Genomic DNA, 56,551 nt, shown 5'->3' on the forward strand with positions numbered 1-56,551 from the left:
AGGCCGCGTTCACGCCCACCGCATACTCAAAGGCATTGTTGGTACGAAGACTTTCCTGACCTTCTTTACCGGTAATGTATTTGATGAAGGCCTGCGCCTGCGCTTTATGCTTGCTGGACGCCAGCACGCCGCCGCCAGAGAGGCTCACAAACGCGCCCGGATCCTGGTGTTTGAAGTAGTAGAGCTGGGTGTTTTTGCTGTTTTCACCGGTTTTGGACTGATCGACAAAACGGTAGTAGTGATAAATCACGCCGCCATCAATCTGACCGGCATTGACCGCTTTCATCACCGTGCTGTTGCCTTTATAGGCAACGAAATTGGCTTTCATCGCCTTGAGCCATTCCAGGGTGGCCTTCTCGCCTTTCAGAGCCAGCATCGCGCTCACGATGGCCTGGAAATCCGCGCCTGACGGTGATGCCGCCCAGCGGCCTTTCCACTCGGGTTTTGCCAGATCCATCAGCGATTTAGGCAGCTGCTGTTCGTTCAGCTTTTCCGGGTTATACACAAATACCGTGCTGCGGGCGGCAATGCCGATCCAGCGGCCGTGCGCCGGACGATATTCTGTCGGTACCTGCTTCAGGGTGTCTGCATCCAGCGGCGCAAACAGGTTTGCATTATCCACCAGCACCATTGACGGCGAGTTCTCCGTCAGGAATACGTCGGCCGGTGACGCGCTGCCTTCCTGAACCAGCTGATTACCCAGCTCGCTGTCATCGCCATTACGCAGAGTGACTTTAATGCCGGTTTCTTTGGTAAAACCGTCAACCCACGACTTCACCAGGTTTTCGTGCTGCGCGTTATAAACAACGATACCGTCGCTGTTATCGGCGGCAACCGATTGTGTGGAAAGGAAAAGGGATGAAGACAACAAGGCAAGCGAGAAGCAGGACAGCAGGCGAGAATTCATGAACATATCCTTAATAGACCAACGGGATTAACGACTCATAGCTTTGTGGGACAGGATTAAAGCATACAACAACGCTAATGATAATTAGTATCAATCCAGTTTACGCGTAAAAGTGTAAAATATCCCTGGCGTGGCGGTTAGGATGATAAAAATCTAATTTTAAAACAGCACCAAATAAAAGATTAAGAAAACCTTAATGTTTAAAATACTCAGATTTTAATTAGCCTTCTATTTATTAATCCGTTATTTAAAAGGCGATATCAGGGTTAATAAACGGTCGATAAGGGACTCAGGAAGCAGAATGACCTTTGTCGGAAACAGGAAGAAATGAAAGCGGTGTAGGCTGAATGGTACGCCCTGTAGGATTCGAACCTACGACCTACGGCTTAGAAGGCCGTTGCTCTATCCAACTGAGCTAAGGGCGCACTGAGAAGCGTGAACTTCGCGGCGGTGAAACGCGAAGAATTATACGGTCAATGGCAGGTGAGTCAATGCCTTTTCCGTTTTCCACGGCAATTACCGCTAGCCGATTGTAAATACGGCTATTTTCTCAACATTTACCCCTGTTTCACCGTAAAATTTAGCGCTGCGAAAAGGCTTAGTTGCATTTAAGTAACGCCTGCTGTTTTCCTCAACGTCAGCTCGTCACACTAGAGTCAGGTATCCCGGCCGCCTGGAGGCTGACAGACAACAGGACAATGGAGTGACAGCGCAAAACCTGATTGATACGCCCCGGTTACAGTACATTTCTCAGGACATCGTCGGCATTAAGCTTGAGCCCATCGTCGCCCTTTCCTCCATGCGCCAGGTTGGCGTGGAGGTCCTTAGCGTTCTGTCCGACACGCGGCGCAGCGAGGACTTTTTTTGCCATCGGTCCGCAGACTGGTCGATAACGCTGCTTGAAGCACAGCTTGCCGCGTTAAAAAATACGCCGCACGGTCATAACCTTTTTATTAATCTGCCGATAACCGTCCTGACAGAGCCTGCGTCTTTTCAGCGGCTTATCCAGTTACCAGGCGCGCCGCTCAATATTGAGATTGTCGACCTCGCGTCCTTTACGGCGCTGTCCATCGCGCAAAAGCAGCCTGTGGTTCAGAATCTGCAGCAGCTTAGCAGACAGGGACACGCAATCTGGCTGGATGACGTGGATGACGTCTTAGTGCAGTCGTTTTTATCCTGCCGACTCCCGTTAAGCGGCATCAAAATAGATAAGGAAGCATTCTGGCGTTTACGCAACACCCCTGCGCTGAGGCAACTGGTTTCCCTTTGCTTTCAACTGGCCGGGAAAGTGCTTATCGAAGGTATTGAGACTGAACGCGATCGTACCTGGGCACTGCAGGCAGGCGCAGATCTCGGCCAGGGGTATTACTGGCCGTCCTGGACATGGCCGGAGGATTAAAAAGCCATTTCCAGGAGGGAGACCATGCGAATGACAGTGCGCCGTTACCGGCGGCGGCGTACAGGAAGTGATGCACTGGGATTTACGCGCTCACCTTTTGCTCCCCCCTTTTTCGACCGGCTCGAATTTTTGAGCCAGTCCATCAGCCAGCCCCGCAAAACAGACGCCCCGTTCATCCTTCTGGTGACGGAGGATCACTACCTGCGCACCGGTTTTCTCAACGGGCAGTTTCCCCTGAGCAGCTGCTGCGACTACGCCACGCTGGATGACGCCCTTATCGCTCAGACCCAGTGGCCTTCAGCCCGCCTGGTCGTGGATGTTGAAAGCCGCTCCACGGGGCTTATTGAGAAACTGGATCAGTTGAGACGGCATAGCCTGTTTCCTCCGTTCCTGACGCCCTGGCTGTTAGTCCGGGCCGATAATTACGACACCCGCCTCTTCTGCAAAGCGGCAGGCCCCTTTCATGTGCTCGAACGTCAGATGAATGCCGCCGCGCTCCAGCACAGCCTGCTGGATACCCGTCCCCCGCAGGGTTCCGACAAAGACTGGTTCTCGCGCAATGAATGGCCCATCCTGCAGGAGCTCTCACGAGGTAAGTCACTGCGTCAGATTGCCCTTATGCAGAATCGTCCCTATAGCCGCATTATCTATCGTCTCAGCTGCATCCTGCTGAAGCTGGGGCTAAGCCATCGCCAGGAATTGCTGCATCTTCTTAATAACCTCTCAGACTGCACATTTTCACTCACGTCCTAACCCCTTATTTCCTAAAGCGGTTTAGGAATTTACTTACCAATTGCGTTACGTAAATGTTAATTTTTAACAATAAAATCGAATTTATAACTATTCCTAATTTATGGGCGTAAACCTTGTGAAATGCCATAAATTGAATGAACGGCAGCACTTTCCTCCATCCGTTAAGTGAATGCAGATGGCGTTAACAAGATGATAATGATGTAAAAACAAGCAGCTTAGCGACCCCGCCCAAGAGTAAAAAGCGAAGCGGGTAGCATGTTCTCCTGTGGAGCAGGCGGAGTTATCCGGGTCAACACAAGCACTTTCAGATGAAGGTCTGGCGGCCTGCGAGGGCAATTTTTAACCTCATCCTCGCGGGTTCACCCCCTGAAATGATACCTCTTTTTGTTAACAACTGATCAACATACAGAGATATCTGTTATTTTTTGTTATTACATAAAGATGAAAATATGCGGTAAATGAGATAACAGGATATTTCCGCTAATTTTAAAAAAATAGCGATTCAGATCCAGAAGATAATACAAACCCATTAGCGGATATTAATTTACAGGGTTTTCGGAAAAAACTTACCCTGTATAATAAGATGCGTACCAAATCTGAATAAGAAAAATCTTTTTGCCAACACCAGCCAAATGAGATGACCGCGCTGAGGCATAGTTCTTTTCATTACGTAAACAAGGATGCTTTCGCTCTTTCCAGGGAAATACTACGGTATAGGGATCTGCACATTATATCCTTCCGGCATTTCGAGAGTTTTACGAAACTCTGCATAACGCTTTTAACAATCTGAGGCATTAAAAATGAAACCGGCATCCGTTATCATTATGGACGAACATCCTATCGTCAGAATGTCGATAGAAGTCCTGCTACAGAAAAATAAGAATATCACAGTCAAGCTCAAGTCTGGCGATAGCCATGAAGTCCTTGACTGTATCCGCAATCACCCTATCGATCTGGTGATCCTTGACATTGAACTCACGGGCACGGATGCTTTCGATTTACTTAAGAGAATCAGAAACTTAAACAAAGACATTAAGGTTCTGTTCCTCTCGTCTAAATCAGAGATATTTTACGCAGGTCGCGCCATTCGCGCCGGGGCAAATGGCTTCGTCAGTAAGCGAAAAGATTTAGGGGAGATCTACAACGCCGTAGAGATGATCCTGATGGGCTATTCTTTTTTCCCATCGGAAACGCTGAACTTTATAAACCATTTGGGTTCAGGGAAAGGGATGGCAGTGGATATGCCATTATCGAATCGCGAGGTGACGGTATTACGGTATCTGGCGAATGGATTATCCAACAAGGAAATTGCTGAACAGTTACTATTAAGCAACAAGACCATTAGCGCGCATAAATCCAATATTTATTCCAAGCTGGGCGTGCAAAGCATCGTGGAATTAATTGATTACGCCAAAGCGCACGAGCTGCTATAACCTGAATTCACTCCCTGCAGCTTATCTGAGCTTCAGGGAGTGCGGTCAGTGCTAATTATAATTAATCATGAAGGTAGCGTCCGCATCGGCCCGTCCGGGCTGAGGGTTATCGGCAGTTGCAATATAATTGGCATAAAACGACAGAATCGCATTCCCCTGCGCATCAACCGAGACCGCCTGGCTGGCCTGCTGGAGAGCCAGACGCGTTTTATCCGCATCCCTGATCTCAACGGCAACATGACTTGCTGTACTGGCGTCATTCAGCGCCAGCAAGCCGCTATTGCTCCCGTCGGCTTTACCCGAAAACGTAATGGACGCCGCGCCCGGCGGACAGCCGGTCAGCTTCAGCGTAAACGGCATAGGCTGCGTGCGGCTCCCGGTGGTGCTGAGCTGTTTCGTGGGCCAGGTGCCCAGCGTGACGGTCTTGTCGCTGTCGCTGCCCTCGGCAACGCAGGTGAAATCAACAATATTGCCGGACATCTGAATATTGATCTCGCCCAGTGCAGTGGCTGACCACGCGTTTGCCTGAAACATCGCCAGGGCTACCGCAGCGCAATGCCATTTCCAGTTCCGCATCATTCCCCCTTAATCGTAATCCACGCGAAGATAGCCGCGAGAGGTAAAGCGGCCTTCGGCGGGTTTATTCCCGGTAATGCTCACCGGCCATACCCGAATTGCTACCTGCGCCTGCGCGCTGTCGTCCAGGCGGAACGGTATTTTGCTGTTCAGGTTGTTAGGCGTCAGAGGGGCACCGCTATCGTTCGCTACCACAAATCCAAGATCCGGGTTATCGGAAATCAGCGCATTGCCAGAGACTTTTTCCGCCTCGATGCGCATCGTCAGATAAGCGTTGGCCTCCACGTTCGTACACTTAATGGCAATGGTTTTACTTTGCGGTGAGACTTTCTGGGGACGATTACCGGCACCCGCCTGGCTGAACAACGATGCACCGATATCGCCAAAATCGAACTCCACCACCTGCCCGGCATTTATCGCGCAGCTTTGCGGCACCTGAATGGTACCGCTATAGCTGATGGTATACACCGGCGTATTCAGTGGGTCAGAGGTTGTGGTCGTCACATACACCCGGAACATGGTTTGCTGCGGGATCACCACCATATTGATAAACCGCCGCGTGACTCTCAGGCGGAAGACAAGCTTCGAGTCGGTAACCGGAAACGCCTTGTTATTCGGAACGTTAGGGTGCTGCCCCATCTGGATATAGTTGGCTGGCGGGTAGAACGTACCCGCGAAGTCATCGTGGATCTGCATTGCGCCATCAAGGTAGTCATTCAGCTGCACATACTTATAGTTATCAATCACCGTCGTTATCGGCAGACTGGTGACGTAACTACGCATCGTGGACTTCCCGCTCGTTCCTTTGGGGCAGATGGCATTTACGCCGACCAGCCCGGACTTTTGCGCAAGGGTCACAATTTGCCCCGGTTTGTTATTGGAGCTGTTAAAAACGTTTGAGAGATCGTAGGAGATATCCTTCGCCACGCCAGTGGAGTTCTGGCAAACCGTTGCCCATGCGGGCATCGCGCTGCACAGCAGCGCAAAGCTCATTACGTTGCGTAAAATGCGCATTTTTGGAACCTCGTTAACGATCACAGCTTGCCCCTGCCATGGTAATGGCCTGGTTCTGGCTTTCAGGCGACAAGCGATAGTGCGCGCGACACTGGGACTGCGCCCCGTCGCCCCACTGGATAAGCAGTTCGCCTTCCAGCGGCAGCCCGCTCAGGTAAATTTGCCCGTCATCCCCCACCATGCTGGTCACGCCGCTTTGGGTTTCACGGACCACCGCGCCGAACGGCACGGGCTGGTTGCCGCGCATCACCGTCAGCAGGGCGCGCACGCCAATGCGGGTATCGAAGCTGGCGCGCACCAGCGCGCCTTTGGTCGGCACCACGCTGCTCACGTTGTTTTCGATATCGGTGTTGTTGCTCATGGTGTTGGTATCCAGCGCCACGCGGTTGTAGCGGTAGACGGTGGCATACGGCATCACCGCGTAGCCTCGCCAGTCGGTTTTCACGCCGGTCTGGTTTTCAATACTGACGCCTGATGCCCCCGGCGCTTTGATCAGCACGTTGGTGTCGCCCAGCGGCTGGCTGAAGGTCACGCCGTCGGCGTGGCCGACCACCCCGCCGGAGAGCTGCCAGTTGAGATCGTGCTGGTCGCGGGAGTAGTTGTAGCCCACGCCCAGCGTGCCGTAGGTCGCCTGCCAGTTGGCGCTGGCGCTTCCGCTTGAGCCGTTGTTGCTGGCGTGTCCCTGGGTCACGCTGTAGTTCAGGTTGCGGTCCTCCAGCAGCGTTCCGCTGACGCCGGTTTGCCAGCTTGTGTCGCCATCGCTGTTTCGACTGGCGGATGCCGTCGCGTAGGCGCGGTCAATCGCGCTGTCCCGGCGATAGCCCTGACGGGTAAAGAGGCTGAACGGCACGGAGACGTTAAACGACGCGATCCGATCGGTACCGTCTATCCCAACGGATTTGTTCCACGACCACGAGACGGAGTAGTTGATCCCCTTCACGCCCCCCGCGTAGCCCAGCTGGTACCAGAGGTTCGTCTCGTCTGTTCCCCAGTAGGTCTGCTCGCTACCGGAGACGTAGACCGAGCCGTAGTCCCCCAGCGACTGAGATACGTTGAGCTGGAAGCGGCCTTTTTTATTCCACGTCAGGTTGTGATAGCTCTGCACGTCCGGCACATCGCTATCGTTCTGGCTATCGGCATACTGATAGCCTTCCATTGAGCGCCAGGCCACATCGTCGAGGGTATAAAACCCTTTCGTGGAGTAGCGGTAGCCCAGCAGCTGGAAGTTGGTGCCGAAGCCGTTAAGGGATTTTGCGTAGAGGAAGCGCAGAGACTGCCCTTCATGCTTGCTGTCGTCCGCGAGCTGGCTGCGGGCGTGGGTGATATCGAGCGAGACCGCCCCCCAGTCACCCAGGTTTTTTCCGGCCCCGACGGCCACCGCGGTATAGCGTGACGCCAGCTGCGTCCCGCCGTAGAGCGTGTAGCCGTTGGCAAGACCGGTAATCAGGGTGCCCTGGGTGAAGAACGGCGTATCCTGATCGCTGTTACCGCTGCGGTAATCGCCCGCGACGAGGTCGTACTTCCAGCGCCCTTCACGCTGCAGGAGCGGCACGGTGGAGTACGGCACGGTATAGCGCTGCTGGGTGCCGTCTTTCTCTTCGACCGTGACTTCCAGGTCGCCGCTTGAGGAGGTCGGGTTAAGATCGGTAATGGCAAATGCGCCCGGCTGCACGTAGCTTTGATAGATAACGTAGCCATTCTGACGCACCACCACTTTGGCGGGCGTACGGGCGATCCCGCGCACGGTCGGCGCGTAGCCCTGAAGGCTGTCCGGGTACATGCTGTCGGACGAGAAGAGCCGCCCGCCGCGGAAACCGACGCTGTCGAAGACGTCATTTCCGGTATTGCTGTCGCCCAGAACCAGTTCGCTTTTAAGCGGGATGACGGTGCGCTGCGCCCAGGTGCCAATATTCTGCCACTCGCTGTGCCGCTGCCCGTTATTCTGCGTGTAGCGCCACGCGCCGTTGTTACGTAAACGCCAGGCGCCATAGTTCAACCCGCTTTGCAGGTTGAGGTAATAGCTGTCGTCTTCGCTTCCCCGGTTACCGGAGAAGCTGTAGTTCACCAGCGCGGCGGGGATGCCTTCATCCCACTGTTCGGGCGGAATGTAGCCCCGGGCGCTGTTTTGCAAGGCCACCTGCGGGAGGCTGACGTCCAGACGCTGTGAGGCAAAGTTGAATACCGTTTCGCTGCCGGGTATGGCCGTGGTCAGCGGAACGCAGGTCTCGCCCTGCACCTTAGCCAGCTCGGGAAACGCCGCGACGTTGACGCCAAAGCGATCGAGCATCGCGCGCGTAATGCAGGCCGACAAACCGCCCGCCACCGGCGGCGTGTTTTCGGCCTGCTCAAAACGCACGTCCTGGGTACCGATAAACTCATCGTTACGCCAGATATCCACGCGATAAACGCCGGGTGCCTGCTGGTGTCCTTGTTCAAAACGCGACAAATCCGCCACGCTGGCGGCGTCGTCGGACAAGAAGGCCGGGTTGAAATAACTTTCGCTCCAGCCAGCCAGCGGCCAGAGCGCAGCCATCAGCGCCAGTGCAACCGGGCAGTAACGTCTCTGGTGGTTTTTCATCGCCCTGACTCTGCTCACAGGTTGACGCTACGCGCCGGAGTGATGGCACCGTAGTCATTCACGCTCTGCCAGGAAAGCGTGCCGCCGGCACCGGCTGGCAGCACCTGCTGAGCCGAGCTTTTCGGCGCAACCATCAGGTTATCCAGCTGCTGCCCGCCCAGCTTCAGATTGACGAGGGTGATGTAATACGGAGAAGCGTTGCTGACTTTGAGATGGGTGCCCGCGCGCTCAAACCGCAGCTGGGAAAGCGCCTCTTCCGGCTGCATCGCCAGGTTGTTTGGGCGCACAAAGAGCTTGATGCGTGAGAGGATCGCCAGCTGCAGCACGTTATTGTTTTCCGTTTTCGCTTTGTTCACTGACGGGATCGCCTTCACGTTCATGTAAAAGAGCGATTCGCGATCGGCAGGCAGCGCCGGCCCGGCGTAAATAATACGCAGCGTGTTTTCACTGTTCGGCTCGCTAACAAACAGGGGCGGAGTGACGGCAAAGGTTTTTTCTTTTTGCCCGCTCGCATTTTCGATCCACGCGTTAATTAAATAGCGTTCCTGTTTATTGCTGTTGGTGATCGCAAGCGACGTTTGCTTCGCCTCTGCCGGATAAATAACGCGCGTAGCACCCAGCGCAATACCGCCGGACGCATTTGCGCAGGCAGAAACCATCATCAAAATAAACGATAAAAAAAGTCCTGGTTTAATTAGGGTATTCATCACAACCGTACCTTTAATAATGTGTTCGCAGGTGTTATGGATAAATCAACGTAAACCAGACATCCGACTGAATTTTGCCTGGCTCGAGGTGTTCGGAAATAGCCCGATAGCGGGCGCTAAAATGGAACGCGAGCTCGTGGGTATCGATCGGCAGCCAGCTGACGGCCGTGGCATTTGGAATAATCTGACGCTGCTGTTCGTCAAAGAGCGCCAGCCCCACGCCGCTGCTGACAGGCGTTTCACCCGGCCGCGATGTCGCCAGAAAGACCTGCGGATCTTCTGCGGGTGTGACGCCCTGAAACTGGATCCCCACGGTGCGCGAAACATCAACGCTGCAGTCCAGCAGCCGCACGGTGAAAGGCACATTCACCGTGGAAAAACTGCCCACACCGGAAAATGAATTGGTTCGGTACTGCCCCATGTCGATGCGCATATTCTGGCTGTCGGGGGCCACGGCGCAGCCGCCGTTCACCAGTTCACCCCGGAGATGAACCTTGCCACCCTCGATCACCACGGTATGCGCCGATGCCGGGCAAGCCATCGCAAGGGTTAACAGCAGTAGTGTTCCAGTCCTTGTCATCCTTCGTTCCTGGCATTTGCGTATGACGGGCCTCATCCCTGAGGCCTGAACATCCCTGTGCGGAGGAATTATTCGTATTTCATTACGAAGGTGGCGTCAGCGTTCGCCTGGCCCGGCTCGGTGGTGGCAGCCGTTGATTTATAACGCGCGGTGAACTTCAGGGTGTTGGTCCCTTCGATCAGCGTCTGCGCAGCAGAGAAGGTCGCACCGTCTGGGGTCAGAACGCTGGATTTGCTGTCGAGGATCTCAATACCCACGCCTTTCGCGGTGTTGTCGTTGCTGCCGGAGGTGACGGCCAGCAGGGTTTTGTCGGTTGGGTCGATCTGACCGGTGAACGCAACGGCTGCAGTTTTGGCAACCAGCGGATCGCAATCATTCAGTTCAATGTTGAATGGAATATTAGAGGTGGTGTCGCCCACTTTGGTAAATTTCGCGGTGCGATACTGACCCAGATTAACGGTCTGCTCGGAAGAATCAGTATTTACTGAACAAGCAGCATTAACCAGCTCACCTTTAAAATGTACGGTACCGCCATTTACGGAAACCGGCGTCGCAGGATCTGCTGCATTTGCGGCACCCGCAACCAGGGCCAAAGTTGCAATAACAGAAGAAGCAATGTTGCTGAGTTTCATGTCTATTCCTTTAAAATGTAAATAACCCTTCCCGCGAATAATCGGGAATAAGAAATACGTTCAATTGAGTAATTGAAAGCTTATTTCGGAGGAGACAAAGTAGCTCAGGACGCAGTTTTTAAATATGTCAAAACACTGCCATTTCGCCAGGTCACATCCTAATCCCACCTAAGAAATTGACCATCCCCTAAGAAGGGTTTTTGCGTCTCACTGATAAAAACGCGTAAAGGGTGACTGACAGCGACGCTCGCTTCTGACAAAATACACGCCATCCCCCCTTTCAAACGTTACAGACGGAATCTTCTCTCTGATGGCAGCAAAGATTATTGACGGTAAAACGATTGCGCAGCAGGTGCGCTCTGAGGTCGCGGAAAAAGTGAAGGCGCGTAAAGCGGCAGGATTTCGCGCACCTGGGCTGGCCGTTGTGCTGGTTGGCAGCAACCCGGCATCGCAGATTTATGTCGGCAGCAAGCGCAAAGCGTGTGAAGAGGTGGGCTTCGTCTCCCGCTCTTACGATTTGCCGGAAACCACCAGCGAAGCAGAACTGCTGGAACTTATTGACACCCTGAATGCCGATAAAGAGATCGACGGTATTCTGGTTCAGCTGCCGCTGCCGGCGGGTATCGACAACGTGAAGGTGCTGGAGCGTATCGCACCGGATAAAGACGTGGACGGTTTCCATCCGTACAACGTTGGCCGCCTGTGCCAGCGTGCGCCGCGTCTGCGCCCGTGCACGCCGCGCGGGATTGTGACGCTGCTGGAGCGTTATAACATTGACACCTACGGACTCAACGCCGTGGTTATCGGCGCATCCAACATCGTGGGCCGCCCGATGAGCATGGAGCTGCTGCTGGCCGGCTGCACCACCACCGTCACCCACCGCTTCACCAAAAACCTGCGTCACCACGTCGAGAACGCCGATCTGCTGATCGTCGCGGTCGGCAAGCCGGGGTTTATTCCGGGCGAGTGGATTAAAGAGGGGGCGATCGTCGTGGACGTCGGGATTAACCGTCTGGAAAACGGCAAAGTGGTCGGCGACGTGGTGTACGAAGATGCCGCGGCTCGCGCCTCTTACATTACCCCAGTACCGGGCGGCGTAGGCCCGATGACCGTTGCAACACTGATTCAGAATACTTTGCAGGCATGCGAAGAATATCACGACGTAGAGGACGCGTAAGATGGCGACTTTTTCATTAGGTAAACACCCGCACGTTGAGCTGTGCGATCTGCTGAAGCTGGAAGGCTGGAGCGAAAGCGGCGCGCAGGCCAAAATCGTTATCGCCGACGGGCTGGTTAAAGTGGACGGCGTGGTAGAAACGCGCAAGCGCTGCAAGATTGTCGCGGGCCAGACCGTGAGCTTTGAAGGACAGAGCGTAACCGTTACGGCCTGAGCCGTTTGATGCCCGGTGGCGCTGCGCTTACCGGGCCTACGCACTGTCTCCGTTTGTAGGCCGGGTAAGGCGAAGCCGCCACCCGGCAATTTCTCTCACAATCCCCTCACACCCATCACGGTTATTTATCGATCCACTTCAAATAATCACTATTTCATCTGTTGAAACGTGAAAATTCAGTTGCGCGTTTTTCACTCTTTGCCCACGATAAGTAGAACGTTCTACTAAAACGTTCTACTTACAATAACAGCGCCAAAAAAAGCGCTACTCGGGGGAAATCAGCATGGGTCTGATATCAGGGTTTGTTAAATCGCTGTCTAAGTTATCGATGATTGGTCGCGCCTTAATGCTGCCAATTTCACTGCTTCCCGCTGCGGGCCTGCTGCTGGCCTTCGGCGATAAGTTTCATCTGCCGCTGATGATGAACGCGGGCGGGGTTATTTTTGATAACCTGCCGATGCTGTTTGCCATTGGCTCCGCCGTGGGTCTGGCGTCAGAATCCGGTATTGCGGCGCTGTCTGCGGCCGTTTCGGTGTTTGTCACGAATATCACCATCAGCACCGTGCTGAGCATCACGCCGGAAATGGCCTCCCAGGGCGGGAAATACGCCATGGTGGTCGGCATCCCGACGCTGCAGATGGGCGTCTTCGGCGGCCTGATCTGCGGTATTCTCGCGGCCTGGTGCTATAACCGCTTCCACACCATGCAGCTGCCGGAGTTCCTGGGCTTCTTCTCCGGTAAGCGCTTCGTGGCGATTGCAACGGCGTTCCTCTCGTTCCTGATGGGGCTGCTGCTGCCGTACGTCTGGCAGCATATTCAGGCCGGTATCGACGCGCTCTCCGTGGTGGTGAACGGCGATAATCAGGCGGCGTCGACCTTTATCTTCGGTCTGGTGGAACGCGCGCTGATCCCGCTCGGTCTGCACCACATCTGGTATCCGTCCTTCTGGTATTCGTTCGGGGATTACACCACCCAGGCAGGCCAGGTGATCCACGGCGACCAGACCATCTGGTTCAAGATGCTGGAAGAAGGGGTGAAATCCTTCAGCAGCGACACCTACCAGAACGCCGGTAAGTTCATGCAGGGGGAATTCCCGCTGATGCTGTTCGCGCTGCCCGCAGCGTGCCTGGCGATGTATCACGAAGCCCATACGAAGAATAAGAAAATCGCGGCCGGTATTCTGTTCTCTGCGGCGCTGACCTGCTTCCTGACGGGGATCACCGAACCGGTCGAGTTTACCTTTATCTTCGTGGCGCCGATCCTGTACGTCTTTAACGCCATCATGGCGGGTCTGGCCTACATGACCATGTATCTGCTGCATGCGCATATCGCCAAGTCGTTCTCCGCGGGCTTTATCGACTATCTGTCATTCGGGATCCTGCCGTCCTTTAACGGTTATAAGACCAACTTCCTGAATGCCATTATCATCGGCATTCCAATGGGCCTGATTTATTACTTCACGTTCCGCTTTGTGATCCGTCGTTTCGACGTGAAAACGCCGGGCCGCACTGAAGTGACCGCCAACGCGGATGATAAGTCTGACTCAGAACTCGCGACCGAGATCATCTCCCTGCTGGGCGGGGCGCATAACATCGACTCCGTCGGCGCCTGTATCACCCGTCTGCGTCTGGAAGTGGCAAAAAGCGAGGCGGTTGATAAAGACGGCCTGAACGGGCTCGGCGCGCGGGGCGTGGTCTTCGTCGGCGACAACGGTATTCAGGTGATTTTCGGTGCCAGAGCACAGTTTATCGCCCAGACCATGTCCACCATGATCGGCAAATAATAAGATGCCTGATCGACACGTCTCCTGTACGCTGGGAGACGTGTTTTATCTGGCTGATAATCGGCAAATTTCAGGGAGCGGTTTTGAAGAAAGTCAGCATTATTGATGTCGCAAAGCACGCGGGCGTTTCGGTCTCAACCGTATCGCTGGTTTTGCGCCAGAAAGGGAAAATCTCAGAGGCAACGATCGAGAAGGTCAACGCTGCCATCAATACGCTGGGCTATGTTCATAACGTCGCCGCTGCCAACCTCCGCGCCAATACGTCCAATCTGATTGGCCTGATCCTCCGTGACTTTAGCGACAGTTTCTCCATCAAGGTGATGGCGAGCATCGTCCAGGATCTCGAAAAACAGGGGTATATGGTTTTTCTCGGTCAGCCTCAGAACGACTATGACCATCTTGAGCGCTGCCTGCTGTCGTTTAAGCAGCAGGGCGTCGCCGGGGTGATCTATCTGGCCTCGGATACCCGCACAGCTACCCTGCCGGAACACATTCGCCACTGTCCGCTGCCGCTGGTTGTGGTCTCTCAGTCGCTGCTGGATGAAAAATGCAATCTGGTGATGCGCGACAACCGTCAGGCGGCAAACCTGGCGGTGCGTTATCTTATCGAGCGCGGCCATCGCAATATCGCCTACATTGGCGGACGTGAAGGCTGCCTTATCCGCGAGCAGCGCCTGCTCGGTTTTCGCAGCGCGATGACGCAGAACGGGCTGGTCTGGCGTGATGAATACTCTCCGGCCTGCAGCGATGACACCCTGGCCGCGGGTTTCGCCACCCGCCAGCTGCTGGAAAAGAACAACACCATCACCGCCCTGCTCTGCCACTCGCCGGATTCCATGATCGGCTCCATCTCCGGCATTCATCAGGTCGGACGGACGGTGGGTAAAGATGTGTTTCTGACGCAGCAGGTCGCGCTGGTCGGTTTCGAAGATATGCTCCACGTAAATCTCACCTCGCCGTCATTTACCTACGTGTCGTCCGCCAGCGAAGAGACGGGGCGTCAGGCTGCCGGGCTGATCATTCGCACGCTGAAAGAGCCGACGCTGCAAACCCAGCGCATTACGCTTTCCGGGCAGCTTATCGCGCGCGAGTCGGCGTAAAATCAGAATTTAGAACAGGTCTGCTAGCGCGAGATTACTGCTATATTTCCATGATTTGCCATGGATAATGTCAATGCCTACCGTTATTACGCACGCTGCTGTTCCGCTTTGTCTGGGCTTAGGCCTGGGAACCAAAGTAATTCCTCCCCGCCTGCTGTTTGCCGGGATTGTCCTCGCCATGCTGCCGGATGCCGACGTGCTGGCGTTCAAGTTCGGCGTCGCATACGGCAATATTTTCGGCCATCGCGGCTTTACCCACTCCCTGCTGTTCGCCTTTGTGGTGCCGATACTTTGCGTGCTGATTGGCCGACGATGGTTCCGGGCCAGCCTGACGCGGTGCTGGCTGTTTTTAACGGTGTCATTGCTGTCGCACAGCCTGCTGGATTCGATTACCACGGGCGGGAAAGGCGTCGGCTGGCTGTGGCCATGGTCTGATGAGCGCTTCTTTGCACCGTGGCAGGTCATTAAGGTCGCGCCGTTTGCGCTGTCGCGCTATACCACGCCGTACGGGCATCAGGTGATCGTTTCAGAACTGCTGTGGGTGTGGCTGCCGGGGGTAGTGCTGATGGGGTTGCTGTGGTGGAGGCGGAGGTAAAAGAAAAGCCGGGTGGCGGCTACGCCTTACCCGGCCTACGGTCGTGATTTTGTAGGCCCGGTAAGCGTAAGCGCCACCGGGCGTTACAGACTTACTTACGACGCCAGGTGGTGCCCTGCGGGCCATCTTCCAGAATGATGCCCATCTCGGTCAGACGGTTACGCGCCGCATCTGCCGCCGCCCAGTCTTTCGCCTGACGCGCTTCCAGACGCGCTTTGATCAACGCTTCAATTTCCGCCACTTCACCGTCGTCCGCTTGCGCACCGCTCTGCAGGAACGCGTCCGGCTCCTGCTCCAGCAGGCCGAGCACGGAGGAGAGCTTGCGCAGATGGGACGCCAGCGCATTCGCCGCGGCCATATCTTCTGTCTTCAGGCGGTTCACTTCGCGCGCCATGTCGAACAGCACGGAGTAGGCTTCCGGGGTGTTGAAGTCGTCGTTCATCACCTCAACAAAGCGAGCTTCGAACGCTTCGCCACCTGCCGCAGGAACAGACCTGTCGGTCCCGCGCAGCGCGGTGTACAGTCGCTCCAGCGCCGAGCGCGCCTGCTTCAGGTTCTCTTCGCTGTAGTTCAGCTGGCTGCGATAGTGGCCGGACATCAGGAAGTAGCGCACGGTTTCCGCGTCGTAATACTTCAGCACGTCGCGCACGGTGAAGAAGTTACCCAGCGATTTAGACATCTTCTCGCGGTCAACCATGACCATCCCGGAGTGCATCCAGTAGTTCACGTACTCGCCGCCGTGGGCGCAGGTGGACTGCGCGATTTCGTTTTCGTGGTGCGGGAACATCAGGTCCGAACCGCCGCCGTGAATGTCGAAGTGCTTGCCCAGCTGTTTGCAGTTCATCGCGGAACATTCAATGTGCCAGCCCGGGCGGCCTTCGCCCCACGGGGACGGCCAGCTTGGTTCGCCCTCTTTGGACATTTTCCACAGCACGAAGTCCATCGGGTTACGCTTCACGTCAACCACGTCAACGCGCGCGCCGGCCTGGAGCTGATCCAGATCCTGACGGGAAAGTGAACCGTAGGTTGGGTCCGTCGGCACCGAGAACATCACGTCACCGTTGTCCGCAACGTAGGCGTGACCGCGTGCGATCAGCTTTTCGGTGATGTCGATAATTTCGTGGATATGGTGGGTCGCGCGCGGCTCGCTGTCCGGGCGCTGAATATTCAGGGCGTCAAAATCTTTGTGCATTTCGACGATCATACGGTCAACCAGCGCCACAAAGCTCTCGCCGTTTTCATTAGCGCGCTTGATGATTTTATCGTCGATGTCGGTGATGTTACGCACGTATTTCAGGTTGTACCCCAGAAAACGCAGGTAGCGCGACACCACGTCGAAAGCGACAAAGGTACGGCCATGGCCAATGTGACAGAGATCGTAAACCGTAATACCACACACGTACATGCCGACTTCCCCGGCATGGATAGGTTTAAATTCCTCTTTTTGGCGCGTCATTGTATTAAAGATTTTTAACATCGAAGATTCCATGTAAACACGTGTGTGGTTGAAAACCGGGTATTCTACCCGTAATTCAAACCCGAAGCAGCACACAATGCAAGGTGATCGCATCCTGTGGTTATGCTATAACAAGCCCCTATAGATGACCCGAACGCGGGTCGACGTACCACAATAACGGAACAGGATGCAAAAATGGTTACTTTCCACACTAATCATGGCGATATCGTAATCAAAACCTTTGATGACAAAGCGCCTGAAACAGTTAAAAACTTCCTGGACTACTGCCGCGAAGGTTTCTACAACAACACCATTTTCCACCGCGTGATCAACGGTTTTATGATCCAGGGCGGCGGTTTCGAACCTGGCATGAACCAGAAAGCCACCAAAGAAGCGATCAAAAACGAAGCGAACAACGGCCTGAAAAACACCCGCGGCACGCTGGCGATGGCGCGTACTCAGGCTCCACACTCTGCAACCGCGCAGTTCTTCATTAACGTGGCTGACAACGACTTCCTGAACTTCTCCGGCGAAAGCCTGCAGGGTTGGGGCTACTGCGTATTCGCAGAAGTGGTTGAAGGTATGGACGTGGTTGACAAGATCAAAGCCGTCTCTACTGGCCGCAGCGGTATGCACCAGGACGTTCCTAAAGAAGACGTTGTGATTACAAGCGTGACCGTCAGCGAGTAATTCGTGGCGACACTCTTTATTGCGGATCTGCATCTGCAAACAGAAGAACCGGCGATAACCGCCGGTTTTCTGCGTTTTTTACGCGGTGAAGCGAAAAGCGCCGATGCGCTGTACATCCTGGGCGACCTCTTTGAAGCCTGGATTGGCGACGACGACCCTAACCCGCTGCACCGTGAAATGGCAGCCGCCATTCACGCGCTGGTAGATTCCGGCGTCCCCTGCTACTTCATTCACGGCAACCGTGATTTCCTGATCGGCAAGCGCTACGCCCGCGAAAGCGGCATGACGCTGCTGCCGGAAGAGCAGGTGCTCGACCTCTATGGCCGCAAGGTCCTGATCATGCACGGCGACACGCTCTGCACCGACGATACCGGCTACCTGGCGTTTCGCGCCAAGGTCCACACCCCGTGGATCCAAAAGGCGTTCCTTGCGCTGCCGCTGTTTATCCGCAACCGTATCGCAGCCAGAATGCGCGCGGGCAGTAAAGCCGCCAACAGCAGCAAATCCATGACCATCATGGACGTGAACCCGCAGGCCGTGGTGAGCGTGATGGAGAAGCATGGCGTTCAGTGGTTGATCCACGGTCATACGCATCGCCCTGACGTGCATTCCCTTATCGCCAACGGAGAACCGGCCCGTCGCGTGGTATTAGGTGCCTGGCACGCCGAAGGCTCCATGGTCAAAGTCACGCCTGAGGGCGTGGAGCTGATCGCGTTTCCGTTTTAATCCCTTATCACAATTCATTCTATTTTTTTGAACAATATCGGCAAATTGTTTCGATTTTAATCAGCCCGTGGTCAGCCTATTATTTATCACATCAGGGCAAAACGGCCTATCCCAGACAAAATACTTTAGGAATACGACCATGAAATCCATCAAAACTTTCGTTGCAGTTACTGCTCTCTCCCTGGTTTCTTTCGGTTCTTTCGCGCAGAGCGTGAGCGCAACCGCCTCTACCCTTGACCGCGCAGAAGCGAAAATTGCCGCGCAGGCCGCCGAACAGGGTGCCTCTTATAAAATTACGAGCGCGAAGGTCGACAACCGCGTGTACATGACCGCAGAACTGACTAAATAATCATTGCCGATTGATGAAAACAGACCGCCAGAACGCGGTCTGTTTTGTTATGAATTGATGGCAACAACGGCTCAAGATTTAACCGCGCAACCGTTTTCCTTGCCCGTATAACATGCTATTCTCTGTGCCCTCGAAAGCAGTGTGTTTCGCACCACAGGAGTTTTAAGACGCATGTCTTCCCGCAATAATCCGGCGCGTGTCGCCATCGTGATGGGGTCCAAAAGCGACTGGGCTACCATGCAGTTCGCCGCCGAAATCCTTGAAATCCTGAATGTTCCGCACCACGTTGAAGTGGTCTCCGCGCACCGTACACCGGACAAACTGTTCAGCTTCGCCGAAAGCGCCGAGGAGAACGGTTATGAGGTGATCGTTGCCGGCGCGGGCGGCGCAGCACATCTGCCGGGCATGATTGCCGCCAAAACCCTGGTGCCGGTTCTGGGCGTCCCGGTACAAAGCGCCGCGTTAAGCGGTGTGGATAGCCTCTACTCCATCGTCCAGATGCCGCGCGGTATTCCTGTCGGCACGCTGGCGATTGGTAAAGCGGGCGCAGCGAACGCAGCCCTGCTGGCGGCGCAAATTCTTGCGACGCACGATAAAGCATTGCACCAGCGTCTGGCGGACTGGCGTAAAGCCCAGACCGACGAAGTGCTGGATAATCCGGACCCGCGGGGTGCGGCATGAAGCAGGTTTGCGTCCTCGGTAACGGCCAGCTAGGCCGCATGCTGCGTCAGGCCGGTGAGCCGCTGGGTATTGCCGTCTGGCCCGTCGGGCTGGATGCTGAACCTGAAGCCGTACCGTTCCACCAGAGCGTGATCACCGCCGAGATCGAACGCTGGCCGGAAACCGCACTGACCCGCGAGCTGGCGTGTCATAACGCCTTCGTTAACCGCGACGTCTTCCCGATTATTGCCGACCGTCTGACGCAAAAGCAGCTGTTCGACAAGCTCGGTCTGCCGACCGCGCCGTGGCAGCTCCTGTCCGATAAAAGCGAATGGGATGATGTCTTCGCGATGCTGGGCGAGCTGGCAATCGTGAAGCGCCGCGTGGGCGGCTACGATGGCCGCGGTCAGTGGCGTCTGCGCGCGAACGACACCGCCGAGCTGCCGGACGACTGCTACGGCGAGTGCATCGTTGAGCAGGGCATCAACTTTAGCGGCGAAGTGTCGCTGGTTGGCGCGCGCGGGCACGACGGGCATACCGTCTTTTATCCGCTGACGCATAACCTGCATCAGGACGGCATTCTGCGCACCAGCGTCGCCTTCCCGCACGCCAATGCTGACCAGCAGGCGCAGGCGGAAGACATGCTCTCTGCCATCATGCACGAACTCGGGTATGTGGGCGTCATGGCGATGGAGTGCTTTATCACCCCGTCCGGTCTGCTGATCAACGAACTTGCGCCGCGCGTGCACAACAGCGGCCACTGGACGCAAAACGGCGCGTCCATCAGCCAGTTCGAGCTGCACCTGCGCGCGATCACCGACCTGCCGCTGCCGCAGCCGGTGGTGGACAGCCCGTCGGTGATGATCAACCTGATCGGCACCGATCTGAACTACGACTGGCTGAAGCTGCCGCTGGTGCATCTGCACTGGTATGACAAAGAGGTTCGCGCGGGTCGTAAGGTCGGTCACCTGAACCTGAACGACAGCGACACGGGCCGCCTGAGCGCCACCCTGGAAGCCATAGTCCCACTCCTGCCGCCGGAATATGCGAGCGGTATTGTCTGGGCACAATCAAAGCTCAAGTAAGACATCTGCGCCGGGGAGTTGACCTTCCCCTTCCCCGGCGTACAATCCCCGCCCATTGCTGCCTAGTTTTCTTCTGGAATAACCATGAACGATGGAACGGACTATCGCGCGATCCTCGCGTCTGATACCCCTTTAATCGACGTTCGCGCGCCGATCGAATTTGCCCAGGGCGCGATGCCCGCCGCCCTTAACCTGCCGTTGATGAACGACGACGAGCGCGCCGCCGTGGGCACCTGCTATAAACGCCAGGGTCCGGACGCCGCGCTGGCGCTCGGCCATAGTCTGGTGAGCGGCGAGACGCGTGAGGCACGCATCAACGCCTGGCGCGAGGCCAGCCTGGCCCATCCTGAGGGCTTTCTCTGCTGCGCGCGCGGCGGCCAGCGCTCGCATATCTCGCAGGCCTGGCTGAAAGAGGCGGGTGTCGACTACCCGCTGATCCGCGGCGGCTATAAGGCCCTGCGTCAGACGGCGATTCAGGTGACGATTGAGCAGTCGCAAAAGCCGATGGTGCTTATCGGCGGCTGCACCGGAAACGGTAAAACCCTGCTGGTGAAGCAGCACGCACAGGGCATCGATCTGGAAGGGCTGGCGCACCACCGCGGTTCGTCGTTTGGCCGCACGCTCACGCCTCAGCTTTCCCAGGCCAGCTTTGAAAACCACCTTGCGGTTGAGCTATTGAAAAAAGACGCCGCGCGCTGGGTGCTGGAAGATGAGGGCCGGATGATTGGCTCCAACCACCTGCCGGAGTGCCTGCGCGACCGCATGGTTGAAGCCCCTATCGTTGTCGTCGAAGACCCGTTTGACGTCCGCCTTGAGCGCCTGCGCGAAGAGTATTTCGACCATATGTGGGCGGACTTTTCTGCTGCCTACGGCGAGGAAGCGGGCTGGAAGGAGTACAGCGAGTATCTGCATCACGGCCTGTTCGCCATTCGCCGCCGTCTGGGGCTGCAGCGATATGCAGAATTCACCGCGCTGTTAGATGCCGCGCTGCTGGAACAGCAGCGCTCTGGCAGCACTGACGCGCACTTCAGCTGGCTTGCGCCGCTGTTGAAGGACTATTACGACCCGATGTACGGCTATCAGCTGGAGAAAAAAGCGGAGAAGATTGTCTATCGCGGGACGTATGGCGAGGTCGCTGACTGGCTTAATCGCTAAAAGAAAGCCGGGTGGCGGCTACGCCTTACCCGGCCTACATGTACTTTTGTAGCCCCGGTAAGCGCAGCGCCACCGGGGAACAGACGACTTAGAAGTCGTAACGCAGACGCACCAGGTTCATGTCGCCCAGGTTGTCGGTGCTGGAAGTGAACACGTGTTCGTAATCCACGCGGAAACCGTAATCCAGCTGGAAGCTGATACCCACGCCGTTGTCGATGCGCTGGTAGTTACGGCCGTTCACGTACTCAATGCGGTCGCCCATGAAGTAAGGCTGGATGGATTTAACCGCATACTGACCGATTGGGAACTTGTAGCCCGCAAAGTATTCAATACCCCATGCATCACCGGCGAAGTAGTCGTTAACCGACACTTTTTTGGTGGTCAGGAAGTTCTGGTACCAGCCGCCGCCTGCGGAGAAGGTCCAGTTATCCGGCGTCCAGCTCAGCGCGGTACCGAGAATGTTCTGGTCGTAGGTTTTGCTGTCGCCGTTGTCCGGGTTACGCATGTCCGCGCGGGTGTAGTTCCACGCTGCGCCCCAGGTCAGATCGGTGGTCAGGTGATAATCCAGACCCAGTGAACCGCCGCCTTTACGCTTGTAGCGCAGGCCGTTGCCCGGCAGATATTCGCTGTCTTCAAACAGGTAAGATGCGTAGATGTCGGCATCGCCCACGGTTTTCTTATATTTCAGCATCTGGCGTGAACGGTAAGAACCGTCGTAATCGCCGTTGATCCCGTTACCCGGAGCCTGACCGATCATGTCGTAATCCCAGATATCGGTTTTCGCGCCCACCACATCATAGTAAACGCTGTTCTGTTGACCGAAGGTCAGCGTACCCCAGGTGTCGCTCTTCAGACCGGTGTAGAGCATACGACGCGTGGTGTCGTGCGCGCCGTCGGCGTAGTGGTGATCCCAGTTAAACTGCGCGGGAATATTCACACCCAGCTCGTAGTAGCTGATCCAGCTGATGTCATCAAACAGGTAGTAATCAGCCGCGAAACGGAAACGGGTGCCGCCGTCAAAGCCGTTACGCTTGTAGCTGTTTTTACCGTCGTCGCCAGTCATGTTCTGGAACTGAGGACGGATACTGCCGCCAACGGTGAAGTTCAGGCGGCTCAGCGGATTACCCGCCTGAGGATCCTGCTTAAGAACGGTGATTTCCGCCTGAGAAGCGAAGGTAGTCAATGCCACTGCCGCGCCGATCGTTGCCGCCAGCGCTGATTTTTTTATAGTCATTATTTTTCCTTAATAGACACGCTGCTAAATATTTAGCGGGTGAATATTAACTGGAAATAATCGGGCTGTGTGGTCGGGTTTTTAATGTTTTGTGCTACTAAATGAGTGGGTATTATCACTTTGTGCTATTTAAACATTACGCGCCGGCATTAGAAACCGGCGCGTAATTATCACCGTACTAAATCAACTCGCAAACTGACGGAACAGGGCTTTGCCCTTTAACAGCCGCGTGCCGAGCCAGCCTCCGCAGAGAGAAAGCAGCACCGCGCCACAGAGAGGCAGGATCAACCAGAGACGCCAGTCAGGCTCCCACGGGAAGTCGAAGACCTTTGTCTGCAGCACCGCCAGCGCCGTCTCCGCGCCGATGGCCGCTACCAGACCCGCCACCAGCCCCAGCAGCGCAAACTCGCTCCAGAGCGTCATTCGCAGCAGCCGCTTTCCGGCCCCCAGCGTGCGGTAGACCACCAGCTCCTGATGGCGCTGGCGCATGCCCACCTGCACCTGGGCCAGCAGCAACAGCACGCCGCAGATCGTCACCAGCACCACCATGACCTCCAGCGCGCGGCTCACCTGCTCCAGCACCTGCCCTACCTGCTTCAGGATCGCCCCGATATCCAGCAGGCTGACGGTCGGAAACTCCCGGTTAAGCTGGGTCAGCATGCCGTTGCCGTTTTCCCAGCGGAAGCTGGTCAGCCAGCTCTGCGGCTGCCCGTCCAGCGCGCCCGGCGGGAAGATAAAGAAGAAGTTTGGCCGCAGGCTTTCCCAGTCCACTTTGCGCAGGCTGGTGACTTTCGCGGTAAAATCCTGGGTATCGCCGGTAAAGGTGACGCTGTCTCCCAGCTTCACGTTCAGGCGCGTCGCCAGCCCCTCTTCCATCGAGACTTCTCCCGCTTTCGGCGGCCAGGTGCCGGCGGTTATCGGGTTGTGGTCAGGGCGTTTATCCTGCCAGGTCAGGTTCAGCTCGCGGTTAAGCGACTCGTCCTTGTTCCCCTCCGTTGGCTGACCGTTGATCTGCGTCAGACGCGCGCGAACGATGGGATAGAACGACTCAGGGATAATGTGATGCTCCGACAGGAAGCCCTTCAGCGGCGTGACCTGCTCAGGCGCGATATTGATCAGGAAATAGTTCGGGCTTTCCGGCGGAAGCTGCTGCTGCCAGCGATCGAGCAGATCGCCGCGCAGCACTAAAAGCAGCGCCAGCAGCATAAACGACAGCGAGAAGGCCGACAGCTGGCTGAGCGTTGACCACGGCTGATGCAGCAGGCGGTTGACCGCCAGGCGCACGGGCAGGGATTTTACCGTCAGCCTCTTCAGGACGTTGAGCAGTATCCAGCCCAGCACGCCGCACAGCAGCGCCAGCACAACCGCCCCGGCCAGTACCGCCCACAGCAGCGTGCTGCCCCCCATCAGCCATGCCAGCAGTCCCACCGCCACCGCAATAATCACCGGAAGGTAGAACTTCAGCGGCCAGACGTTCGCCACCACATCGTTACGGAGCACGCGCAGCGGCTGCGTCGCGAGCAGCAGGCGGTACGGGCGTAGCCCTACCAGCAGCGAAATCACCGTCATCGCGCCGATTGCCCATAGCCACGGCCAGAGGCTGGCCGGCGGCAATGCGGCCGGAAGCACCGGTTTGAGCATCACCATCAGCAGTTTTTCAAACAGCAGCCCGATTATTCCGCCAGTAATCGCGGAGAGGACCAGCAGCATCAGCCACTGACCGACAATCAGCTTGCGCAGCTGCGCCCTGCTCGCCCCCAGGGTTTTGAGGATCGCCACCAGGTCGTAACGGCTGCGGCAGTAGTGCCCCATCGCCACGGCTACCGCCGCCACCGCCAGCAGCAGGGTCAACAGCGCCGACAGCAGCAGGAACTGCTGAGAACGTTCCAGCGATTTACCGAGTGCCCCTTCGTCCTGCTCCAGCCCGTACCAGCGGTGTTCCGGTTTTAACTGCGGCAGAAGCCATTTTTCATACGCGCCAAGCTGGACAGGCGTGCCGCCAAACTTATAGCGCCAGGTGACGCGGCTGCCCGGCTGTACCGCATGGGTTGCCGCGACATCCGCAGTGTTCATCAGCAGGCGGGGTGCAAGCTGAAAGGGGTTAAAACCGCCGTCGGGCTCCTGCACCACTTCCCCGGCAATTTTGAGGGTGGCGTCGCCGACGTCGATACTGTCTCCGGGTTTAAGGTTCAGAAGCGCCATCAGACGAGATGCCAGCAGCACCGTGCCAGGCGTCGGCTTTAACCCCGGCGGGCTGGTTTGTAAGTCACCGTACATCGGGTAGATGTCATCCACGGCCTTCACGCTGGCCAGCTGCGGCGTGTCGCCCGCAAAGGTCATGGTCTGGAAGGTTATCTGCTCCCCCACCTTCAGCCCTTCTTTGCGCGCTTCTTCAATCCAGCCCGACGGAACCGGGCGGGAGCTTTGCAGCGTCCTGTCCCCCGCCATAAACTCCCGGCTCTGCTGGCTGAGCCCTTTTTCCATGCGGTCGCTGACGCTGCCGAGCGCCAGCACGCAGGCCACCGCCAGGCTGAGCGCCAGCCAGACGATCAGCAGCGAAGGCGAGCGCCACTCGCGCCAGAACCAGCGGGTAATCATGCCTCCTCCTGAAGAATACCGTTGACCAGCCGCAGGCGACGGTCGCAGCGGGCGGCGAGCTGAGGATCGTGGGTCACGAGGATCAGCGTGGTGCCGTGCTCGCGGTTGAGCGAAAACAGCAGGTCGGCAATCCGGTCTCCGGTTTTACGGTCAAGGTTACCGGTGGGCTCATCGGCAAACAGGACTTCGGGACGGCCGTTGAACGCCCGCGCCAGCGCCACGCGCTGCTGCTCGCCGCCGGAAAGCTGTGCGGGAAGATGGTCGAGACGTTTCCCCAGACCGAGCTGTTCCAGCAGCGCCTTCGCATGCGTGCGGCTTTCACGGCTGTTTTCACCGCGCAACAGCGCCGGGAGTTCGACGTTTTCCAGCGCGTTCAGGGTGGGGATCAGCATAAAGGACTGGAAGACAAAACCAACGTGACGCGCGCGCAGCGCGGCCCGCGCCTCTTCATCAAGCTGGTGCAGCGGGTGCCCGACAAGGTGGACCTCGCCGCTGCTGCCGTCGTCCAGACCGGCTAAAATCGCCAGCAGCGTGGACTTACCGGAACCGGATTCGCCAATCAGCGCGATGGTTTCAGCGCGTTTGACAACGAGTTCAACTCCAGTAAGGATGGAAAGCTCGTGTTCCCCCTGACCGACGGACTTCTTAAGATGATGAACTTCAACACTGTTTTCCGCTGGCATTTGCCCTTCCTGTTTTTGATTCTGATGACCTTCCGCGCGGCGGCAGCGGACACGTTACTGGTTCTCGGCGACAGCCTGAGCGCAGGCTATCGCATGGCGGCCAGCGCGGCCTGGCCCGCCCTGCTCAATGACAAATGGCAGAGCAAGACCGCTGTAATCAACGCCAGCATCAGCGGTGATACCTCGCAACAGGGCCTGTCGCGCCTGCCTGCGCTGCTCAAACAGCATCAGCCGCGCTGGGTGCTGGTGGAGCTTGGCGGTAATGATGGATTGCGCGGTTTCCAGCCTCAGCAAACCGAGCAAACGCTGCGCACCATTTTGCAGGACATCAAGGCGGCAAACGCCCAGCCGCTGCTGATGCAAATTCGCCTGCCCGCCAACTACGGTCGTCGGTATAATGAGGCCTTTAGCGCGATCTACCCTAAGCTTGCCAAAGAGTTTGATATTCCGCTGCTGCCATTTTTCATGGAAGAGGTCTATCTCAAACCCCAGTGGATGCAAGATGACGGGATCCACCCCAATCGCGATGCTCAGCCGTTTATTGCCGACTGGATGGCAACGCGGCTGGCTCCTTTAGTTAAACATGACTCCTGATTAAGCGGAGATCCTGACAGGTAAAGTTATGCAAAAATCGGTCTTAATTACAGGATGTTCCAGTGGAATCGGCCTGGAAAGCGCGCTCGAACTGAAGCGCCAGGGGTTTCGGGTCCTGGCGGCCTGTCGTAAACCCGACGATGTCGAACGCATGAACGGGCTGGGCTTTACCGGCGTGCTGCTGGATATGGACTCGCCGGAGAGCGTTGAACGCGCCGCCGATGAAGTGATCGCGCTGACCGACAATCGTCTATACGGGCTCTTTAACAATGCCGGCTACGGCGTGTATGGCCCGCTGGATACGCTCTCCCGCGAAACGCTGGAGAAACAGTTTTCGACCAATTTCTTCGGCGTGCATCAGCTCACCATGCGCCTGCTCCCCGCGATGCTGCCGCACGGTGAAGGGCGCATCGTGATGACATCGTCAGTGATGGGGCTGATTTCCACCCCGGGCCGCGGCGCCTACGCCGCCAGCAAATATGCGCTGGAGGCCTGGTCCGACGCCCTGCGCATGGAGCTACGCCACAGCGGCATTAAGGTCAGCCTGATTGAACCCGGCCCGATCCGCACTCGTTTTACCGAAAACGTGAACCAGACGCAGTCGGATAAACCGGTCGAGAACCCCGGCATTGCCGCACGTTTTACCCTCGGGCCAGAAGCGGTTGTGGCCAAAGTGCGCCATGCTTTTGAGAGCGAACATCCCAAAATGCGCTATCCGGTGACGCTGGTCACCCACGCCGTAGGCTGGTTAAAACGCCTGCTGCCGGGCCGGATGATGGACAAAATTTTACACGGTTGAGTTGAAGCGGCGACGCGCATCCCCATGTAAAGAACAAACCGACAAAAGAGAAAGCCGCATGTCCGTACAGAATATCGTCAATATTACAGAAGCTAACCTGCAACAAACCCTTGAACAGTCGATGACCAAACCGGTGCTGTTCTACTTCTGGTCTGAACGCAGCCAACACTGCCTGCAGCTGACGCCGGTGCTGGAAAGCCTTGCCGCCCAGTACAACGGTCAGTTCATTCTCGCTAAGCTGGACTGTGACGCCGAGCCGATGGTGGCGTCCCAGTTTGGTCTGCGCGCCATTCCTACCGTCTATCTGTTCCAGAACGGTCAGCCTGTTGATGGCTTCCAGGGACCGCAGCCGGAAGAGGCTATCCGCGCCCTGCTGGATAAAGTGCTGCCGCGCGAAGAAGAGCTGAAAGCGCAGGAAGGCATGGCGCTGATGCAGGAAGGCAAATACGACGAGGCGCTGCCGCTGCTCAAAGACGCGTGGCAGCTGTCGAATCAGAACAGCCAGATTGGCCTGCTGCTGGCGGAAACGCAGATCGCCCTGCACCGTTCAGAAGACGCGGAAGCCGTACTGAAAACGGTTCCGCTGCAGGATCAGGACACCCGCTATCAGGGGCTGGTCGCACAAATTGAGCTGCTGAAACAGGCCGCGGACACCCCGGAAATTCAGCAACTGCAGCAGCAGGTCGCCGACAACCCGGCCGACGCCGCGCTGGCAAGCCAGCTTGCGCTGCAGCTGCACCAGGTGGGCCGTAACGAAGAGGCGCTGGAGCTGCTGTTCAGCCATCTGCAAAAAGACCTCGCCGCCGCAGACGGTCAGGCGCGTAAGATGTTCCAGGAGATCCTGGCCGCGCTGGGCACCGGAGACGCGCTGGCGTCGAAGTATCGTCGCCAGCTGTACGCGTTGCTCTACTAACAAAAAATGCCCGGTGGCGGCTTCGCCTTACCGGGCCTACAAAAGCACGAATCGTAGGCCGGGCAAACGCAGTGCCGCCCGGCACAATCAGCGCACGTTTTTCAACTGCGTCACCACCAGCTGATGCCGTGAATTGTAGAACTTCCGATAGGTCAGGTAGCAGGCAATGATGGTTGACAGGCTTGCCGTGGAAAGCAGCATAAACGTCACCATGATCTGATACTTAATCGCTTTTACCGGATCGATACCGGCAAAAATCAGCCCCGACATCATGCCCGGCAGGCTCACCAGCCCCACCGTTTTGGCTGAATCTACCGTTGGGATCAGCGATGAGCGAATGCTCTCACGAATCAGCCGCGCCGAGGCCACCTTAGGCGTCGCTCCCAGGCTTAATTTCTCCTGTAGCTGCTGCTGTTCACTGCTGAAACGCTGGCCGAGATTGTTATAGCACAGCCCAACGGCCACCATGGCGTTCCCCGCAATCATCCCGGAGATGGGGATAACCTGCATCGGCGTAAACGCAATCGAGCCGGAGAGCACCAGCACCGCCAGGGTGAGCGCCGTCCCGGTGGTAATGGCGATAAACGACGAGATAAACGCCTTATCAATGTATTTACTGCGCTTTTTCGCATTCCACGCCGCGTTGAAACAGATAAAGAGCACCATCAGCAGCGTCAGCACCGCGTGGTTGACGTTGAATATATACTTCAGCACATAGCCGACGATGATGAGCTGAATCACCGCGCGGCAGATACTCCACACTATATCTTTTTCCAGCCCCAGCTTTTCCCGGTAGCTGACCACAATTGCAATCAATACCAGCACCATCGAAAACGCCAGCGATTCATTGGTAATGTTATGCTCACCCACGGTTTGCCTCCTGCATTTTCCCGCCGTGCGGCTGAAGCGTAATCACGTCATCCGCATGGGTAATTTCGTTAGCGTCATGCGTCACCCACAGCACGGCAATGTTCTGCTCGCGGGCGTAGCGATGAATGATCTCGTTGACGTTGCGTTTGTTGGCGTCATCGAGCGCGCTGGTAATTTCGTCCAGCAAAAGCACCTTCGGTAAAAACTGCAGATTACGGATCAGAGAGACGCGCTGCTTTTCTCCGCCCGACAGCGCAGTGATGGATTTGCTCAGCGTCTCCTGCGGCAGGCCAAAACGGGCCAGATCGCTGATAAATTTTTCCGGCTCCGGCGTTTTATTGCGGATTTGCCACGGGAAAATCAGGTTGTCATAAACCGTATCGCCAAAAAGCGCGGGGGTTTGCACGCAGTAGGAGACCTGCTGGCGATAGCTTTCCGGTGAAAGTGACGCAATATCCTGGCCTTCAAACAGAATGGTTCCCTCCGTCGGGCTAAGGAGTGAGGCCACAATCTTCAGCAGCGTACTTTTACCGCAGCCTGAGGGGCCCGTGATGAGTTTAAACTCGCCCGGCGACAGGCTAAACCCGACGTGCTGCAGGATCGTGTTTTCCCCGACACGAAATCCGATATCCCTGAGATGTAATCGTTTTTTGTTATCGTTCATTGCGCTTCCGTTAACCGCTTCGTGTAACAACCGTGTGTAGCATAATCCTTTCGTCCGCACAGAGCGAATAGCCTCACGCTAAAGCAAGTGTTAAACTTTTTGTTTGTTATTTGTCACCACCATCACTACAGGAAGTATGCGACATGGCACATATCTTTTATGAGTTTCCTTCCCTGAAGCCTGGTGTTCCTGATGTCGAAACATTAATGGAAGTCATCAAATCGTCGGAACTCACGCGTTTTGTCATTGGTGCAGAGGTGGTGGATTTTGTTAAGAAGGCGCTCATCGTGAACACCACGATCGGCAGTTTCAAAAACTGCTATTTCGCCTTCGACAACGGGACGCACTTCCTTGAATTTGACGGCAAGGGAAAATCAAAACGTTTCGATGAGGTACCCGACTGGTTCGTCTCTCCGGCTGAATTTTCCCGTACCCAGTGGCTTATCAACCACAGTCTTGCGGATGTGAAAGCTACCCGGTTCATTGACGTGCTGATGTCCTACCCGCTGAAAGAGCGCCGCGCGCACTGTAATTTGTTATTCGGACTGGAGCTGGAAAAGGTGAATGCGGTTCCGGCCGCAGCGTCAGCCGCAGGGAAAATCGGCAATAAAAACGGTAAAACGACCAAACCGCGCGTGACCGATCTGGGATCGTTTGAATTGTTCAGCCAGTTTTTTGCACGCATGAAAACCGCCGTGCTGGCCGACGAGTTTCCGACCCTGCAGGTCCTGACGGGCATGGATAACCTGACAAAAGCGCCGCATAATTTAAAGCAAGGTATCAGGACGTGGTTTAAAGCCATCGCGGGCGACCTTCCACCGAATAACAAACGCGTAGAAGCGGGGAATGCCGTTCTGTTCTGCGCTCCTGTCCGCGAACAGATCCAGCGTATCGAAGCGCTGGGGCTGGAGAAGTACTACCAGGGATTATCCAAAGCCATTGCCGAAGCGGGTGATGGCTTCATCTCTGACTTTACCTATACTTACGAGCAATAAACACACACATCTCTCGTCACAGCATGCAAAACAGGAGGTTTTTATGCTTATCGTTGTTCCTGTCCTTATTTTTGTTGCGCTGGTTATTGTGGGCGCAGGCGTCAAAATTGTCCCTCAGGGTTATCAGTGGACCGTTGAGCGTTTCGGTCGATATACCAACACGCTCCAGCCGGGCTTAAGCCTGATTGTTCCTTTCATGGACAGAATCGGTCGCAAGATCAACATGATGGAACAGGTGCTGGATATTCCTTCCCAGGAGATCATCTCCAAAGATAACGCCAACGTCACCATCGACGCCGTCTGCTTTATTCAGGTGATTGATGCGCCGAAAGCAGCCTATGAGGTCAGCAACCTGGAGCTGGCGATCGTCAACCTGACGATGACCAACATCCGTACCGTGCTCGGCTCGATGGAGCTGGACGAAATGCTCTCCCAGCGCGACAGCATCAATACCCGCCTGCTGCACATCGTCGATGAGGCAACGAACCCGTGGGGGATCAAGGTCACCCGTATTGAGATCCGCGACGTGCGCCCGCCGGCGGAGCTGATCGCCTCCATGAACGCCCAGATGAAGGCCGAGCGAACCAAGCGCGCCTACATTCTGGAAGCCGAAGGGGTGCGTCAGGCGGAGATCCTCAAAGCGGAAGGTGAAAAACAGTCACAGATCCTGAAAGCGGAAGGCGAACGTCAGTCCGCATTTTTACAGGCGGAAGCGCGTGAACGTTCGGCAGAAGCGGAAGCCCGTGCGACCCAGATGGTGTCCGAGGCGATTGCCGCCGGTGATATCCAGGCCGTGAACTACTTCGTCGCGCAAAAATATACCGACGCGCTGAAAGAGATCGGCTCCGCGAACAACAGCAAAGTGGTGATGATGCCGCTGGAGGCCAGCAGCCTGATGGGCTCTATTGCCGGTATTGCCGAGCTGATTAAAGACAGCGGAAACGAGCGTAAAAAATGATTGAGCTGATCGTTGCACATCCTCACGCCTTCTGGCTAAGCCTCGGTGGCTTATTGCTGGCGGCGGAGATGCTGGGCGGCAACGGCTACCTGCTCTGGAGCGGTGTTGCCGCTGTCATTACTGGCCTTCTGGTCTGGATCCTTCCGCTGGACTGGGCGTGGCAGGGCGCGCTGTTTGCCGTGCTCACGCTGGTGGCCGCGTGGCTGTGGTGGCGCTGGCTAAACCGGCGCGTTAACGAGCAGAAGCCGCTGGACGCGCACCTTAACCAGCGCGGACAGCAGATTGTCGGCAAGCGTTTTACGCTCGACACCGGGCTGGTGAACGGGCGCGGGCATATGCGGGTGGGCGACAGCTCGTGGCCGGTGGTCGCCGACGACGACCTCAGCGCCGGTACGCGGGTTGAGGTCATTGCGGTGGAAGGCATTACCCTGCGGGTGAAAGCCTGCTAAGCAGAAGCCTTGCGATGGCAGCAGCCGGCAAGATTGTCGATAATCGGGCAGTCGGCGCTGTCATCCCCCGGACAGGAATCCGCGAGCTGCAGCAGCTGTTCGCGCATCGCCTGCAGCTCGGTGATGTGGCGTTCGATCTCGGCCACTTTTTCCAGCGTGCGTTTTTTCACGTCGGCGCTGTGACGCTTCGGATCGTTGAACAGGTTAACCAGCTCGCCGCACTCTTCCAGATTAAAACCGACCTGTCTTGCCTGGCGCAGTAGCGTCAGCTCATCAATATGCAGTTTCGTATAGCTGCGGTAGCCGTTTTCGCTGCGCAGCGGTGGCGTTACCAGCCCCTTCTCTTCATAAAAGCGGATTGCCTTGCTGGTTAAGCCGGTTTTTTTTGCCACGTCACTGATATTCACATTTCCCCCTTGACCTTCCCCTTGATGGAAGGTTTAACCTTCATAACAGTTAGCGAAAAGCGTTACTCCGGTCAACTACTGACCAGTTCATTATACGGGAGTTTTGTTATGTCTCACACTATCGACCTGACGCTGGACGGCCTCTCCTGCGGCCACTGTGTCAAACGCGTTAAAGAAAGCCTGGAACAGCGCCCTGACGTTGAAAGCGCTGATGTGACGATCGATCGTGCCGCCGTGACCGGCAGCGCCAGCGCGGATGCGCTGATCGATACCATCAAGCAGGCCGGTTACGGGGCGGAGCTAAGCCACCCAAAGGCTAAACCGCTGGCAGAGTCATCATCCCCGTCGGAAGCACTGACAGCGGCCACTCCTGAGCTTCCGGCAGCTGATGATATTGATGACAGCCAACAGCTGCTGATCAACGGCATGAGCTGCGCCAGCTGCGTCTCCCGGGTACAAAACGCCTTGCAGGCCGTACCGGGCGTCGCGCAGGCAAGGGTCAACCTTGCGGAGCGTACTGCGCTGGTGATGGGCAGTGCCTCCGCCGCAGATTTAGTGCAGGCCGTTGAGAAAGCGGGCTACGGGGCGGAGGCCATCGAAGATGATGCCGAGCGCCGCGAGCGCCAGCAGGAAACGGCTATCGCCACCATGAAACGCTTCCGCTGGCAGGCGATTGTCGCTCTGCTGGTCGGGGTGCCGGTCATGGTGTGGGGGATGATCGGCGACAACATGATGGTCACCGACGACAACCGCACGCTGTGGCTACTGATTGGCCTGATTACCCTTGCGGTAATGGTGTTTGCAGGCGGACATTTTTATACCAGCGCCTGGAAGAGCCTGAAAAACCGCACCGCGACGATGGATACGCTGGTGGCGCTCGGTACCGGCGCGGCGTGGCTCTATTCGATGAGCGTGAACGTCTGGCCCCAGTGGTTCCCAATGGAGGCGCGCCATCTCTACTATGAAGCGAGCGCGATGATTATCGGCCTGATTAACCTGGGCCATATGCTGGAAGCCCGCGCCCGTCAGCGCTCCTCGAAAGCGCTGGAAAGATTGCTTGATTTAACCCCGCCGACGGCCCGCGTGGTCACGGACGAGGGGGAGAAAAGCGTCCCGCTGGCGGAAGTTCAGCCCGGCATGACGCTGCGCCTGACGACGGGCGATCGCGTTCCCGTTGACGGTAAGATAACCCAGGGCGAAGCCTGGCTGGATGAAGCGATGCTGACCGGCGAGCCTATCCCTCAGCAGAAATCAGACGGCGACGCCGTTCATGCCGGCACGGTGGTGCAGGACGGCAGCGTGCTGTTTACCGCCAGCGCCGTCGGCAGCCACACGACGCTGTCGCGTATTATCCGCATGGTGCGCCAGGCCCAGAGCAGCAAGCCGGAAATTGGCCAGCTTGCTGACAGAATCTCGGCCATTTTTGTGCCGGTGGTGGTCGGCATTGCCCTGCTGAGCGCGGCGATCTGGTATTTCTTCGGCCCCGCACCGCAGATTGTTTACACCCTGGTGATCGCCACCACGGTGCTGATCATCGCCTGTCCTTGTGCCCTTGGCCTGGCGACCCCAATGTCGATTATCTCCGGCGTAGGCCGCGCGGCCGAATTTGGCGTACTGGTACGGGATGCAGACGCGCTGCAGCGGGCCAGCACCCTCGACACGCTGGTGTTTGATAAAACCGGCACGCTGACCGAAGGCAAACCGCAGGTGGTGGCCGTCACTACCGCAGGCATTGCGCAAGAGGACGCGCTGCGTCTCGCCGCCGCGCTGGAGCAAGGTTCCAGCCATCCGCTGGCGCGCGCTATCCTCGATAAAGCAAATGCTTCTTCCCTGCCGCAGGTGAGCAATTTCCGCACCCTGCGCGGGCTCGGCGTCAGCGGTGAAGCAGAAGGCCACGCGCTGCTGCTGGGCAACCAGGCATTGCTCAATGAAAACGGTATTGATACCTCCGCGCTGGAAAGCGAGCTGAACGCTCAGGCGTCTCAGGGCGCCACACCGGTTCTGCTGGCGGTGGATGGCAAAGCCGCCGCGCTGCTGGCAGTGCGCGATCCGCTTCGCCAGGACAGCGTGGACGCCCTGCAGCGCCTGCACCGCGCCGGCTACCGTCTGGTGATGCTGACCGGGGATAACCCAACCACCGCCAACGCCATCGCGAAAGAGGCCGGCATTGATGAGGTGATTGCAGGCGTACTGCCGGACGGTAAAGCAGACGCCATCAAGCAACTGCAAAGTCAGGGTCGCCAGGTGGCGATGGTCGGCGACGGCATCAACGATGCCCCGGCGCTGGCCCAGGCGGACGTGGGGATTGCCATGGGCGGCGGGAGCGATGTCGCCATTGAAACCGCTGCTATTACGCTGATGCGCCATAGCCTGATGGGGGTTGCCGACGCGCTGGCCATTTCAAAAGCCACGCTGCGCAACATGAAGCAGAACCTGCTGGGGGCATTTATCTATAACTCGCTCGGTATCCCGATCGCGGCCGGTATTTTGTGGCCGCTGACCGGCACGCTGCTTAACCCGGTGGTCGCGGGTGCGGCGATGGCGCTCTCCTCCATTACCGTGGTGAGCAACGCCAACCGCCTGCTGCGCTTTAAACCGAAGGATTGAACCTTGTACCCGTACGCGCTAGCATGAACCTTTCCGTTTATGGAGCGCGTATGGGTCTGTTTAATCGTATAAAAACATCGTTTCGCGCCCTCTTTCCTCGCCGCTACGCCTGGCCCGGTCTGGATATCTCTCTTCCCGGCGGGCAACACCTGCACCTGGTCGGCAGCATCCATATGGGTACGCAGGATATGTCTCCCCTGCCGCCCGGCCTGATAAAACTGCTGAAACGCGCCGACGCGCTGGTCGTTGAGGCGGACATCTCTGGTCAGGAGTCACCATTTGCCGGGCTCGAGAGCGATCTCCCCCTGGCGGAACGTTTGGATGATGCCCAGCTTGCGGAACTGACGCGCGTCGCGGATGAAACCGGCGTGTCGCTCTCCATGATTGACACCCTGCCGCTCTGGCAAATTGCGATGGTGCTACAGGCCACGCAGGCGCAGCGTCTGGGGCTGCGCGGTGACTACGGCATTGATTACCAGCTGCTGAACGCGGCAAGGGCGCGCAGCCTGCCCATCATCGAGCTGGAAGGGACGGACAGCCAGATTGCGCTTCTGCGCCAGCTTCCCGACGACGGCCTGATGCTGCTGGACGATACGTTGACCCACTGGCATACCAACGCCCGCCTGTTGCAAACCATGATTGGCTGGTGGCTGGATGCGCCGCCTGAAGACGGCAAGCTGGCGTTACCGTCAACGTTCAGCGAATCGCTGTATGATGTGCTGATGAACGCGCGCAACAAAGCCTGGCGGCAGACGCTGCATGCGTTACCTGCCGGGCATTACGTGGTGGCGGTTGGGGCGTTACATTTGTACGGAGAAGGGAATTTGCCGTCACTGTTAAAATAAAAAAATGGCCAATATTTCTATTGGCCCGTCAAAGAGGAATTTCATCGTTTTTATTATGCCGAAGGAGACCTTCGGTTGAGCCGATTGTCGCTCAAAGTGACCATCACTGCCAATACTATTGCGCAAGATGGTGCTATTTTTTAGACAAACGTCAGGCGTATGCTGTTGGCATGATTTGTCTGTCGTAAGAAGGATAGCTATGACTCCCGCCGTTAAATTACTCGAAAAAAACAACATTTCTTTCCGGATCCACACTTACGATCACGATCCGAATGAGACTAACTTTGGTGATGAAGTGGTGCGCAAGCTGGGTCTGAACGCGGACCAGGTTTATAAAACGCTGCTGGTAGCGGTGAACGGTGATATGAAACACCTCGCCGTTGCGGTTACCCCGGTGGCGGGACAGCTGGATCTGAAGAAAGTCGCCAAAGCGCTGGGGGCGAAGAAGGTGGATATGGCGGATCCGATGGTGGCGCAACGCACTACGGGCTACCTGGTGGGCGGGATCAGTCCGCTCGGGCAGAAAAAACGCCTGCCGACGCTGATCGATGCGCCTTCCCAGGAGTTTGACACCATCTTTATATCCGGCGGCAAACGCGGGCTGGATATCGAGCTGGCGGCGGGCGATCTGGCGAAAATGCTGGACGCGAAGTTTGCGGATATTGCGCGCCGGGATTGAGAAAATTGCCCGGTGGCGCTGCGCTTACCGGGCCTACGATTCGAATGTAGGCCGGGTAAGGCGTAGCCGCCACCCGGCAAAACACACCCGCACTACTACCAGCTCACCTCACCCTTCGGCTCGTACGCATTCACGTCAATCGGCGAATTCTGCTCGATGAACTGCTTCAGCACCTCCGCATCGATAAAGCCGGTATTCACGTATCCCGGTTTGTTATCAATATGCGGATAGCCGTCGCCGCCGGTGGCGTTGAAGCTTAACGTTGCCAGACGGTACGTTTTAGCCGGATCAACCGGTTCGCCTTTGATCTTCAGATCGTTAAGCTTGCCGTCTTTCGCGACGAAGCTGACGTTAGCAAACTGCGGATAGGCCCCGGAATCCGGCTTCATCTGCGCCACGGCGGTCAGGTAGTCAATCACCTCTTTCCCGCTCATATCCGCATAGACCACCACGTTGCCGAACGGCTGCACCTTCAGGACGTCTTTATAGGTGATGTTTCCACCTTCGATAGAGTCACGAATGCCGCCGCCGCTCATCACGCCGAAGTCAGCGCCGGTGCGCGCCATTTGCGCCGCCAGCACCAGGTGGCCCATGTTGGTCTGCACGAAGCGAACTTTACTGCGGTCCCCTTCCAGACGACCGTTCAGCGTGCCGATTTTCACGTCCAGCTGCGCCTTGCCTTTGCTCTGGAACGGCGTCAGCAGGGAGAGCATCTGCTGGTTCTCAGCAATCTCTGGCGTGTAAAGTACGCGCTCACTTTTCCCGTCCGGATAGGTGACTTTCTTCTTCAGGTTGACCGGGATGAGCTGATAGTGAACCAGCTTCATCTCGCCGTTACGGAACTCGAAATCCGCCCGGCCCACGTATTTGCCCCACTCGTGCGCCTGCACTATCCAGATACCGTTCTGACGGTCCGGCGCGCACGGCGTGCCCGGCACGTAGTCCACCTGCTTTTTGTTCTCCGAGGCCATGCACACCGGATCCTGTGAGTGACCACCCACAATCATTGCCAGCGAGCCCGCAGGCAGGCTGCGCGCCATCTCCACGTCGCCGGGAGCATTGGAGCCGTGCTCACCGTTGTCGTAGTGCCCCATGTGCGTGGTGGCGATAATCACGTCCGGCTTTTCGTTTTGCTGCAGCTCCTGAATCACCAGCTTCGCTTCGTCTGCCGGTTTGCGGAATTCGATATCGGTAAAGAACTCGGGGTTACCAATTTTCGCCGTATCGTCGGTGGTTAAGCCGATGACCGCGATCTTCAGATCCTGACGCTTAAACAGCGCCCACGGCTTAAACAGGCGTTCACCGGTGCTTTTCTGGTAAATATTGGCGGAGAGGAAGGGGAATTTGGCCCATTTTTCCTGCTGACGCAGCACGGTGAGCGGATTATCAAACTCATGGTTACCCACGGCCATCGCGTCGTAGCCAATCAGGTTCATGCCGCGAAAATCAGGTTCCGCGTCCTGCAAATCGGATTCCGGCACGCCGGTATTGATATCGCCCCCCGACAGCAGCAGCACGCTGCCACCCTGGGCCGCAACCTCTTTACGAATGCCGTCCACCAGCGTTTTTTGTGCCGACAGGCCGTATTCGCCGTATTCACTGCGCCAGAAATGACCGTGGTGATCGTTGGTATGCAGAATGGTGATTTTATAGGTTTTGTCTTTTTCATACGCCTGCGCGGGCAGGCTTACCAGGCCCCATGCGGCGATGAGCGCCAGCGCGACGCCCCGCTTCATTAACTTCATCTTCTCTCTCCCTGACCAATAGACAAAGGCAAAAATTACAGTGACTAACAAGAATAGACAAATAAGTTTTCAGAATTGCGACTTTCTTCAAATGTCCCGGGCGGGTATGTTAGTCGGATAATAATTACACCCTGCATCTCTAATAACTAAAGACGTGGTACTTCTCTCTATGGCAATCAGTGAATCAACCCAGCCCGTTCCGGGCGCGCCGGCGTCGCGCACCTCCTTTAAAGTCTTAGGCGCAATCAGCCTCTCACACCTGCTCAACGATATGATCCAGTCGTTGATTCTGGCCATTTATCCGCTGCTGCAGTCCGAGTTCTCACTCACCTTCGTGCAGATCGGGATGATCACCCTGACCTTCCAGCTGGCCTCCTCACTGCTGCAGCCGGTGGTGGGCTACTGGACGGATAAATACCCGATGCCGTGGTCGCTGCCGATTGGCATGTGCTTTACCTTAAGCGGGCTGGTGCTGCTGGCCATGGCGGGGAGTTTTGAAGCGGTGTTGGTTGCCGCCGCGCTGGTGGGCACGGGATCGTCCGTCTTCCATCCGGAGTCCTCGCGCGTGGCGCGTATGGCTTCAGGGGGGCGTCACGGACTGGCGCAGTCACTCTTCCAGGTAGGCGGTAACTTTGGTAGCTCTCTCGGCCCGCTGCTGGCCGCGGTGGTTATTGCCCCTTATGGTAAAGGCAACGTGGCATGGTTTGTGCTGGCCGCGCTGCTGGCGATTATCGTGCTGGCGCAGATCAGCCGCTGGTATGCCGCTCAGCATCGCGTGAATAAAGGGAAACCTAAAGCGAAGGTTATCAATCCCCTGCCGCGCAATAAGGTTATCCTGGCCGTCTCTGTGCTGCTGGTGCTGATTTTCTCGAAATACTTCTATATGGCGAGCATCAGCAGCTATTACACCTTTTATCTGATGCAAAAATTCGGATTATCGGTACAGAATGCACAGTTCCACCTGTTTGCCTTCCTGTTCGCCGTTGCGGCAGGTACGGTCATTGGCGGGCCTGTGGGGGATAAGATTGGGCGTAAATATGTCATTTGGGGCTCTATCCTCGGCGTGGCGCCGTTTACCCTTATTTTGCCGTACGCGAGCCTTGAATGGACGGGGATTTTAACCGTGATTATTGGTTTTATCCTCGCTTCCGCGTTTTCCGCCATTCTGGTTTATGCCCAGGAGCTGCTGCCTGGCCGTATCGGTATGGTTTCCGGACTCTTTTTCGGTTTCGCCTTCGGCATGGGAGGGCTTGGCGCAGCGGTGTTAGGGATGGTTGCGGATCACACCAGCATCTTCCTGGTTTATAAAATCTGCGCTTTCCTGCCGCTTCTTGGGATGTTAACCATATTCCTGCCTGATAACCGTCATAAAGCCTAAATTACGGGTAGCCAAAGTTTTACTTTGGCTACCTGATACCCTGATGCCATAAGGGTTTCTTCTTCATCCCCTCGCTGAATTTATCAAAATGCGCTTTTTTACGTGCATATTGCTGTTTTATTCAAACTTCAACAATTATTCATAAACATAAGGGTAAAAATTGTCATAAACTATTACTCGGTTTTTTGGTTTTTCGCCAAAAAGGAACACCCACAACGAAAGGAGACGGAATGCACCACGCCACACCGCTTATCACCACCATTGTTGGTGGACTTGTGCTCGCTTTTATCCTCGGCATGATTGCCAATAAACTGCGTATTTCTCCTCTTGTCGGCTATCTGTTAGCGGGCGTACTGGCGGGACCGTTTACGCCAGGCTTCGTGGCGGATACCAAACTGGCCCCTGAGCTGGCGGAATTGGGCGTGATTCTGCTGATGTTCGGCGTCGGCCTGCACTTCTCCCTGAAGGATTTGATGGCGGTAAAGTCGATTGCCATACCGGGAGCGATCGCCCAGATAGGGGTGGCGACGCTGCTGGGGATGGCGCTTTCGGCGGTGCTGGGCTGGTCGTTAATGACCGGTATCGTTTTTGGGCTGTGTCTCTCAACCGCCAGTACCGTGGTGCTGCTGCGCGCGCTTGAAGAGAGACAGCTGATAGACAGCCAGCGCGGGCAAATCGCGATAGGCTGGCTGATTGTTGAAGATCTGGTGATGGTGCTGACGCTGGTGCTGCTGCCTGCCGTCGCCGGGATGATGGAAAAAGACAACGTCGGCTTTGCCTCGCTGGCGCTGGATATGGGTATCACCATCGGGAAAGTGGTGGCGTTTATCGCCATCATGATGCTGGTGGGCCGCCGTCTGGTACCGTGGATCATGTCCCGCAGCGCGGCGACCGGCTCGCGCGAGCTGTTCACCCTCTCCGTGCTGGCGCTGGCGCTGGGTATCGCGTTTGGTGCCGTTGAGCTGTTTGATGTCTCCTTTGCCCTGGGCGCGTTCTTCGCCGGGATGGTGCTGAACGAGTCCGAGCTGAGCCACCGCGCGGCGCACGACACCCTGCCGCTGCGCGACGCCTTCGCCGTGCTGTTCTTCGTCTCCGTCGGGATGCTGTTTGACCCGATGGTTCTGATTCACCAGCCGCTGGCCGTGCTGGGCACGCTGGCGATCATCATCTTTGGTAAGTCGCTCGCCGCCTTCTTCCTGGTACGGATGTTCGGCCACTCCCCGCGGACGGCGCTGACTATCGCCGCCAGCCTGGCACAAATTGGTGAGTTCGCCTTTATTCTGGCCGGTCTGGGCATGGCCCTCAACCTGCTGCCGCAGGCGGGGCAAAACCTGGTGCTGGCGGGGGCGATTCTGTCGATTATGCTGAACCCGGTGCTGTTTGCCCTGTTGGAAAAATACCTCGATAAAACCGAAACGCTGGAAGAACAGACGCTCGAAGAGGCCATCGAAGAAGAGAAGCAGATCCCGGTGGATATTTGCAATCACGCCCTGCTGGTCGGCTTTGGCCGCGTGGGCAGCCTGCTCGGTGAGAAGCTGATGGCGCAGGGCATTCCGCTGGTGGTGATTGAGACCTCACGCACCCGCGTCGACGAGCTGCGCGAGCGCGGAATTCGTGCGGTGCTGGGCAATGCGGCTAACGAAGAGATCATGAATCTGGCGCATCTGGACTGCGCGCGCTGGCTGCTGCTGACCATACCTAACGGCTATGAAGCGGGTGAGATTGTGGCTTCCGCGCGCGAGAAGTGCCCAACGATTGAGATTATCGCCCGGGCGCATTATGACGACGAGGTGGAGTACATTACCGAGCGCGGTGCGAATAAGGTGGTGATGGGCGAGCGCGAGATTGCGAATACGATGCTGACGCTGCTGGAGAAACCGCCGGTTGAAGAGGCTGTTACGGGGTAAAAAAAGCCTGCTGGCGCTACGCTTAGCAGGCCTACAAGTAGCCCCGGTAAGCGTAGCGCCACCGGGGTTTTCTTTTAGCAATCAACGATCCCAGTACGCCTCTTCGAGGCTGTCTTCCCGTTCCGGCAGGCCACGCGTTAAGCGCGGTGAGTGCTGGTTCAGCACCTGATAGCTCACGCGGTTCGCGTATTTACACACCTGCGCCAGCGACGAATAGGTCAGCCAGCTGAACTTGTGCTTGCTGGAGTTCGGCACGTTGGTTTTGTGGTAGGCGTTAGCGGTGATGTCGTGCAGCAGCGCGGCCAGCGCGCCGTCGCCAGCACCGTTGGTGTTCATGATCTTCTCCGGTCCGCCCATATAAGGCGCGATATGCGAGTAGATACGCAGCGGGTTCACGCAATCTTTGTAACGCATGCCGCGGCTGAACTCGTACTGGTTGAACTCGGCAATCGCACCGGGCAGCAGCGGGTGCTGGGTTTTGCGTTTGCTCTCTTCTTCCGTGAAGCCGGCCATGTACAGCCCCACCGGGCCAGCGGTGCAGAGCACCAGATCCACCCAGTCCAGCGCTTTGTCAGACGCCAGCAGCGGATCGCTTTCGCCGGTCAGCGCTTCGGCCTCTTCTTCGTTCATCGCCAGAATCGAGACGTGCTCTTTCAGGAAGGCCTGCCACCACTCCGGGTTATCGGCGATAACGAATTTCGTGCCCAGCGTCAGAACGACCGGCACGTTGTATTTCTTCGCGTACTCAATCGCCTTCATGGTTGCTTCCGGCATGGGCTCGCCCGGCTTACAGCGCACCAGGTAGGAGGTCAGCACCAGCGCAGAGGCGCCCGCGATCACCTCTTCAGGAATACTCTCGGCGCGCAGCTTGTTCATATGACCCGGGCTGATGGCAAAAGTACGCTCGCCGGACTCACCGATCAGCGTAAAGCAGCGGCCAATCGGCCCGTCAACGCCCTGCAGGTAGTTCAGATCGGTACGGCTGGAGGTGTTGCAGAGATAGCGGTAGGCGTAGCCACCGATTTCGATATTGCTGCACATCACGCCGAGCAGCACCGAGCGGTCGTCTGCCAGTACGGAGTAGTTGTGCATGGTATTGCCGATGGTGCCACCGGCGAACTGATGGGTAATCAGGTTTTCGCGCACCAGCTCCTGATACAGCGCTTCGGCAACGTCGTCCTCAATGACCAGCGAATGCCCGGCGCTCAGACCGTAACGCGCAACAAACGCATCATCCACTTTGGCTTCAATATCCACCAGCGTCTGATCGATACCCACGACCCATGCCGCGCTGGTTTCGTTTTCAGGCTGGATTTGCTGCAGGAGCGGATCGCGAGCGTTAACGGGGAAGTAGTGTTTGGATTTGCGTTTACCGGGAAATTTCATGGTCTGAACTGTACGAAGAATATGGGCCGGGAATGTTAGCACAAACCCGGCCCGGAGTGCGATCAGCGGCTGTTCGTTACCAGCGAGACCATCATGTCGATATGTTCAGGCGAGTCGTTAAGCGCCGGAATGTACTCGTACTTTTCGCCGCCAGCCTCAAGGAAAAATTCCCGGTTTTGCACCGCGATCTCCTCCAGCGTTTCCAGACAATCGGCCGAGAAGCCCGGCGACATCACCTGAATGTGCTTCACGCCCTTCTCACCGAGCATTTTGAGGGTTTCATCGGTGTATGGCGTCAGCCACGGCTCGCGGCCGAAGCGCGACTGGAAGGTCATCATCACCTTCTCCGGCGGCAGGCCAAGGGCGGAGACCAGCTCGCGCGTGGTATCGCGGCAGCGCTGCGGATAATCATCCCCTTCATTGGCGAAACGCTGCGGGATCCCGTGATAGGAAAGCAGCAGCAGATCCGGCTCGCCGTGCTTTTCAAACGACGCGCGCGCGCTGTTGGCAAGCGCCTGGATGTAGAGATCGTTATCCGCGTAGTCGCGAATAAAGGTCACGCCCGGAATGCGGCGGCGGGTCGCCAGAATACGGGCCAGCTCATCCCAGACGGCGGCCACCGTCGAGCAGGAGTATTGCGGGTAGAGCGCCAGCACGACGATATGGTCCACGCCCTGTGCCAGCAGTGATTCCACCGCGCTTTTCAGGGACGGTTTTCCGTAGCTCATGCCGAGCGCAACGGGCATATCCGGCAGGCGGGCAGCCAGCGCTTTTTCCTGACGACGGCTGTAAACCATCAGCGGCGAGCCCTCTTCCATCCAGACGGACTGATAGAGTTTGGCGACGCGCGGAGAACGAATCGGCAGAATGACGCCACGCAGCAGCGGCCACCACAGCAGTCTCGGGAAATCCACGACGCGCGTGTCGCTTAAAAATTGTCGCAGGTAGCGTTTTACCGCGTCTGATGTAGGTGCTTCTGGAGTACCCAGATTGGCAAGCAGGATGCCGGTTTTCGCCTGACTCATTCACGCCTCTTAACCATTTGATAGGTTGTCAATTGTAGCGGAAATGCGTTTAAACGAAACCCATTGCTGTAATAGGTAAGATGAGAATATTTCTCACCCGGGAGCCCGGGTGAGAGGCGCGCGATTAGCCGAGGATTTTTTCCAGCTCTGCACGTACGTCAGCAACGGCTTTGGTGCCGTCAACTTTCGCGTATTTGGTGTTACCCGCCTGCGCTTCTTTGGTGTAGTAGCCGATCAGCGGCGCGGTCATCTGATGGTATTCCACCAGGCGTTTACGCACGGTCTCTTCCTGATCGTCTTTACGGGTGGTCAGCTCTTCGCCGGTCACGTCGTCTTTGCCTTCAACCTTAGGTGGGTTGAATTTGATGTGGTAAACGCGGCCAGAAGCAGCGTGTACGCGACGGCCAACGATACGGTCAACGATCAGCTCGTCCGGTACGTCGAACTCCAGAACGTAGTCCACGTTGATGCCCGCTTCTTTCATGGCGTCAGCCTGAGGAATGGTGCGTGGGAAGCCGTCCAGCAGGAAACCGTTACGGCAGTCTTCCTGAGCAATGCGCTCTTTGACCAGAGCAATTACCAGCTCGTCGGTCACCAGCTTGCCTGCGTCCATGATGTCTTTCGCTTGTTTACCCAGCTCGGAGCCAGATTTAACAGCGGCGCGCAGCATGTCACCGGTGGAGATTTGCGGAATACCGTATTTCTCCATGATGAACTGAGCCTGAGTTCCTTTACCCGCGCCCGGAGCGCCAAGCAGAATAATACGCATTGCGAAAATCCCCTCAAAAGTCGTTTCAATTTTTCAAAAGCGCTAAACAATACCACCAGAACGGGCGTGGCTCAAGGAAGGCGGGAAGGCTGAAACGGTTAACGGGGGGAGATTATTTGGGTTAGTGCGGTTGATTCCCCCTCACCCTAACCCTCTCCCCAAAGGGGAGAGGGAATTTGAACCCCCTCTCCCCTTTGGGGAGAGGGCAGGGTGAGGGGCAGGTGTTTAGTTACGCCAGCAGCAGCGCATTCACACGTTTAATGAACAGGTTAGGATCTTCCAGCGTGCCGCGCTCGGCCAGCAGGGACTGATCCAGCAGCAGTTCAACCCACTCTGCAAAGCGGGCGTCGTCCTGGGTGTCCGCCGCACGTTTCACCAGCGGGTGATCCGGATTAAGCTCAAAGATATATTTCACTTCCGGCATCGCCTGGCCCGCCGCCGCGAACAGCTTCGCCATCTGGGTGCCCATTTCATCGGCATCGGTGGTGACAATAGCCGGAGTATCGGTCAGACGGTGCGTGAAGCGCACCTCTTTCACGCGATCGCCCAGCAGCGTTTTCACGCGCTCAACGAACGGCTCCAGCGCCTTCTCGGCTTCTTTCGCGCTTTCGTCCACTTCATCCGCCAGCTTGTCGATGGACTCGTCGGCTTTGGCAACGGACTGGAAGGATTTACCGTCGAACTCGGTCAGGTAGTTCATCATCCACTCGTCGATGCGGTCAGAAAGCAGCAGCACTTCGATGCCTTTCTTACGCAGCAGCTCCAGGTGCGGGCTGCTCTTCGCCGCCGCGTAGCTGTCTGCGGTGATGTAGTAGATCTTCTCCTGCCCTTCTTTCATGCGGGAGACGTACTCTTCCAGCGACACGGTCTGCGCGGAGGAGTCGGTGTGCGTAGAGGCGAAGCGCAGCAGTTTAGCAATGGTTTCGACGTTCGCGGTATCTTCCGCCGGGCCTTCTTTCAGCACCAGGCCGAACTGTTTCCAGAAGGTCTGATATTTTTCCGCATCGTCTTTCGCCAGTTTTTCCAGCATCTGCAGAGCACGTTTAGTCAGTGCGTTGCGCAAGTTACGGGTGACGGTGCTGTCCTGCAGAATTTCACGCGAGACGTTGAGCGGCAGATCGTTGGAATCGATCAGACCGCGCACAAAGCGCAGGTAGTTCGGCATGAACTGCTCGGCGTCGTCCATGATGAACACGCGCTGCACGTACAGCTTCAGGCCGTGCTTGTGATCGCGGTTCCACATGTCCCACGGCGCCTGCGCCGGGATGTACAGCAGGCTGGTGTACTCCTGCTTCCCTTCCACACGGTTGTGGCTCCAGGTCAGCGGGTCGGTAAAGTCGTGGGCGATATGCTTATAGAACTCGTTGTATTCGTCGTCTTTAATTTCAGACTTGTTGCGCGTCCACAGCGCCTGCGCCTTGTTGATCTTCTCCCAGGAAACCACGGTTTCGCCGTCTTTCTCTTCCTGTTTTTCAATCTCAACCGGCAGGGCGATGTGATCGGAATATTTACTGATGATGGAGCGCACGCGCCAGTCGTTCAGGAAATCGTCTTCCCCTTCGCGCAGATGCAGGGTGATTTCGGTCCCGCGATCCGCCTTGGTGATGTCACCAACGGTGTATTCGCCTTCCCCTTTGGATTCCCACAGCACGCCGTTCTCGGCGCTGTCGCCTGCCGCACGGGTACGGACGGTGACTTTGTCGGCCACGATAAACGCCGAGTAGAAGCCCACGCCGAACTGGCCGATCAGCTGGCTGTCTTTCGCCTGGTCAGAGCCCATGGACTCGAGGAACGCTTTGGTGCCGGATTTGGCGATGGTGCCGAGGTGGTCGATCACCTCGTCGCGGTTCATCCCAATGCCGTTATCGGCGATGGTCAGGGTGCGGTTCTCTTTATTGAACGAGACGCGCACGCGCAGCTCGCCGTCGCCTTCGTACAGGTCCGGGTTAGACAGCGCGCGGAAGCGCAGCTTGTCCGCCGCATCGGATGCGTTGGAAATCAGCTCACGCAGGAAAATTTCTTTGTTGGAATACAGGGAATGGATCATCAGGTGCAGAAGCTGTTTTACTTCTGACTGGAAACCACGGGTTTCTTGTCCTTTCATCTAAGTCGACCTCAACAATGCCATTTAATGGGGTTGTAAAACGTTGAGTGAGAGATGGGGATAAGGGGGGGGAATTTCAAGCGGAGGCCGCGCGCGCAGCCTCCGTTTGGTCAGAAAATAATCTTGTGACGCCCGGCCAGAGAGTGTGACAGCGTGGTGCCGTCCACCATTTCCAGCTCGCCGCCCACCGGCACGCCGTGGGCGATGCGGCTGGCGTCAACGCCGTACTGCGAGCACAGTTCGGCAATATAGTTGGCGGTTGCCTCCCCTTCCACCGTCGGGTTGGTGGCGAGGATTACCTCTTTGATGGTTTCGGACTCAAGACGCTGTTCAAGGCGGTCAAGACCGATATCATCCGGGCCAATACCGTCCAGCGGGGAGAGATGCCCCATCAGCACGAAGTAGCGGCCGGAAAACTGCCCGGTTTGCTCAATGGCGTAGATGTCCGCCGGACTCTCCACCACGCAAATCTGACCGTTTTCCTGACGACGCGGGTTCGTACAGATGTTACACACGTCCTGCTCGGTAAAGGTGCGGCAATCCGCACAGTGACCTATTTCTGACATGGCGCGGGTTAAAGCCTGCGCCAGGCGCATCCCGCCGCTGCGGTCGCGCTGCAATAGCGTAAACGCCATGCGCTGCGCCGACTTCGGGCCAACGCCCGGCAGGCAGCGCAGTGCTTCCATTAACTGCGTGAGCAGCGGACTGGTTTGCATCAGAATGGCATCTTGAAGCCAGGCGGCAGCTGCATACCGCTGGAAACAGAGGCCATTTTCTCTTTCTGAGTTTCGTCGATACGGCGAGCGGCATCGTTAAACGCGGCTGCAACCAGATCTTCCAGCATCTCTTTGTCGTCTTCGAGCAGGCTCGGGTCGATTTCCACGCGACGGCAGTTGTGCGCACCGTTGATGGTCACTTTGACCAGACCGGCACCGGACTCACCCGTGACTTCCAGCTGAGCGATCTCTTCCTGCATCTTCTGCATTTTTTCTTGCATCTGCTGAGCCTGCTTCATCAGGCCACCCAGACCGCCTTTTCCACCAAACATAGGCTTCTCTCTTTTTCACGTTTAAGGATTACAACCGTAAGTCAGACTCACGATCAAATGGGGCGAATACTCTCTTCATCCAGATCGGCGTCGAAGAACCGGCGCAGGGTCTGAATGTTGTTATCCGCAATAATCGCCTCGCGCGCCTGCGCGAGCTTTTCTTCATAAATGGCCTGGCGCCACTCGAGCGGCGTTTTCACTGCCGGATTATCATCTTCAATGATAGTCAATTCAACCGGTGCGCCCTGTAATGCGGTGAGCGCCTCGGCCAGCGCCTTTTGCGTGCCAGGGGAATTGAGGTGCCGCTGACCCGGACGCAGGTGTAAACGCACCTGATTGCCGTCCTGCTCTTTCCAGGCATTCAGCGCGACCTGTTCGACCAGCTTCGGCAGCTGGAGTTTGCTGACCTCGGCGGCCCAGGGGTCGCGCGCAATGGACTCTTCGGCAAGCTTCGCGGAAAGCTCTGGCGTTTTCTCATGCTCCAGCGCCTTTTTCAGCGCTTTCGGCGTGGCGACCTCTTCCTTCACCTGTTCGGTGATGGTGGTTGCCTTCCAGCGGTAAGCCTCTTCTTTCACCGGGGCTTTCTGCTCGAGCGCGGACGGTGCAGGACGCGACTGTACGCGCTCCGTTACCGAGGCCAGTCGTTCAAGCGCGGCGTTGTTCACCGGCCGCGCTCTTCCTGGCGCTGCCGGTTCACTCTTTTTTGGTTTGGTTACTCCCTGCGCACGCTGCAGCTGGCTGCGTGCGGCAAGCACCGAACTGGTGGCATCCGACAGCGGCACGTTTTGCTGCGGCGGCGGTGTCGGCTGCGGCGGCACCTGCTGCGGCGACATCACCGCCGTAGGGGCGACCGGCGCGAAAGACTGCCGCGGCACTTCAGGCTCCGGCAACGGCATGCGCGGGTGGAACGCCAGCGCGCGCAGCAGCGTCATTTCAACGCCCATCCTGGGGTCCGGCGCGAACGGTAACTCTTTGCGGCCAATCAGCAGCGTCTGGTAATACAGCTGCACGTCGGCAGGCGGCACGGTGCGGGCAAGTTCACGCATCCGCTGTTCAATAGCGGCCATATCCGCACCGATGGCAGACGGAGAAAGCTGCAGCATCGCCACGCGGTGCAGCAGGCTGAGCATCTCAACCAGCAGCCCTTCCCATTCAATACCCCGGGCAGCGGCGGCATTCACCTGCGACATCACGCGTTCGCCGTTGGCGGCAATCATCGCTTCGATAAGCGACAGCGCCTGATCGTCATCCAGCGTGCCGAGCATGGTGCTGACCGCCTCGGTGGAGAGCTTGCCGTCACCGCTGGCAATCGCCTGGTCGGTCAGGCTGAGGGCATCACGCAGGCTGCCGTCCGCCGCGCGTGCCAGCAGCTGCAGGGCGCGCGGTTCGTGGACAATTTTCTCTTCATCAAGAATGTGCTCAAGCTGCGCGCGGATCTGCTCAACGTCCAGCGCCTTCAGATGGAACTGCAGGCAGCGCGACAGGATCGTGACCGGCAGCTTTTGCGGATCGGTGGTCGCCAGCAGGAACTTCACGTGCGCGGGCGGCTCTTCCAGCGTTTTCAGCAGGGCGTTAAAGCTGTGGCGCGACAGCATGTGCACTTCATCGATCAGGTAGACCTTGAAGCGGCCGCGCGCCGGGGCGTACTGCACGTTGTCGAGCAGGTCGCGGGTATCTTCCACTTTGGTGCGCGAGGCGGCGTCGATCTCGATCAGATCGACAAAACGCCCCTGCTCGATCTCCCGGCAGTTATCACACACGCCGCACGGCGTGGCGGTGATCCCGGTTTCGCAGTTAAGACCTTTTGCCAGCAAACGGGCAATAGAGGTCTTACCGACGCCTCGGGTGCCGGAGAAAAGATAGGCGTGATGGATGCGACCTAGCGACAAGCCGTTCGCCAGGGCCGTCAGCACATGTTCCTGACCGACAACGTCAGCAAAGGTTTGTGGTCGCCATTTACGGGCTAACACCTGATAACTCATGGGCAGGCTCTGCAACGCTGGAAGGTGAATTTATGGAGGGGAATGCTATCACAACCTCACCCATTGAGCGAGGTTGTGAAAACCGGGATTAATGACCCGGGAAAGGCACCAGGCTGTAGCTGGTAATGCCCTGTTTTTCCAGGCGCTGTTCACCGCCGAGATCGAACAGGTTGATGATGAATGCCGCGTCGGTCACTTCACCACCCAGACGACGGATCAGCTTCACGGTCGCTTCAATGGTACCGCCGGTTGCCAGCAGATCGTCCACCACCAGCACTTTGTCGCCAGGCTTGATCGCATCAACGTGGATCTCCAGCTGATCGGTGCCGTACTCCAGCTCGTAGCTCTCAGCTATGGTTTCACGCGGCAGTTTGCGCGGCTTACGCACCGGCACAAAACCCACGCCCATTGCCAGCGCAACCGGTGCGCCAAACAGGAAGCCACGGGCTTCGGTACCAACTACTTTGGTGATCCCGGCGTTTTTATAACGCTCGACCAGCAGTTCAATGCTGAGCGCGTACGCTTTCGGGTCTTCCAGCAAGCTGGTGACATCACGGAAAAGAATGCCAGGCTTTGGATAGTCCTGGATGCTTTTGATGCTGTTTTTCAGATATTCAAGCTGCTGTGCAGTTGCGGTCATCGGTTTTGCCTAAATGAAACAGTGTTACTCACAGCGCGCAACGAGTCGGCCAAGGCAACAATTGTTTAACCTTTGACCAGGCGCACCTGTGCTCGAAAACGGTCGAATTTACTGGCTGCGCGTGATAATTGCAACAGCCATGATGAGGCTTCAGTGCTTTTGTTGCTTTTCATCAACCACGGGGATCCGCCACATAAAGAAAAGCAGGCAGGTCAGGATCGCCAGCAGCAGAATGCGTACCCACATCATTTTCACCAGCCATAATGAAATAGCGAAGGTGATGAGGATCACCGCGATCGCGCGCGGCTTCGCGCCGGGCGGCATGGCCCGGTGTTTTTGCCAGTGCCGCAGATAGCCGCCAAACCATGAGCGGTAGAGCAGCCAGTGGTGAAAACGCGGCGACGAGCGGGCGAAGCACCAGGCCGCCAGCAGGATAAACGGCGTAGTCGGCAGTAAGGGTAAAAACACACCCAGCGTGCCAAGCACTACCGCGAGCCAGCCAATGATGATTAAAATAGTACGCTTCATAATGCGAATCGTTATCAAACTGAACGGCTACTTTACCACTGGAGAGCGCCTTGAAAACAGCACTGCTTCTTGAGAGGCTGCAAAATCAGCTGATTGCCCTGCGGGAGCAGGCTACACCGCTAATGGGGCACGCCACGCTGAAGCCGCGCTTTGACCGACAGCTTTTTCGTACCCGCAGCACCGTCATTCAGGATTACCTGGCGGAAGCGCAGACAAACCTCGACGAGCTTCGCCATGCGGTTGAGAGTGAACAGCAGGAACAGGTGGCATGGCTTGCGGAGCATCTCACTGAGCAGATCACCGCTCTGCATCGCGAAATCACCGCCTGGCCGCTGCGCGCCTGGGACAGCGCCTCGCCGGGGCTCGGTAAATGGCAGCGCAAGCGGCTGGAGAACCAGGAGTTTGAGCGCCGGCTGTTTGAGATGAAGCGCGAACGCGAAGTGCGGCTGAACAATAGCGAAACGCTGGAAGAGCAGCAGCTATTGATGCGCGAGATTAGCGCGCTGGAAGGACGCATCGTCCGCTGCCGTCAGGCGCGGGATGAGATTGAGCGCGTCATTGAACGTTTGACCCGTTAACAGGAGCCACACCCATGTCACTGGAAAATGCACCCGATGAGGTCAAGCTGGCCGTCGATTTGATTATGCTGCTGGAGAATCATGAGATCCCCGCCGAAACGGTGCTTAAGGCACTGGAGATTGTGCGGCGGGATTTCGAGGGGAAATTACCCTCACCCCGGCCCTCTCCCTGAGGGAGAGGGGGAAAATCGTTCCCTCGCCCCTGAGGGCAGAGGGAAAATAGTAGATTAAGCCGGAGTCGGATCGTCACCCTTAATCTCGCGCTTCACTTCCGTATGCTCATCACCTTTCTCGTTACGCAGGTGAACCTCAAGCTGGTTGAAGGCGATATTAATATCGTTTTCACGACACAGGCGATCGATAGAGCGGTTAAGCTCATCCACCGTGTAGCTGCGGTCGCGCAGCTCGCGCACGTATAAACGCAGCTCGTGATCCAGCGTACTCGGCCCAAAGGTGGTGAAGAAGACCGCCGGAGCCGGATCGTGCATCACTTTCGGATGTTCTGACGCCGCCTTGAGCAGCACCTCTTTCACCTTCTCCAGATCCGATCCATAGGCGACGCCCAGGCGGATTACCACGCGCGTCACCGTATCGGAAAGCGACCAGTTGATCAGACGCTCGGTCACGAACGCTTTGTTCGGGATGATCACCTCTTTGCGATCGAAGTCGGTGATGGTGGTGGCACGAATACGGATCTTGCTGACCGTACCGGAGAAGGTGCCGATGGTAACCGTATCGCCGATTCGTACCGGGCGTTCGAACAGGATGATCAGGCCGGACACAAAGTTACCGAAGATCTCCTGCAGGCCAAAACCAAGACCGACCGAGAGGGCGGCCGCCAGCCACTGCAGTTTATCCCACGAGACGCCGAGCGAGCCAAAGACCGTCATCGCCCCAACAATAATGATCACGTAGTTGAGGATCGTGGTAATGGCGTAGGACGCCCCCTGGCGAAGATTCAGACGTGACAGGAGCAGCACTTCGAGCAGGCCCGGCAGGTTGCGAATCAACGCCCAGGCCACCACCGACGACACCAGCGCAAACAGCAGGCTGCCCATGGTCACGCTTTTCATGACCGCAGCGCCCGCTTCGGTACCGTTGTATTGCCAGAGGGTAATACTGTCGAGATATGCGAAAACGGTAATAAGATCGGACCAGATAGCCCAGAACATCACCGCAAACAGGGCGATCATTACCAGCATGGTAATACGCAGCGTCTGCTGGTTAACCTGCTCCAGCGCGATGGTCGGCTCTTCCTGTGGCTCCGCGCCTTCGGCCCCCTCTTTCACCTGATGCTGACGACGCGCGATAGCACGGCGATAGGCGATGCGGCGGGCCGCTACGCTCAGGCCGCGCAGCACGGTCTGATAGAGCAGGTTCCAGACGATCACCAGATAGACCGTTTCAATCCAGCGCCCGGACAGGCGCAGCGTGGTATAGAAGTAGCCCGTTGCCGTCAGCACCATCAGCGCCAGCGGAATGATCGCCAGCACCGTCACGGTGGCCAGGCGAATATTGTGGGACTCTTTATCACGCCAGCTGTCGCGGCACATCGGCCACATCAGGATCGCAATCAGCAGCAGGTTCAGCAGGATGACCAGCTGGCCCAGCACGTCATCCATCAGATGCAGCGGGGAAAGCTCAGAGACAACCGACCAGAAGTGCAGCGGCAGAAGCGCCAGGCTGATGCGCACAATCTGACGACGCCAGTGGCTGGTCAGCTGCGCTGGCATGTTGAAATGACGCACCGCCACGCCGTCTTTTTCCAGCACCTTCCAGCACACGCCAAACACCAGCCAGAACAGCGCCAGTTTTTTACTGAACGCCCACAGCAGATCGCTGACGTTGAGCTGCATGGTAAGCAGAATCAGGCCCACGGCCAGAATAATCAGGCACACCGGCAGGGCGCGGATGAGATCGATCAGAATCGCTTTTGGCGTATGGAGCTGGCTATCGTTACGCAGCTGCCCCACTTCGGACGCCAGCTTCGCCTGGTATTTTTTCAGCCAGCCCAGACGCCAGCGGATCAGGCCGGCAATCAGCAGCAGCGGTAATCCCGCCAGCAAGGCAATTGTCACCGCAGGCCAGGCTTTCTCCCAGTTCACGGTGATCTTCATGCTCTTGATCTGCGTTTTCAGCGTCTCAGGGAAGGATTTAATCCAGTCCCAGTCCATCGGCTTGTTGCTGTTCACCCAGAAAATCTGCTGGGTCAGGATCTCCTGCAGGCTTTTCGAGACGCTCACCAGCTGCTGCTGGTTGATTTGCAGGTTAATGGCCATCATCAGCTGGTTACCCAGCTGTTTGTTGAGCTGGTCCAGCAGCTCGCGACGCATATCGACGACCTGGAGCAGCGCGTCGTGCACTTCCGGGTTCACGTCGCTGGAATGCCCCTCTTCAATTTTGGCGACAAAGGTATCGCTCTGGAAAAGGGCATCGCGCTGCTGGTTGACGTCAAACTGTTCCAGACGTAAATCCGCGATGCGGTTGGTCATGTCCTCCAGCTCATCGGCGGACGGGAGCGTCTGCTGCTGCTGGTAGAGAATACGCGACAGCAGGAGGCTGCCTTTCAGAACCGCGATCTGCTCTTTGATGTTGCGCTCGGCCTGCAGCGCGCGATCCAGCCAGTTCTTCACTTTGATATTTTGCTGAACCAGCGAGTTACCGTTTTCCGTCGCCAGTATCAGGCGCTGGCTAAGCTGGTGGTTGGCCTCAAGCTCCTGTTTCACCAGCGGATTCGCCTGAATGCGGGCGGTTTCGTCAGGGGAGACGGCCTCCTGAGCGGTTTTTTCCGTCAGGGTCAGGCGCTTGCTGTTTACCGCCTCCTGCAACAGCTGAAGCTGGTGTTCCAGGCGATTAATATTCGCGGTGACGTAATCACGCTGTTTCTGAAGCGTATCCTGCAGCACCGTATTCCCTTCCAGGCTTTTACGCTGCTGTTCAATCTGTGCGTTGAGCAAGGTCTGCTGAACCAGCAGCAGGGTTTGCTGCGTTGGGCGCAGCGTGCCCTCTCCCACCGTCGTGCCGTTCAGGCGGTTGCGGATCTGCTGCAGCTGCTGAGACGCGGAGTACATCGCGTTTTGCACGCGTTCCGGCTGGGTTTGCAGGGAGACAAGCTGGCTGTTATAGGTCGCGAGGTCGGACTGCGCGGTTTGCAGGTCGTCGAGCAGTTGCGCGACGCGCGACTCCAGCTGGCGTAAAGAGAGCGTTGAGAGCGTCTTGCGCGTTTCGGTATCGTTATCGACGTCGCTCAGGGCGTTCAGCGATTCCGTCGCTTTGCGCATATTTTCAGGGGCCTGCGCCACCTTCTGACGAAGCTGGGCGGTTTCTGCTTTGACGCGTTCAATTTTATCCAGCGTTTCCAGCGTTTCCGTCAGATCCTGCTGGATGAGCTTATCCTGAGGAGAGAGCTCTTTTTGTTTGTTCAGCGTGTCGAGCTGCGACTGAACATCGTTGCGCGAGGGAATATCGTTGCTGTTATCGGCGCGGGCCCAGGTCAGCGGCGCCGTGGCGAAGAAAAACAGCATCGCAAAGAGCAATGCAAAAACAGGATGTTGCGAGCGATTGATGGGCAGCATAGTTGTGAATGATGTCAGAAGATGACCGAAAATAGTCCGGCGTGAAGAATATCACGCTCGTCAGATGCAGAATAGCGCGAACGTTATCCTCTGAGATAAATCCTGGAAGGGATCAGGCCGTTAGCGAAGGCGCGTCGCCGCGCAGCGTGGGGCAGAGCTGTAGCATTTCCAGTAAAATCGCCACGTAGCTGCGGGCTTCCTCCTTGAGGTCAAAGGATTGTGGCGCAAAAAGCCAGTTTTCCATCAGACCTGAAATGTAGCCGCGCATCAGGATAGCCGCCCGGCGAGTTAAGAGGTTGGCCGGTAACAGCTTTGACTGCATACACAGGTTCAGGTTCTGTTCAATACGGTCATAGCTCTCGAGGCTGAGGCTGCGCTGCGCCTGCTGAACGATCGCCATTTCGCCCACGAACTCGCATTTATGATAAATTATTTCCATCATTAATCTGCGACGTTCTTCAACTACCGTCGCTTCAAGGATATATACTAATATTTCTCTCAATACTGAGAGTGGATCGTCAGGGAATTTTGCCCGATACTCACTCTCGAGATCGCTAATGCTGGACTCTGAAAGCTCCCAGATTTCACTGAACAGATCTGACTTGTCTTTAAAATGCCAGTAAATCGCTCCCCGCGTCACACCGGCAGCCTGAGCAATTTGTGCCAGCGAGGTGGATGAAACACCCTGCTGAGAGAACAAACGTATTGCCACATCCAGTATGTGTTGTCGGGTTTCCAGCGCTTGTTGTTTAGTTTTTCGTGCCATAGGTGGGTGAATTTACAGGAGTCAGATTTACATACATTTGTGAATGTATGTACCATAGCATGACGATAATATAAACGCAGCAATGGGTTTTAGACTCAGGACCCTTGATCAATTTGAAATCGGACACTCGAGGTTTACATATGAACAAAAACAGAGGGTTAACGCCTCTGGCGGTCGTTCTGATGCTCTCAGGCAGCTTAGCGCTTACAGGATGTGACGACAAACCAGCTCAACAAGGAGCTCAGCAGGCGCCAGA

General features: G+C 56.9%; 53 protein-coding genes, 1 tRNA gene, 1 pseudogene and 1 other annotated feature (2 of these 56 running past the window's edge). Of the genes and pseudogenes, 28 read left to right on the forward strand and 27 right to left on the reverse strand.

Annotation, left to right across the window (positions count from 1 at the left end):
• Both V4835_RS18130 and V4835_RS18135 read right to left on the reverse strand, forming a co-directional pair.
• Positions 1–907, reverse strand: the 5' portion of a protein-coding gene (locus V4835_RS18130; protein ID WP_331413116.1) for an iron ABC transporter substrate-binding protein. Its footprint begins 110 nt before the window's first position; the window shows 907 of its 1,017 coding nt (coding positions 1–907); it begins with the start codon at positions 905–907; its stop codon lies off the left edge, out of view.
• A 348-nt stretch (positions 908–1,255) separates the two neighbouring features.
• Positions 1,256–1,332 (reverse strand) — tRNA-Arg (locus tag V4835_RS18135).
• 278 nt (positions 1,333–1,610) lie between these two features.
• On the opposite strand from V4835_RS18135, the gene V4835_RS18140 reads away from it, so the two are divergent.
• The 3 genes from V4835_RS18140 (at position 1,611) to fimZ (ending at position 4,492) form a co-directional block, all read left to right on the forward strand.
• Complete coding sequence (locus tag V4835_RS18140; RefSeq protein ID WP_331413118.1) at positions 1,611–2,306, forward strand: EAL domain-containing protein; 696 nt, start codon at positions 1,611–1,613, stop codon at positions 2,304–2,306.
• 24 nt (positions 2,307–2,330) lie between these two features.
• A complete protein-coding gene (locus V4835_RS18145) occupies positions 2,331–3,059 on the forward strand; it encodes a helix-turn-helix transcriptional regulator (protein WP_331413120.1) in 729 nt (242 codons plus the stop codon).
• 800 nt (positions 3,060–3,859) lie between these two features.
• On the forward strand, positions 3,860–4,492 hold the full coding sequence (gene fimZ / locus V4835_RS18150; RefSeq protein ID WP_331413122.1) for a fimbria biosynthesis transcriptional regulator FimZ: 633 nt from the start codon (positions 3,860–3,862) through the stop codon (positions 4,490–4,492).
• 51 nt (positions 4,493–4,543) lie between these two features.
• On the opposite strand, the gene sfmF is transcribed toward fimZ, so the two are convergent.
• The 6 genes from sfmF to fimA form a co-directional block, all read right to left on the reverse strand.
• Positions 4,544–5,068 (reverse strand): fimbria assembly protein, encoded by a 525-nt coding sequence (gene sfmF, locus V4835_RS18155; protein ID WP_063145737.1) that lies wholly within the window; start codon positions 5,066–5,068, stop codon positions 4,544–4,546.
• Between the two features lie 9 nt (positions 5,069–5,077).
• Entirely contained in the window at positions 5,078–6,082 is a 1,005-nt protein-coding gene (gene fimH / locus V4835_RS18160; protein ID WP_331413125.1) for a type 1 fimbria D-mannose specific adhesin FimH, read from the reverse strand.
• Between the two features lie 13 nt (positions 6,083–6,095).
• Positions 6,096–8,660: a fimbrial biogenesis usher protein gene (locus tag V4835_RS18165; RefSeq protein ID WP_331413127.1), complete on the reverse strand. Its 2,565-nt coding sequence runs from the start codon at positions 8,658–8,660 to the stop codon at positions 6,096–6,098.
• Between the two features lie 14 nt (positions 8,661–8,674).
• A complete protein-coding gene (gene fimC / locus V4835_RS18170) occupies positions 8,675–9,367 on the reverse strand; it encodes a type 1 fimbria chaperone FimC (protein ID WP_063145735.1) in 693 nt (230 codons plus the stop codon).
• A 34-nt stretch (positions 9,368–9,401) separates the two neighbouring features.
• Positions 9,402–9,947, reverse strand: coding sequence for a type 1 fimbrial protein subunit FimI (fimI, locus tag V4835_RS18175; RefSeq protein ID WP_023334770.1), 546 nt, complete (start codon positions 9,945–9,947; stop codon positions 9,402–9,404).
• Between the two features lie 68 nt (positions 9,948–10,015).
• The gene (fimA, locus tag V4835_RS18180; protein WP_331413131.1) at positions 10,016–10,579 is read right to left on the reverse strand and encodes a type 1 fimbrial major subunit FimA; all 564 of its coding nucleotides are present in this window, start codon (positions 10,577–10,579) and stop codon (positions 10,016–10,018) included.
• Positions 10,580–10,889: 310 nt separating this feature from the next.
• Here fimA and folD point away from each other — a divergent pair, with 310 nt between their 5' ends.
• The 5 genes from folD to V4835_RS18205 all read left to right on the forward strand — a co-directional run bounded on the left by folD (position 10,890) and on the right by V4835_RS18205 (position 15,448).
• Positions 10,890–11,756 (forward strand): bifunctional methylenetetrahydrofolate dehydrogenase/methenyltetrahydrofolate cyclohydrolase FolD, encoded by an 867-nt coding sequence (gene folD / locus V4835_RS18185; RefSeq protein WP_006809817.1) that lies wholly within the window; start codon positions 10,890–10,892, stop codon positions 11,754–11,756.
• Between the two features lies 1 nt (position 11,757).
• Positions 11,758–11,970: a ribosome-associated protein YbcJ gene (ybcJ, locus tag V4835_RS18190; RefSeq protein WP_023334767.1), complete on the forward strand. Its 213-nt coding sequence runs from the start codon at positions 11,758–11,760 to the stop codon at positions 11,968–11,970.
• A gap of 283 nt (positions 11,971–12,253) precedes the next feature.
• Complete coding sequence (locus V4835_RS18195; RefSeq protein ID WP_063145734.1) at positions 12,254–13,753, forward strand: PTS transporter subunit EIIC; 1,500 nt, start codon at positions 12,254–12,256, stop codon at positions 13,751–13,753.
• 83 nt (positions 13,754–13,836) lie between these two features.
• Complete coding sequence (malI, locus tag V4835_RS18200; protein ID WP_331413132.1) at positions 13,837–14,853, forward strand: Mal regulon transcriptional regulator MalI; 1,017 nt, start codon at positions 13,837–13,839, stop codon at positions 14,851–14,853.
• A 73-nt stretch (positions 14,854–14,926) separates the two neighbouring features.
• Entirely contained in the window at positions 14,927–15,448 is a 522-nt protein-coding gene (locus V4835_RS18205) for a metal-dependent hydrolase (protein WP_331413133.1), read from the forward strand.
• Between the two features lie 91 nt (positions 15,449–15,539).
• Here the strand turns inward: V4835_RS18205 and cysS are convergent, their stop codons facing one another.
• Positions 15,540–16,925 (reverse strand): cysteine--tRNA ligase, encoded by a 1,386-nt coding sequence (cysS, locus tag V4835_RS18210; RefSeq protein ID WP_331413134.1) that lies wholly within the window; start codon positions 16,923–16,925, stop codon positions 15,540–15,542.
• 174 nt (positions 16,926–17,099) lie between these two features.
• Here cysS and ppiB point away from each other — a divergent pair, with 174 nt between their 5' ends.
• From ppiB to mnmH, 6 genes are all read left to right on the forward strand, one after another.
• Positions 17,100–17,594, forward strand: a complete 495-nt coding sequence (gene ppiB, locus V4835_RS18215) for a peptidylprolyl isomerase B (RefSeq protein ID WP_023334762.1) — start codon at positions 17,100–17,102, stop codon at positions 17,592–17,594.
• 3 nt (positions 17,595–17,597) lie between these two features.
• On the forward strand, positions 17,598–18,320 hold the full coding sequence (lpxH, locus tag V4835_RS18220; RefSeq protein WP_331413135.1) for a UDP-2,3-diacylglucosamine diphosphatase: 723 nt from the start codon (positions 17,598–17,600) through the stop codon (positions 18,318–18,320).
• A 139-nt stretch (positions 18,321–18,459) separates the two neighbouring features.
• The gene (locus V4835_RS18225; protein WP_149366090.1) at positions 18,460–18,669 is read left to right on the forward strand and encodes a YdgH/BhsA/McbA-like domain containing protein; all 210 of its coding nucleotides are present in this window, start codon (positions 18,460–18,462) and stop codon (positions 18,667–18,669) included.
• A 171-nt stretch (positions 18,670–18,840) separates the two neighbouring features.
• Positions 18,841–19,350, forward strand: a complete 510-nt coding sequence (gene purE, locus V4835_RS18230) for a 5-(carboxyamino)imidazole ribonucleotide mutase (protein ID WP_331413137.1) — start codon at positions 18,841–18,843, stop codon at positions 19,348–19,350.
• Positions 19,347–20,414 (forward strand): 5-(carboxyamino)imidazole ribonucleotide synthase, encoded by a 1,068-nt coding sequence (gene purK, locus V4835_RS18235; RefSeq protein WP_331413138.1) that lies wholly within the window; start codon positions 19,347–19,349, stop codon positions 20,412–20,414. The genes purE and purK overlap by 4 nt, the downstream gene beginning before the upstream one ends.
• A gap of 84 nt (positions 20,415–20,498) precedes the next feature.
• Positions 20,499–21,569, forward strand: coding sequence for a tRNA 2-selenouridine(34) synthase MnmH (mnmH, locus tag V4835_RS18240; protein WP_331413139.1), 1,071 nt, complete (start codon positions 20,499–20,501; stop codon positions 21,567–21,569).
• Positions 21,570–21,657: 88 nt separating this feature from the next.
• Here the strand turns inward: mnmH and V4835_RS18245 are convergent, their stop codons facing one another.
• The 3 genes from V4835_RS18245 to ybbA all read right to left on the reverse strand — a co-directional run bounded on the left by V4835_RS18245 (position 21,658) and on the right by ybbA (position 26,084).
• Positions 21,658–22,803 carry a porin gene (locus V4835_RS18245; protein WP_023310628.1) on the reverse strand — a complete coding sequence of 382 codons (1,146 nt, stop codon included), beginning with the start codon at positions 22,801–22,803 and terminating at the stop codon, positions 21,658–21,660.
• 183 nt (positions 22,804–22,986) lie between these two features.
• Positions 22,987–25,401 carry a putative ABC transporter permease subunit YbbP gene (gene ybbP / locus V4835_RS18250; RefSeq protein ID WP_331413141.1) on the reverse strand — a complete coding sequence of 805 codons (2,415 nt, stop codon included), beginning with the start codon at positions 25,399–25,401 and terminating at the stop codon, positions 22,987–22,989.
• Positions 25,398–26,084 carry a putative ABC transporter ATP-binding protein YbbA gene (ybbA, locus tag V4835_RS18255; protein WP_063145543.1) on the reverse strand — a complete coding sequence of 229 codons (687 nt, stop codon included), beginning with the start codon at positions 26,082–26,084 and terminating at the stop codon, positions 25,398–25,400. The genes ybbP and ybbA overlap by 4 nt, the downstream gene beginning before the upstream one ends.
• Here ybbA and tesA point away from each other — a divergent pair.
• From tesA to V4835_RS18270, 3 genes are read left to right on the forward strand one after another with little or no spacing between them, the layout of a single operon-like run.
• On the forward strand, positions 26,055–26,678 hold the full coding sequence (tesA, locus tag V4835_RS18260; RefSeq protein WP_047650472.1) for a multifunctional acyl-CoA thioesterase I/protease I/lysophospholipase L1: 624 nt from the start codon (positions 26,055–26,057) through the stop codon (positions 26,676–26,678). The genes ybbA and tesA overlap by 30 nt on opposite strands.
• 28 nt (positions 26,679–26,706) lie before the next feature.
• Positions 26,707–27,477 (forward strand): SDR family oxidoreductase, encoded by a 771-nt coding sequence (locus V4835_RS18265; RefSeq protein WP_032641918.1) that lies wholly within the window; start codon positions 26,707–26,709, stop codon positions 27,475–27,477.
• A gap of 58 nt (positions 27,478–27,535) precedes the next feature.
• On the forward strand, positions 27,536–28,390 hold the full coding sequence (locus V4835_RS18270) for a co-chaperone YbbN (RefSeq protein ID WP_024906867.1): 855 nt from the start codon (positions 27,536–27,538) through the stop codon (positions 28,388–28,390).
• An 87-nt stretch (positions 28,391–28,477) separates the two neighbouring features.
• Here the strand turns inward: V4835_RS18270 and fetB are convergent, their stop codons facing one another.
• Both fetB and fetA read right to left on the reverse strand, forming a co-directional pair.
• The gene (gene fetB, locus V4835_RS18275; RefSeq protein ID WP_023334753.1) at positions 28,478–29,260 is read right to left on the reverse strand and encodes an iron efflux ABC transporter permease subunit FetB; all 783 of its coding nucleotides are present in this window, start codon (positions 29,258–29,260) and stop codon (positions 28,478–28,480) included.
• A complete protein-coding gene (fetA, locus tag V4835_RS18280) occupies positions 29,253–29,924 on the reverse strand; it encodes an iron efflux ABC transporter ATP-binding subunit FetA (protein ID WP_331413145.1) in 672 nt (223 codons plus the stop codon). Before fetA ends, fetB begins: the two co-directional genes overlap by 8 nt.
• A gap of 143 nt (positions 29,925–30,067) precedes the next feature.
• Between fetA and V4835_RS18285 the strand changes: the two genes are divergently transcribed.
• From V4835_RS18285 to V4835_RS18295, 3 genes are read left to right on the forward strand one after another with little or no spacing between them, the layout of a single operon-like run.
• Complete coding sequence (locus V4835_RS18285) at positions 30,068–30,919, forward strand: hypothetical protein (RefSeq protein WP_331413146.1); 852 nt, start codon at positions 30,068–30,070, stop codon at positions 30,917–30,919.
• A 43-nt stretch (positions 30,920–30,962) separates the two neighbouring features.
• Entirely contained in the window at positions 30,963–31,877 is a 915-nt protein-coding gene (locus tag V4835_RS18290; protein WP_063145522.1) for an SPFH domain-containing protein, read from the forward strand.
• The gene (locus V4835_RS18295; protein WP_063145523.1) at positions 31,874–32,326 is read left to right on the forward strand and encodes an NfeD family protein; all 453 of its coding nucleotides are present in this window, start codon (positions 31,874–31,876) and stop codon (positions 32,324–32,326) included. The genes V4835_RS18290 and V4835_RS18295 overlap by 4 nt, the downstream gene beginning before the upstream one ends.
• Here the strand turns inward: V4835_RS18295 and cueR are convergent.
• Positions 32,323–32,733, reverse strand: coding sequence for a Cu(I)-responsive transcriptional regulator (cueR, locus tag V4835_RS18300; protein ID WP_063145524.1), 411 nt, complete (start codon positions 32,731–32,733; stop codon positions 32,323–32,325). The two genes, V4835_RS18295 and cueR, sit on opposite strands and share 4 nt — an antisense overlap.
• 108 nt (positions 32,734–32,841) lie before the next feature.
• On the opposite strand from cueR, the gene copA reads away from it, so the two are divergent.
• From copA to ybaK, 3 genes are all read left to right on the forward strand, one after another.
• Complete coding sequence (copA, locus tag V4835_RS18305; RefSeq protein ID WP_331413147.1) at positions 32,842–35,340, forward strand: copper-exporting P-type ATPase CopA; 2,499 nt, start codon at positions 32,842–32,844, stop codon at positions 35,338–35,340.
• 50 nt (positions 35,341–35,390) lie between these two features.
• Positions 35,391–36,185, forward strand: coding sequence for a TraB/GumN family protein (locus V4835_RS18310; RefSeq protein ID WP_331413148.1), 795 nt, complete (start codon positions 35,391–35,393; stop codon positions 36,183–36,185).
• 199 nt (positions 36,186–36,384) lie between these two features.
• On the forward strand, positions 36,385–36,864 hold the full coding sequence (gene ybaK / locus V4835_RS18315) for a Cys-tRNA(Pro)/Cys-tRNA(Cys) deacylase YbaK (RefSeq protein WP_023343509.1): 480 nt from the start codon (positions 36,385–36,387) through the stop codon (positions 36,862–36,864).
• 95 nt (positions 36,865–36,959) lie between these two features.
• On the opposite strand, the gene ushA is transcribed toward ybaK, so the two are convergent.
• The gene (gene ushA, locus V4835_RS18320) at positions 36,960–38,609 is read right to left on the reverse strand and encodes a bifunctional UDP-sugar hydrolase/5'-nucleotidase UshA (protein WP_331413150.1); all 1,650 of its coding nucleotides are present in this window, start codon (positions 38,607–38,609) and stop codon (positions 36,960–36,962) included.
• Positions 38,610–38,778: 169 nt separating this feature from the next.
• Here ushA and V4835_RS18325 point away from each other — a divergent pair, with 169 nt between their 5' ends.
• Entirely contained in the window at positions 38,779–39,987 is a 1,209-nt protein-coding gene (locus V4835_RS18325; protein WP_063145534.1) for an MFS transporter, read from the forward strand.
• A 230-nt stretch (positions 39,988–40,217) separates the two neighbouring features.
• Positions 40,218–41,894 carry a YbaL family putative K(+) efflux transporter gene (ybaL, locus tag V4835_RS18330; protein ID WP_121425566.1) on the forward strand — a complete coding sequence of 559 codons (1,677 nt, stop codon included), beginning with the start codon at positions 40,218–40,220 and terminating at the stop codon, positions 41,892–41,894.
• An 81-nt stretch (positions 41,895–41,975) separates the two neighbouring features.
• Here ybaL and V4835_RS18335 read toward each other — a convergent pair whose 3' ends face one another.
• From V4835_RS18335 to V4835_RS18375, 9 genes are all read right to left on the reverse strand, one after another.
• Positions 41,976–43,280, reverse strand: a complete 1,305-nt coding sequence (locus V4835_RS18335) for an inosine/guanosine kinase (protein WP_063145536.1) — start codon at positions 43,278–43,280, stop codon at positions 41,976–41,978.
• A gap of 62 nt (positions 43,281–43,342) precedes the next feature.
• The gene (hemH, locus tag V4835_RS18340; protein WP_029741031.1) at positions 43,343–44,305 is read right to left on the reverse strand and encodes a ferrochelatase; all 963 of its coding nucleotides are present in this window, start codon (positions 44,303–44,305) and stop codon (positions 43,343–43,345) included.
• A 124-nt stretch (positions 44,306–44,429) separates the two neighbouring features.
• Entirely contained in the window at positions 44,430–45,074 is a 645-nt protein-coding gene (adk, locus tag V4835_RS18345; protein WP_006809841.1) for an adenylate kinase, read from the reverse strand.
• Positions 45,075–45,303: 229 nt separating this feature from the next.
• Positions 45,304–47,178 carry a molecular chaperone HtpG gene (gene htpG, locus V4835_RS18350; protein ID WP_063145537.1) on the reverse strand — a complete coding sequence of 625 codons (1,875 nt, stop codon included), beginning with the start codon at positions 47,176–47,178 and terminating at the stop codon, positions 45,304–45,306.
• Between the two features lie 110 nt (positions 47,179–47,288).
• Complete coding sequence (gene recR / locus V4835_RS18355) at positions 47,289–47,894, reverse strand: recombination mediator RecR (protein WP_008499298.1); 606 nt, start codon at positions 47,892–47,894, stop codon at positions 47,289–47,291.
• The gene (locus V4835_RS18360) at positions 47,894–48,226 is read right to left on the reverse strand and encodes a YbaB/EbfC family nucleoid-associated protein (RefSeq protein ID WP_003858972.1); all 333 of its coding nucleotides are present in this window, start codon (positions 48,224–48,226) and stop codon (positions 47,894–47,896) included. The genes recR and V4835_RS18360 overlap by 1 nt, the downstream gene beginning before the upstream one ends.
• A 53-nt stretch (positions 48,227–48,279) precedes the next feature.
• A complete protein-coding gene (dnaX, locus tag V4835_RS18365) occupies positions 48,280–50,208 on the reverse strand; it encodes a DNA polymerase III subunit gamma/tau (protein WP_331413152.1) in 1,929 nt (642 codons plus the stop codon).
• Positions 48,886–48,950: a sequence feature (DnaX frameshifting element), on the reverse strand. (Overlaps the previous gene by 65 nt.)
• 88 nt (positions 50,209–50,296) lie before the next feature.
• The gene (apt, locus tag V4835_RS18370; RefSeq protein ID WP_000127359.1) at positions 50,297–50,848 is read right to left on the reverse strand and encodes an adenine phosphoribosyltransferase; all 552 of its coding nucleotides are present in this window, start codon (positions 50,846–50,848) and stop codon (positions 50,297–50,299) included.
• Between the two features lie 150 nt (positions 50,849–50,998).
• Entirely contained in the window at positions 50,999–51,376 is a 378-nt protein-coding gene (locus tag V4835_RS18375; protein ID WP_024906851.1) for a DUF454 family protein, read from the reverse strand.
• Between the two features lie 50 nt (positions 51,377–51,426).
• On the opposite strand from V4835_RS18375, the gene priC reads away from it, so the two are divergent.
• Together priC and rsmS are read left to right on the forward strand one after the other, a co-directional pair.
• The gene (gene priC, locus V4835_RS18380; RefSeq protein WP_063145539.1) at positions 51,427–51,954 is read left to right on the forward strand and encodes a primosomal replication protein N''; all 528 of its coding nucleotides are present in this window, start codon (positions 51,427–51,429) and stop codon (positions 51,952–51,954) included.
• A gap of 14 nt (positions 51,955–51,968) precedes the next feature.
• Positions 51,969–52,185, forward strand: a pseudogene (gene rsmS, locus V4835_RS18385) (pleiotropic regulatory protein RsmS).
• Here the strand turns inward: rsmS and mscK are convergent.
• On the reverse strand, positions 52,182–55,529 hold the full coding sequence (gene mscK / locus V4835_RS18390) for a mechanosensitive channel MscK (RefSeq protein WP_331413154.1): 3,348 nt from the start codon (positions 55,527–55,529) through the stop codon (positions 52,182–52,184). The pseudogene rsmS and the gene mscK sit on opposite strands and share 4 nt — an antisense overlap.
• 112 nt (positions 55,530–55,641) lie before the next feature.
• On the reverse strand, positions 55,642–56,295 hold the full coding sequence (gene acrR, locus V4835_RS18395; protein ID WP_063145541.1) for a multidrug efflux transporter transcriptional repressor AcrR: 654 nt from the start codon (positions 56,293–56,295) through the stop codon (positions 55,642–55,644).
• A 140-nt stretch (positions 56,296–56,435) separates the two neighbouring features.
• Between acrR and acrA the strand changes: the two genes are divergently transcribed.
• Positions 56,436–56,551: the start of a multidrug efflux RND transporter periplasmic adaptor subunit AcrA gene (gene acrA, locus V4835_RS18400; protein WP_023310601.1), read on the forward strand. It continues 1,078 nt past the right edge of the window; only the first 116 of its 1,194 coding nucleotides appear in the window; its start codon is at positions 56,436–56,438; the stop codon falls past the right edge of the window.

The organism is Enterobacter cloacae complex sp. CARB60, from assembly GCF_036487345.1.
Lineage (GTDB): Bacteria > Pseudomonadota > Gammaproteobacteria > Enterobacterales > Enterobacteriaceae > Enterobacter > Enterobacter asburiae_D.

What these genes read in the sequence shown, in the direction of transcription:
- V4835_RS18145 (WP_331413120.1), top strand. Translation starts at nt 2,331, where the DNA reads ATGCGAATGACAGTGCGCCGTTACCGGCGGCGGCGTACAGGAAGTGAT.
- fimZ (WP_331413122.1), top strand. Translation starts at nt 3,860, where the DNA reads ATGAAACCGGCATCCGTTATCATTATGGACGAACATCCTATCGTCAGA.
- sfmF (WP_063145737.1), bottom strand. Translation starts at nt 5,068, where the DNA reads ATGCGGAACTGGAAATGGCATTGCGCTGCGGTAGCCCTGGCGATGTTT.
- fimH (WP_331413125.1), bottom strand. Translation starts at nt 6,082, where the DNA reads ATGCGCATTTTACGCAACGTAATGAGCTTTGCGCTGCTGTGCAGCGCG.
- V4835_RS18165 (WP_331413127.1), bottom strand. Translation starts at nt 8,660, where the DNA reads ATGAAAAACCACCAGAGACGTTACTGCCCGGTTGCACTGGCGCTGATG.
- fimC (WP_063145735.1), bottom strand. Translation starts at nt 9,367, where the DNA reads ATGAATACCCTAATTAAACCAGGACTTTTTTTATCGTTTATTTTGATG.
- fimI (WP_023334770.1), bottom strand. Translation starts at nt 9,947, where the DNA reads ATGACAAGGACTGGAACACTACTGCTGTTAACCCTTGCGATGGCTTGC.
- fimA (WP_331413131.1), bottom strand. Translation starts at nt 10,579, where the DNA reads ATGAAACTCAGCAACATTGCTTCTTCTGTTATTGCAACTTTGGCCCTG.
- folD (WP_006809817.1), top strand. Translation starts at nt 10,890, where the DNA reads ATGGCAGCAAAGATTATTGACGGTAAAACGATTGCGCAGCAGGTGCGC.
- ybcJ (WP_023334767.1), top strand. Translation starts at nt 11,758, where the DNA reads ATGGCGACTTTTTCATTAGGTAAACACCCGCACGTTGAGCTGTGCGAT.
- V4835_RS18195 (WP_063145734.1), top strand. Translation starts at nt 12,254, where the DNA reads ATGGGTCTGATATCAGGGTTTGTTAAATCGCTGTCTAAGTTATCGATG.
- V4835_RS18205 (WP_331413133.1), top strand. Translation starts at nt 14,927, where the DNA reads ATGCCTACCGTTATTACGCACGCTGCTGTTCCGCTTTGTCTGGGCTTA.
- cysS (WP_331413134.1), bottom strand. Translation starts at nt 16,925, where the DNA reads ATGTTAAAAATCTTTAATACAATGACGCGCCAAAAAGAGGAATTTAAA.
- ppiB (WP_023334762.1), top strand. Translation starts at nt 17,100, where the DNA reads ATGGTTACTTTCCACACTAATCATGGCGATATCGTAATCAAAACCTTT.
- V4835_RS18225 (WP_149366090.1), top strand. Translation starts at nt 18,460, where the DNA reads ATGAAATCCATCAAAACTTTCGTTGCAGTTACTGCTCTCTCCCTGGTT.
- purE (WP_331413137.1), top strand. Translation starts at nt 18,841, where the DNA reads ATGTCTTCCCGCAATAATCCGGCGCGTGTCGCCATCGTGATGGGGTCC.
- purK (WP_331413138.1), top strand. Translation starts at nt 19,347, where the DNA reads ATGAAGCAGGTTTGCGTCCTCGGTAACGGCCAGCTAGGCCGCATGCTG.
- mnmH (WP_331413139.1), top strand. Translation starts at nt 20,499, where the DNA reads ATGAACGATGGAACGGACTATCGCGCGATCCTCGCGTCTGATACCCCT.
- V4835_RS18245 (WP_023310628.1), bottom strand. Translation starts at nt 22,803, where the DNA reads ATGACTATAAAAAAATCAGCGCTGGCGGCAACGATCGGCGCGGCAGTG.
- ybbP (WP_331413141.1), bottom strand. Translation starts at nt 25,401, where the DNA reads ATGATTACCCGCTGGTTCTGGCGCGAGTGGCGCTCGCCTTCGCTGCTG.
- tesA (WP_047650472.1), top strand. Translation starts at nt 26,055, where the DNA reads ATGAACTTCAACACTGTTTTCCGCTGGCATTTGCCCTTCCTGTTTTTG.
- ybbA (WP_063145543.1), bottom strand. Translation starts at nt 26,084, where the DNA reads ATGCCAGCGGAAAACAGTGTTGAAGTTCATCATCTTAAGAAGTCCGTC.
- V4835_RS18265 (WP_032641918.1), top strand. Translation starts at nt 26,707, where the DNA reads ATGCAAAAATCGGTCTTAATTACAGGATGTTCCAGTGGAATCGGCCTG.
- V4835_RS18270 (WP_024906867.1), top strand. Translation starts at nt 27,536, where the DNA reads ATGTCCGTACAGAATATCGTCAATATTACAGAAGCTAACCTGCAACAA.
- fetA (WP_331413145.1), bottom strand. Translation starts at nt 29,924, where the DNA reads ATGAACGATAACAAAAAACGATTACATCTCAGGGATATCGGATTTCGT.
- V4835_RS18285 (WP_331413146.1), top strand. Translation starts at nt 30,068, where the DNA reads ATGGCACATATCTTTTATGAGTTTCCTTCCCTGAAGCCTGGTGTTCCT.
- V4835_RS18290 (WP_063145522.1), top strand. Translation starts at nt 30,963, where the DNA reads ATGCTTATCGTTGTTCCTGTCCTTATTTTTGTTGCGCTGGTTATTGTG.
- V4835_RS18295 (WP_063145523.1), top strand. Translation starts at nt 31,874, where the DNA reads ATGATTGAGCTGATCGTTGCACATCCTCACGCCTTCTGGCTAAGCCTC.
- copA (WP_331413147.1), top strand. Translation starts at nt 32,842, where the DNA reads ATGTCTCACACTATCGACCTGACGCTGGACGGCCTCTCCTGCGGCCAC.
- V4835_RS18310 (WP_331413148.1), top strand. Translation starts at nt 35,391, where the DNA reads ATGGGTCTGTTTAATCGTATAAAAACATCGTTTCGCGCCCTCTTTCCT.
- ybaK (WP_023343509.1), top strand. Translation starts at nt 36,385, where the DNA reads ATGACTCCCGCCGTTAAATTACTCGAAAAAAACAACATTTCTTTCCGG.
- ushA (WP_331413150.1), bottom strand. Translation starts at nt 38,609, where the DNA reads ATGAAGTTAATGAAGCGGGGCGTCGCGCTGGCGCTCATCGCCGCATGG.
- V4835_RS18325 (WP_063145534.1), top strand. Translation starts at nt 38,779, where the DNA reads ATGGCAATCAGTGAATCAACCCAGCCCGTTCCGGGCGCGCCGGCGTCG.
- ybaL (WP_121425566.1), top strand. Translation starts at nt 40,218, where the DNA reads ATGCACCACGCCACACCGCTTATCACCACCATTGTTGGTGGACTTGTG.
- V4835_RS18335 (WP_063145536.1), bottom strand. Translation starts at nt 43,280, where the DNA reads ATGAAATTTCCCGGTAAACGCAAATCCAAACACTACTTCCCCGTTAAC.
- hemH (WP_029741031.1), bottom strand. Translation starts at nt 44,305, where the DNA reads ATGAGTCAGGCGAAAACCGGCATCCTGCTTGCCAATCTGGGTACTCCA.
- adk (WP_006809841.1), bottom strand. Translation starts at nt 45,074, where the DNA reads ATGCGTATTATTCTGCTTGGCGCTCCGGGCGCGGGTAAAGGAACTCAG.
- htpG (WP_063145537.1), bottom strand. Translation starts at nt 47,178, where the DNA reads ATGAAAGGACAAGAAACCCGTGGTTTCCAGTCAGAAGTAAAACAGCTT.
- recR (WP_008499298.1), bottom strand. Translation starts at nt 47,894, where the DNA reads ATGCAAACCAGTCCGCTGCTCACGCAGTTAATGGAAGCACTGCGCTGC.
- V4835_RS18360 (WP_003858972.1), bottom strand. Translation starts at nt 48,226, where the DNA reads ATGTTTGGTGGAAAAGGCGGTCTGGGTGGCCTGATGAAGCAGGCTCAG.
- dnaX (WP_331413152.1), bottom strand. Translation starts at nt 50,208, where the DNA reads ATGAGTTATCAGGTGTTAGCCCGTAAATGGCGACCACAAACCTTTGCT.
- apt (WP_000127359.1), bottom strand. Translation starts at nt 50,848, where the DNA reads ATGACCGCAACTGCACAGCAGCTTGAATATCTGAAAAACAGCATCAAA.
- V4835_RS18375 (WP_024906851.1), bottom strand. Translation starts at nt 51,376, where the DNA reads ATGAAGCGTACTATTTTAATCATCATTGGCTGGCTCGCGGTAGTGCTT.
- mscK (WP_331413154.1), bottom strand. Translation starts at nt 55,529, where the DNA reads ATGCTGCCCATCAATCGCTCGCAACATCCTGTTTTTGCATTGCTCTTT.
- acrR (WP_063145541.1), bottom strand. Translation starts at nt 56,295, where the DNA reads ATGGCACGAAAAACTAAACAACAAGCGCTGGAAACCCGACAACACATA.